Source organism: Oscillospiraceae bacterium (assembly GCA_015068645.1).
Lineage (GTDB): Bacteria > Bacillota > Clostridia > UMGS1840 > UMGS1840 > SIG452.
On record SVKD01000003.1, the window covers coordinates 57,672 to 115,342 of the forward strand.

At 41.7% G+C, this 57,671-nt stretch carries 51 protein-coding genes and 9 tRNA genes (2 of these 60 cut by a window edge); 32 read left to right on the forward strand and 28 right to left on the reverse strand.

Features of this window, described 5'->3' with window-relative positions; translation table 11 throughout:
• From E7413_01895 to E7413_01925, 7 genes are all read right to left on the reverse strand, one after another.
• A protein-coding gene (locus E7413_01895; GenBank protein ID MBE7018622.1) for an isoleucine--tRNA ligase crosses the window boundary here: on the reverse strand, positions 1–3,010 show its 5' portion. The gene continues 104 nt to the left of window position 1, outside the view; only the first 3,010 of its 3,114 coding nucleotides appear in the window; the start codon lies at positions 3,008–3,010; the stop codon falls past the left edge of the window.
• A gap of 692 nt (positions 3,011–3,702) precedes the next feature.
• Positions 3,703–4,671: a hypothetical protein gene (locus tag E7413_01900; GenBank protein MBE7018623.1), complete on the reverse strand. Its 969-nt coding sequence runs from the start codon at positions 4,669–4,671 to the stop codon at positions 3,703–3,705.
• 64 nt (positions 4,672–4,735) lie between these two features.
• Positions 4,736–5,794 carry an N-acetylglucosamine-6-phosphate deacetylase gene (gene nagA / locus E7413_01905; protein MBE7018624.1) on the reverse strand — a complete coding sequence of 353 codons (1,059 nt, stop codon included), beginning with the start codon at positions 5,792–5,794 and terminating at the stop codon, positions 4,736–4,738.
• Positions 5,791–6,513, reverse strand: a complete 723-nt coding sequence (gene nagB / locus E7413_01910; GenBank protein MBE7018625.1) for a glucosamine-6-phosphate deaminase — start codon at positions 6,511–6,513, stop codon at positions 5,791–5,793. The genes nagA and nagB overlap by 4 nt, the downstream gene beginning before the upstream one ends.
• An 18-nt stretch (positions 6,514–6,531) precedes the next feature.
• The gene (locus E7413_01915) at positions 6,532–7,863 is read right to left on the reverse strand and encodes an ROK family protein (GenBank protein MBE7018626.1); all 1,332 of its coding nucleotides are present in this window, start codon (positions 7,861–7,863) and stop codon (positions 6,532–6,534) included.
• Complete coding sequence (locus E7413_01920) at positions 7,856–8,935, reverse strand: aminoglycoside phosphotransferase family protein (GenBank protein ID MBE7018627.1); 1,080 nt, start codon at positions 8,933–8,935, stop codon at positions 7,856–7,858. Before E7413_01920 ends, E7413_01915 begins: the two co-directional genes overlap by 8 nt.
• A 261-nt stretch (positions 8,936–9,196) precedes the next feature.
• The gene (locus E7413_01925; GenBank protein ID MBE7018628.1) at positions 9,197–9,550 is read right to left on the reverse strand and encodes an AbrB/MazE/SpoVT family DNA-binding domain-containing protein; all 354 of its coding nucleotides are present in this window, start codon (positions 9,548–9,550) and stop codon (positions 9,197–9,199) included.
• A gap of 462 nt (positions 9,551–10,012) precedes the next feature.
• Here E7413_01925 and E7413_01930 point away from each other — a divergent pair.
• The 4 genes from E7413_01930 (at position 10,013) to E7413_01945 (ending at position 10,440) form a co-directional block, all read left to right on the forward strand.
• Positions 10,013–10,089: transfer RNA gene (locus E7413_01930), tRNA-Asp, on the forward strand.
• 43 nt (positions 10,090–10,132) lie between these two features.
• A tRNA-Phe gene (locus tag E7413_01935) sits at positions 10,133–10,208 on the forward strand.
• Between the two features lie 25 nt (positions 10,209–10,233).
• Positions 10,234–10,308, forward strand: a tRNA-Gly gene (locus tag E7413_01940).
• 58 nt (positions 10,309–10,366) lie between these two features.
• Positions 10,367–10,440: transfer RNA gene (locus E7413_01945), tRNA-Cys, on the forward strand.
• A gap of 202 nt (positions 10,441–10,642) precedes the next feature.
• Here E7413_01945 and E7413_01950 read toward each other — a convergent pair.
• Complete coding sequence (locus tag E7413_01950; GenBank protein MBE7018629.1) at positions 10,643–10,843, reverse strand: helix-turn-helix transcriptional regulator; 201 nt, start codon at positions 10,841–10,843, stop codon at positions 10,643–10,645.
• A 466-nt stretch (positions 10,844–11,309) separates the two neighbouring features.
• Between E7413_01950 and E7413_01955 the strand changes: the two genes are divergently transcribed.
• The 8 genes from E7413_01955 (at position 11,310) to E7413_01990 (ending at position 18,750) form a co-directional block, all read left to right on the forward strand.
• Positions 11,310–11,690 carry a hypothetical protein gene (locus E7413_01955; protein ID MBE7018630.1) on the forward strand — a complete coding sequence of 127 codons (381 nt, stop codon included), beginning with the start codon at positions 11,310–11,312 and terminating at the stop codon, positions 11,688–11,690.
• 173 nt (positions 11,691–11,863) lie between these two features.
• Positions 11,864–12,775, forward strand: a complete 912-nt coding sequence (locus tag E7413_01960; GenBank protein MBE7018631.1) for a hypothetical protein — start codon at positions 11,864–11,866, stop codon at positions 12,773–12,775.
• Between the two features lie 24 nt (positions 12,776–12,799).
• Positions 12,800–13,600 carry a histidinol-phosphatase HisJ family protein gene (locus E7413_01965; GenBank protein MBE7018632.1) on the forward strand — a complete coding sequence of 267 codons (801 nt, stop codon included), beginning with the start codon at positions 12,800–12,802 and terminating at the stop codon, positions 13,598–13,600.
• A gap of 13 nt (positions 13,601–13,613) precedes the next feature.
• Positions 13,614–14,873 (forward strand): M20 family metallopeptidase, encoded by a 1,260-nt coding sequence (locus tag E7413_01970; GenBank protein ID MBE7018633.1) that lies wholly within the window; start codon positions 13,614–13,616, stop codon positions 14,871–14,873.
• A gap of 13 nt (positions 14,874–14,886) precedes the next feature.
• Positions 14,887–15,681 (forward strand): hypothetical protein, encoded by a 795-nt coding sequence (locus E7413_01975; GenBank protein ID MBE7018634.1) that lies wholly within the window; start codon positions 14,887–14,889, stop codon positions 15,679–15,681.
• A 150-nt stretch (positions 15,682–15,831) separates the two neighbouring features.
• Positions 15,832–16,611, forward strand: coding sequence for an aldolase (locus tag E7413_01980; protein ID MBE7018635.1), 780 nt, complete (start codon positions 15,832–15,834; stop codon positions 16,609–16,611).
• 153 nt (positions 16,612–16,764) lie between these two features.
• A complete protein-coding gene (locus tag E7413_01985) occupies positions 16,765–18,105 on the forward strand; it encodes a uracil-xanthine permease (protein ID MBE7018636.1) in 1,341 nt (446 codons plus the stop codon).
• 15 nt (positions 18,106–18,120) lie between these two features.
• Positions 18,121–18,750 carry a uracil phosphoribosyltransferase gene (locus E7413_01990; protein ID MBE7018637.1) on the forward strand — a complete coding sequence of 210 codons (630 nt, stop codon included), beginning with the start codon at positions 18,121–18,123 and terminating at the stop codon, positions 18,748–18,750.
• Between the two features lie 67 nt (positions 18,751–18,817).
• Here E7413_01990 and E7413_01995 read toward each other — a convergent pair whose 3' ends face one another.
• Complete coding sequence (locus tag E7413_01995; protein MBE7018638.1) at positions 18,818–20,443, reverse strand: hypothetical protein; 1,626 nt, start codon at positions 20,441–20,443, stop codon at positions 18,818–18,820.
• A gap of 107 nt (positions 20,444–20,550) precedes the next feature.
• Between E7413_01995 and E7413_02000 the strand changes: the two genes are divergently transcribed.
• Complete coding sequence (locus E7413_02000; GenBank protein ID MBE7018639.1) at positions 20,551–20,769, forward strand: helix-turn-helix transcriptional regulator; 219 nt, start codon at positions 20,551–20,553, stop codon at positions 20,767–20,769.
• Positions 20,770–20,818: 49 nt separating this feature from the next.
• Here E7413_02000 and E7413_02005 read toward each other — a convergent pair whose 3' ends face one another.
• The 12 genes from E7413_02005 to E7413_02060 form a co-directional block, all read right to left on the reverse strand.
• Complete coding sequence (locus E7413_02005; GenBank protein MBE7018640.1) at positions 20,819–22,147, reverse strand: MATE family efflux transporter; 1,329 nt, start codon at positions 22,145–22,147, stop codon at positions 20,819–20,821.
• Between the two features lie 304 nt (positions 22,148–22,451).
• A tRNA-Lys gene (locus E7413_02010) sits at positions 22,452–22,527 on the reverse strand.
• A gap of 6 nt (positions 22,528–22,533) precedes the next feature.
• Positions 22,534–22,609, reverse strand: a tRNA-Gln gene (locus E7413_02015).
• A gap of 19 nt (positions 22,610–22,628) precedes the next feature.
• A tRNA-His gene (locus E7413_02020) sits at positions 22,629–22,705 on the reverse strand.
• 14 nt (positions 22,706–22,719) lie between these two features.
• Positions 22,720–22,796 (reverse strand) — tRNA-Arg (locus tag E7413_02025).
• A gap of 9 nt (positions 22,797–22,805) precedes the next feature.
• A tRNA-Gly gene (locus E7413_02030) sits at positions 22,806–22,879 on the reverse strand.
• A gap of 223 nt (positions 22,880–23,102) precedes the next feature.
• On the reverse strand, positions 23,103–23,861 hold the full coding sequence (gene hisF / locus E7413_02035; protein MBE7018641.1) for an imidazole glycerol phosphate synthase subunit HisF: 759 nt from the start codon (positions 23,859–23,861) through the stop codon (positions 23,103–23,105).
• Positions 23,862–23,876: 15 nt separating this feature from the next.
• Entirely contained in the window at positions 23,877–24,413 is a 537-nt protein-coding gene (locus E7413_02040) for an NUDIX hydrolase (GenBank protein ID MBE7018642.1), read from the reverse strand.
• The gene (gene prmC / locus E7413_02045) at positions 24,414–25,283 is read right to left on the reverse strand and encodes a peptide chain release factor N(5)-glutamine methyltransferase (protein ID MBE7018643.1); all 870 of its coding nucleotides are present in this window, start codon (positions 25,281–25,283) and stop codon (positions 24,414–24,416) included.
• A complete protein-coding gene (locus E7413_02050; GenBank protein MBE7018644.1) occupies positions 25,252–26,211 on the reverse strand; it encodes a DUF1385 domain-containing protein in 960 nt (319 codons plus the stop codon). Before E7413_02050 ends, prmC begins: the two co-directional genes overlap by 32 nt.
• Positions 26,212–26,369: 158 nt before the next feature.
• The gene (locus tag E7413_02055; GenBank protein MBE7018645.1) at positions 26,370–27,008 is read right to left on the reverse strand and encodes a DUF1648 domain-containing protein; all 639 of its coding nucleotides are present in this window, start codon (positions 27,006–27,008) and stop codon (positions 26,370–26,372) included.
• The gene (locus E7413_02060) at positions 27,005–27,271 is read right to left on the reverse strand and encodes a winged helix-turn-helix transcriptional regulator (GenBank protein MBE7018646.1); all 267 of its coding nucleotides are present in this window, start codon (positions 27,269–27,271) and stop codon (positions 27,005–27,007) included. Before E7413_02060 ends, E7413_02055 begins: the two co-directional genes overlap by 4 nt.
• Positions 27,272–27,753: 482 nt before the next feature.
• On the opposite strand from E7413_02060, the gene E7413_02065 reads away from it, so the two are divergent.
• Positions 27,754–28,434 carry a hypothetical protein gene (locus tag E7413_02065; GenBank protein MBE7018647.1) on the forward strand — a complete coding sequence of 227 codons (681 nt, stop codon included), beginning with the start codon at positions 27,754–27,756 and terminating at the stop codon, positions 28,432–28,434.
• Positions 28,435–28,482: 48 nt separating this feature from the next.
• Here the strand turns inward: E7413_02065 and dnaJ are convergent, their stop codons facing one another.
• From dnaJ to hrcA, 4 genes are all read right to left on the reverse strand, one after another.
• Positions 28,483–29,625 (reverse strand): molecular chaperone DnaJ, encoded by a 1,143-nt coding sequence (gene dnaJ / locus E7413_02070; protein ID MBE7018648.1) that lies wholly within the window; start codon positions 29,623–29,625, stop codon positions 28,483–28,485.
• Positions 29,626–29,718: 93 nt separating this feature from the next.
• Entirely contained in the window at positions 29,719–31,560 is a 1,842-nt protein-coding gene (dnaK, locus tag E7413_02075; protein MBE7018649.1) for a molecular chaperone DnaK, read from the reverse strand.
• Positions 31,561–31,636: 76 nt separating this feature from the next.
• Positions 31,637–32,167: a nucleotide exchange factor GrpE gene (grpE, locus tag E7413_02080; GenBank protein ID MBE7018650.1), complete on the reverse strand. Its 531-nt coding sequence runs from the start codon at positions 32,165–32,167 to the stop codon at positions 31,637–31,639.
• Entirely contained in the window at positions 32,154–33,212 is a 1,059-nt protein-coding gene (gene hrcA / locus E7413_02085; GenBank protein ID MBE7018651.1) for a heat-inducible transcription repressor HrcA, read from the reverse strand. The genes grpE and hrcA overlap by 14 nt, the downstream gene beginning before the upstream one ends.
• Positions 33,213–33,641: 429 nt before the next feature.
• On the opposite strand from hrcA, the gene E7413_02090 reads away from it, so the two are divergent.
• Positions 33,642–34,085, forward strand: coding sequence for a hypothetical protein (locus E7413_02090; protein ID MBE7018652.1), 444 nt, complete (start codon positions 33,642–33,644; stop codon positions 34,083–34,085).
• A 64-nt stretch (positions 34,086–34,149) separates the two neighbouring features.
• Here the strand turns inward: E7413_02090 and E7413_02095 are convergent, their stop codons facing one another.
• The 3 genes from E7413_02095 to E7413_02105 are packed head-to-tail and all read right to left on the reverse strand — an operon-like array spanning position 34,150 to position 36,675.
• Positions 34,150–34,419, reverse strand: coding sequence for an HU family DNA-binding protein (locus E7413_02095; protein MBE7018653.1), 270 nt, complete (start codon positions 34,417–34,419; stop codon positions 34,150–34,152).
• 50 nt (positions 34,420–34,469) lie between these two features.
• Positions 34,470–35,147 (reverse strand): MazG family protein, encoded by a 678-nt coding sequence (locus tag E7413_02100; GenBank protein ID MBE7018654.1) that lies wholly within the window; start codon positions 35,145–35,147, stop codon positions 34,470–34,472.
• Positions 35,148–35,202: 55 nt separating this feature from the next.
• On the reverse strand, positions 35,203–36,675 hold the full coding sequence (locus E7413_02105; protein MBE7018655.1) for a M23 family metallopeptidase: 1,473 nt from the start codon (positions 36,673–36,675) through the stop codon (positions 35,203–35,205).
• Between the two features lie 151 nt (positions 36,676–36,826).
• Between E7413_02105 and E7413_02110 the strand changes: the two genes are divergently transcribed.
• The 17 genes from E7413_02110 to E7413_02190 all read left to right on the forward strand — a co-directional run.
• Positions 36,827–37,537, forward strand: coding sequence for a hypothetical protein (locus E7413_02110; protein ID MBE7018656.1), 711 nt, complete (start codon positions 36,827–36,829; stop codon positions 37,535–37,537).
• 148 nt (positions 37,538–37,685) lie between these two features.
• Positions 37,686–38,162: a transcription elongation factor GreA gene (greA, locus tag E7413_02115; protein ID MBE7018657.1), complete on the forward strand. Its 477-nt coding sequence runs from the start codon at positions 37,686–37,688 to the stop codon at positions 38,160–38,162.
• Between the two features lie 90 nt (positions 38,163–38,252).
• Positions 38,253–39,785 (forward strand): lysine--tRNA ligase, encoded by a 1,533-nt coding sequence (gene lysS, locus E7413_02120; protein ID MBE7018658.1) that lies wholly within the window; start codon positions 38,253–38,255, stop codon positions 39,783–39,785.
• Between the two features lie 223 nt (positions 39,786–40,008).
• Positions 40,009–40,935, forward strand: coding sequence for a hypothetical protein (locus tag E7413_02125; GenBank protein MBE7018659.1), 927 nt, complete (start codon positions 40,009–40,011; stop codon positions 40,933–40,935).
• 49 nt (positions 40,936–40,984) lie between these two features.
• On the forward strand, positions 40,985–42,160 hold the full coding sequence (locus E7413_02130) for a hypothetical protein (GenBank protein MBE7018660.1): 1,176 nt from the start codon (positions 40,985–40,987) through the stop codon (positions 42,158–42,160).
• Between the two features lie 309 nt (positions 42,161–42,469).
• Entirely contained in the window at positions 42,470–43,075 is a 606-nt protein-coding gene (locus E7413_02135; GenBank protein ID MBE7018661.1) for a hypothetical protein, read from the forward strand.
• 252 nt (positions 43,076–43,327) lie between these two features.
• Positions 43,328–44,188 (forward strand): hypothetical protein, encoded by an 861-nt coding sequence (locus E7413_02140; protein MBE7018662.1) that lies wholly within the window; start codon positions 43,328–43,330, stop codon positions 44,186–44,188.
• A gap of 57 nt (positions 44,189–44,245) precedes the next feature.
• Positions 44,246–45,997 carry a hypothetical protein gene (locus E7413_02145; GenBank protein MBE7018663.1) on the forward strand — a complete coding sequence of 584 codons (1,752 nt, stop codon included), beginning with the start codon at positions 44,246–44,248 and terminating at the stop codon, positions 45,995–45,997.
• A 209-nt stretch (positions 45,998–46,206) separates the two neighbouring features.
• Entirely contained in the window at positions 46,207–46,770 is a 564-nt protein-coding gene (locus E7413_02150; GenBank protein MBE7018664.1) for a sugar transferase, read from the forward strand.
• Positions 46,770–47,612, forward strand: coding sequence for a glycosyltransferase (locus E7413_02155; GenBank protein ID MBE7018665.1), 843 nt, complete (start codon positions 46,770–46,772; stop codon positions 47,610–47,612). The genes E7413_02150 and E7413_02155 overlap by 1 nt, the downstream gene beginning before the upstream one ends.
• Complete coding sequence (locus E7413_02160; protein ID MBE7018666.1) at positions 47,605–48,684, forward strand: glycosyltransferase; 1,080 nt, start codon at positions 47,605–47,607, stop codon at positions 48,682–48,684. Before E7413_02155 ends, E7413_02160 begins: the two co-directional genes overlap by 8 nt.
• 27 nt (positions 48,685–48,711) lie before the next feature.
• Positions 48,712–49,845, forward strand: coding sequence for a hypothetical protein (locus E7413_02165; protein MBE7018667.1), 1,134 nt, complete (start codon positions 48,712–48,714; stop codon positions 49,843–49,845).
• Positions 49,846–49,860: 15 nt separating this feature from the next.
• The gene (locus tag E7413_02170; GenBank protein MBE7018668.1) at positions 49,861–50,871 is read left to right on the forward strand and encodes a glycosyltransferase family 2 protein; all 1,011 of its coding nucleotides are present in this window, start codon (positions 49,861–49,863) and stop codon (positions 50,869–50,871) included.
• A gap of 21 nt (positions 50,872–50,892) precedes the next feature.
• On the forward strand, positions 50,893–51,726 hold the full coding sequence (locus E7413_02175; GenBank protein MBE7018669.1) for a LicD family protein: 834 nt from the start codon (positions 50,893–50,895) through the stop codon (positions 51,724–51,726).
• Positions 51,614–53,134, forward strand: a complete 1,521-nt coding sequence (locus tag E7413_02180) for a hypothetical protein (GenBank protein ID MBE7018670.1) — start codon at positions 51,614–51,616, stop codon at positions 53,132–53,134. The genes E7413_02175 and E7413_02180 overlap by 113 nt, the downstream gene beginning before the upstream one ends.
• A gap of 37 nt (positions 53,135–53,171) precedes the next feature.
• Positions 53,172–57,347, forward strand: a complete 4,176-nt coding sequence (locus E7413_02185) for a hypothetical protein (protein MBE7018671.1) — start codon at positions 53,172–53,174, stop codon at positions 57,345–57,347.
• Between the two features lie 79 nt (positions 57,348–57,426).
• Positions 57,427–57,671, forward strand: the 5' portion of a protein-coding gene (locus E7413_02190; GenBank protein MBE7018672.1) for a hypothetical protein. It continues 478 nt past the right edge of the window; the window shows 245 of its 723 coding nt (coding positions 1–245); its start codon is at positions 57,427–57,429; its stop codon lies beyond the right edge, outside the window.

The window sequence follows — 57,671 nt, forward strand, 5'->3', positions numbered from 1 at the left end:
CTTTGATGGCATCTTCATTTTTCTTCATAATGTCTGCCACTTTGTCGTTACCACAAACGCTAACGATAATATGGTCAGTCACTTCAAAGCCGGAATCTTTTCTCATGGTCTGAATTTTGGAAACCACTTCTCTTACAAAACCTTCTTCTAACAGTTCTTCAGTTAAGTTGGTATCCAGAACAACAGTAATGCCGTAATCGGAGTTGGATTCGTAACCGGGTACCTGTGCAGATTCAATGAGTAAGTCTTCTTTTGTCAGAGCCTCTTCGTTTCCGCCTAAAGTGATGGTTAAAGTACCCTTGGTTTCTAATTCATCCATCGCAGCGATACCGTCTAATTCAGCCAGAATATTTCTCAGTTCACCAAGTTGTTTACCAAAACGGGGACCTAAGGTCTTCAGCTGCGGTTTGAAAGAGTAGGAAGTGAAATCTTTCACGCTGTCGGTAAACATCACTTCTTTCACGTTCAGCTCTTCTGCAATGATTTCTTTAAAGAAGTCGGGCAATTCGTTGTCTGCCTTCACAAACATTTTGCCGATGGGCTGACGGTTTTTGATGTTGGCAGAGTTTCTTGCAGCACGGCCTAACACAACAATATCAACCACTTCGTTCATTTTTGCTTCTAAATCTTTATCAATCCAAGCGGTGTTTGCCACAGGGAAATCACAAAGATGAACGCTTTCGGGTGAAGTTTTATCAATGGAGCAAACCAAGTTTCTGTAAATATCTTCTGCCATAAAGGGAATCATGGGAGCAGATAATTTTGCCAAGGTAACCAATGCAGTGTATAAAGTCATATAGGCATTGATTTTATCCTGAGTCATATCTTTACCCCAGTAACGTTCACGGCATCTTCTGACATACCAGTTACTGAGTTCGTCCACAAAATCGTCTAAAACACGGGAGGTTTCGGTGATTTTGTAGTCGGAAAGATAGGTATCCACAGTTTCGGTCAAAGAGTTTAATTTGGATAATAACCATTTATCCATGACGGATAATTTATCATATTCCAAAGAATATTTGGTGGCATCAAAGCCGTCAATGTTTGCATAGAGCACAAAGAATGCATAGGTGTTCCAGAGAGTACCCATAAACTTTCTCTGACCTTCCGTTACCGCACCTTTATGGAATTTGTTGGGTAACCAGGGAGCAGAGTTGGAATAGAAATACCAACGAATTGCATCCGCACCGTGTTCTGCCAATGCATCAAAGGGATCCACGGCGTTGCCCTTGGATTTGGACATTTTCTGGCCGTTTTCATCCTGCACGTGACCTAACACAATAACATTCTTATAAGGCGCTTTATCAAAGATTAAAGTAGAAATCGCCAAGAGCGAATAAAACCAACCACGGGTCTGGTCCACTGCTTCACTGATGAAGTCTGCAGGGAAGTTTTCTTCGAAAATTTCTTTGTTTTCAAAGGGATAATGCCACTGTGCAAAGGGCATTGCACCCGAGTCAAACCAACAGTCAATTACTTCTTTCACACGGTTCATCTGTTTGCCACATTCGGGACATTTGATGGTTACCGCATCAATGAAAGGACGATGCAGTTCAATTTCATCGGGGCAATTATCAGACATACTCTTTAATTCCTGGATGCTTCCGATTGCGTGACGATGACCGCATTCACACTGCCAGATATTCAACGGAGTACCCCAGTAACGGTCACGGCTTACGCCCCAGTCCTGCACGTTGTTGAGCCAGTCGCCAAAACGACCTTTCCCGATAGATTCGGGAATCCAGTTTACAGTGTTGTTGTTTTTGATAAGATTTTCTTTTACCTCGGTCATTTTAATGAACCAGGAGTCTCTTGCATAGTAAATTAAGGGAGTATCACATCTCCAGCAGAACGGATAGGAGTGTTCAAAAGGCAGTGCTTTAAAGAGCAGACCTCTTTTGTCTAAGTCAATAAACACTTCTTTATCTGCATCTTTACAGAACATTCCCGCCCAGGGAGTTTCTGCAGTCATTTCACCCTTCTGGTCAACCAACTGCACAAAGGGTAAATCGTAGTTTCTGCCCACTTTGGCGTCATCTTCCCCGAATGCCGGTGCAATATGAACAATACCGGTACCGTCGGTTAAGGTAACATAGTGGTCACAAACGATATAGTAAGCTTTTTTGTCGGGTTTTGCAAAATCAAAAAGGGGTTCGTATTCTTTGTATTCCAGATCTTTACCGATATAGGTTTCCAAAACAGTATATTCGGTTTCGATTACACTGGGTACCAATGCTTCCGCTAAGATGTATTTCACACCATCAGTTTCGATTTTTACATAGGTTTCGTCGGGGTTTACACAAAGTGCCACGTTGGAGGGTAAGGTCCAGGGAGTGGTGGTCCAAGCTAAAATGAACTCGTTTTCTGCACCTTTCACTTTGAATTTTGCGATAGCGGATTTTTCTTTCACGTCTTTATACCCTTGCGCTACTTCGTGGCTGGATAAGGGGGTTCCGCAACGGGGGCAATAGGGCACAATTTTAAAGCCTTTATATAAAAGACCTTTGTCCCAGATTTGTTTTAATGCCCACCATTCAGATTCGATAAAATCGTTGGTGTAGGTAACGTAGGGGTTGTCCATATCTGCCCAGAAGCCAACGGTTCCGGAAAAGTCTTCCCACATTCCTTTATATTTCCAAACGCTTTCTTTACATTCTTTAATAAAGGGTTCTAAGCCGTATTCTTCAATCTGTTCTTTGCCGTCTAAGCCCAGTTTCTTTTCCACTTCCAGCTCAACGGGTAACCCATGGGTATCCCAACCTGCTTTACGAAGCACGTGGTAGCCTTTCATGGTTTTATAACGGGGAATCATATCTTTGATAACACGGGTTAATACGTGCCCGATATGAGGCTTACCGTTTGCGGTCGGAGGACCGTCATAAAAGGTAAAGGTTTCCCCTTCTTTACGAGATTCGATACTTTTTTCAAAGATGTTATTTTCTTTCCAAAAAGCTTCGGTTTTCTTTTCTCTTTCCACAAAATTTAAATTTGCAGACACTTTTTCGTACATTTCGTACTCCTCCTATATATCACTCTATTTTCAACAAAGAAACAAAAAAGCTTCGTCCGATAACAGGACAAAGCTTTCTAAAAAACTTGTAACCACCTATTATCCGTGCACCATCATACACGCTTCCTGTTACGGGGAATACCGTCATTACTTAATATTTTTTAGTAAAAGCACCAACCGACAAACAGCAATTTGCCTGAAATAGCGATACCAAAAAAATTCGGTAATGCAACTCCAAAGGGATTTTCCTGCCAAACTACTCACTGTCGGCTCACACCGTACCCGACTCGCTCCAAGCTTTTGTATAGGCAGTACTGTCTTTATCATCGTCTTTTTATTTTGTTTTATGTTTTTATAGTTTTACTTATATAGTATAATACATAATTTCCGATTTGTCAAATTTTTTTGGAATTTTTTTAACATACCCTAAAAAAAGATACCTCTCCAACAACAGCGAGGTATCTTTTTACTCAATACTGGACTATTTTATTTGCCCACACAAACTGCAGATATTGGTCCCGGCAAGATTGTTTCGACCACTGCCACTCACTCAGTTCACTGTATCTGGCACCGGCAGCGTTCACTTCGCCCCCCTCAAGAGGAAGGAAAAAAGAACGAAAAAACACTCCGTGAAAATTCACGGAGTGTTTTTGTAAAATAATCCTATCAATTCCCTTGCGTTATATCCGCTGCTATTGCGGAGTTTGGGTTGCTTCCTCTGCAGGAATTTCCGCTTCCGAAGAAACAGCGGGTACTTCTTCCGGATTATCCACAACCTCGGGATTTTCAGTGGTTTCAGCGGTTGCCTGTTCTTCCGGCACTTCCTCGATGGTTACAGTTTCTTCAACAACCGATTCACCTTCTACTGCTTCCTGTGCAGCTGCCGGCTCTACAACTGCTGCAGTCGTTTCAAAGCCGGTGGCATCATCAGACAAGTTCAAAATGTTCCAATAATACTCAGCACCTGCCATAGAATAAATTTTAATCACAGTGCACAGCTGACCTTCTTCATTAAAATATGCGGTGGTTTCATCAATATTCGCAGTATCTTTGGATTTCTGCAGGCAGGTATTAAAGGTGTCGATATAAGTAGCATCGATAGAGCTTGCATCAGTAGCCGCCATATTTTCATAAAACTGCGTTTCCACCGCAAGCTGGATTTTGGTCTCATATTCAGAGAATGTTAAATCTGCTTTGGAAAGAACCTCTGCGTTGGTCATCAAAGTTCCGTCAGTTAAGTCCACATTATACGCATAATAATCAGTCCAAGAGATGTCCATACTGGTAGATTCAATCAACAAGGACAAAACATCATCGTGAACAGTCCATTTGTAAAAGATGCCGTCTCCTTCCACCAACGGGTAATCCGGGGTAATTGTTGCCACAACGCCATCGTACAAAGTTTCCCAGATTTTGGCGTTGATTTCTTTACAGTCATCAGTGTCGCAGTTAATCTGAGGAATGGAATACACCCCTGCTCCGATGGTTTGACTGTGAGCATCGGTAACCAGATTATCATAATCAATTTCCAGCTTCACAGTTTCTTCTTTGGGCAAGGTTTTCGGAATTTCGGCTTCCTTCTCCGAATTACAAGCTGCCAATACGGTCAGCAAGCAGAGTGCTAACAGTGCAGCAAAAAGTTTTTTCATTGTTTTCATCATAGAAATCTCCTTAATACAGCAATATCCTCCCGCCAATCGGGAGGATATTACTTTATTATAAATTTTACTGATACAGATTTCCTGCAATATAGGTGCCGCCGATGGTTCTGTCGTCGTTTAATACAACAAAGTCAGCATCAAAACCTTCTTTCAACTGACCTTTGTTTACACCAATCATAGTAGCAGGAGTTTCGGTTGCCATTTTCACAGCATCCTCGAAGGGAATACCGAATTCAACAGCCTTGTTTACACAAGCCCACAGGTTGGTGGTACTACCTGCGATAGCACCTTCCATAGTTCTTGCAACACCGTTTTTCACTTCGATGGGCTGTCCGCCGAATTCGTATTCGCCGTCAGACATACCGGTAGCACGCATAGAGTCGCTGATCAAAACCAGTCTGTCAGTACCAAAAATTTTATACATTGCTAAAATCACTGCTTTATGGATGTGTAATCCGTCACAGATAATCTGTGCATAGATACCGGTTTCCATCCCTGCACCGAGTAAACCCGGGTTTCTGTGATGTAAGGGAGGCATTGCATTAAAGGAATGAGTCAGACAGTTTGCACCGTTTTTGATTGCTTCCATTGCAATGTCATAAGTGGTGTCGGTATGACCTAAGGATACCACGCACAGGTCTTTTGCTTCTTTGATAAATTCCATACTGCCTTCCACTTCGGGAGCGATGGTTACCATCTTCACATTGGGCAGTTTTTTGAATTCTTCAATATCGGGGCACTTGATGAATTTTTCGTTCTGAGCGCCTTTGTATTTTACGTTGATGTAAGGACCTTCCATATGGAAGCCAAGAATCTGGGCACCTTTGCAATCGGTAGCAGAGTTCATGGTTTTTGCAATATCTTCCATGGCAACAGTCATAGTGGTGGGTAACCAGGAAGTGATACCGTTTTTCGCTAAATAATCGCACATTTCGGCAAATTCAGCATCCATAGTATCACCGCCTACACAGCCGTGAGTATGTACGTCAACCAGACCGGGGATTACGGTTTTACCACCTAAATCGGTGCCTTCCCCGTCCAGTTTACCAAATTTTGTAAATTTCCCGTCAACTACTTCAAAATCGCAGAGCTGACCGTTAATTTTCGCATTTTTAAAAATCATTCGCCATATGCCTCCTTATCGCAGATGAGTACCACATCCGGATGGAGCTTTAATAAGGTTGCAGGCACGTTGGTAGTGATTTTATCGTCTAATAATGCACGAACTACGGTGTTTTTGTTTGCACCGCTTGCGAGTAACACGATTTTTTTCGCTCTCATAATGCTTGCCATACCCATAGTGATTGCTTTGGTGGGCACTTCGTCGATAGAGTTAAAGAAACGGGAATTTGCCTGGATGGTATTCTCAGTTAAGTCGGTTAAGTGAGTACCGGAGATTAAGTTTTCATCGGGTTCGTTGAAACCGATATGACCATTCTGACCGATCCCTAATAACTGAATATCCACGCCGCCTGCTTTTTCAATCATCGCGTCGTAGTTTGCACCTTCTTCTTCAGGGTTTTCGGATAAACCGTTGGGAACGAAGGTTCTTGCCTTATCAATGTTTACGAAATTGAACAGATTTTCGTTCATAAAATAACGGTAGCTCTGGTCGTTTTCGGGAGATAAGGGATAGTATTCGTCTAAGTTAAAGGAGGTGATATCGGAAAAGTCGATTTCGCCTGCTTTGTTCATTTCAATTAAGTTTTTGTACAGACCAATGGGGGTGGAACCGGTTGCCAAGCCTAAAACGGAATTGGGTTTTAAAATCATCTGGCTGGCAAACAGTTTTGCGCCTTCTTTGGATAACTGTTCGTAGTTGTCACAAACAATAACTCTCATAGTGATAGACTCCTTTTCTTATTTGGACAGTTCGGGTAAGCTTGCAGCCGCAATGGACTGACCAACTCTTCTTTCATATTCGTCGGGAATATACAAGTTTACTTTGTTTACCAATTCGGGGAATTCCTGACTTAATACTTCTTTTGCTTTTTCGATGATAATGTCGCCACCTTTACCGGAAGTAACACGACCTAAAATCTGCAGGTAGTTGATATCATAGAATTCGCTGTAGTATGCGATTGCATAACCGAAGTAAGTACCGATAGTTTCAAAAATCTGAACAGCTCCTTCATGACCTTCTGCCAAGTGTTTCTGAACCACTTTTAATTTTTCAGCTAAAGATAAATCTTCTGGCAGTTCAATACCTGCTTTGGGAGCCAATTTAATAACCGCATCCTGAGAGAAGTATTTACATCCGCAACCAAAGTCACCGGACCATTCATCAACCATAGCGTCAGTATTGTAGTCAACGGGAGCGAATGCCAGTTCGTTTAACCAACCGGTGATGTTACCGTTGGGATCAACATAACCAACCGCTTCGGAGGTACCCATTGCAACACCTAAGATAGAATTTTTGTTTAAGTGCATTGCACCTGCTAATGCAGCAACGTCACCGTCGTTTGCAACTGCAACCGGGATATCGCCTGCGATGTTTTTATAAATATCTTTGATTCTTGCGTTGAATTTGTCTCTCGGCACTTTGATAAACAAAGAAGCAACCATTGCACGGTTTGCAATGTAAACACCTGCAGAGGAAACACCGATTGCATCAACTCTGGGCATTTTGGATGCTGCTAAGTCGATTGCTTTCTGAATGTTTTCATAGTGATATTGGGGATCATCGTTTAATTTGGGCAACCAAACGATTTCTTCGGAGAAGATAACTTCACCGTCTACCACTGCAGAAACTTTCATATCACTTCCGCCTGCATCAAAACCGATACGGCATCCGTCTAAATGACGGCCGATGGAAACGGGATTGCCTTTTTCTTCGGGCATATTTTCGGTGTAGATTACTTCGAAAGGATTTTCGTAAACGCCACTCATAAAGTCAACGTCGAATTTACGTAACCCAGTTAAAGTATACGCATCTTTAATATATTCATATACATCTTTATCGCCATTTAAGTAAATTTTGAAGCCACCAACTGCCCACAGTAACATTTTGATTAAACGTTCTACGTAGAAGTTGTTTGCATCTTTGTCTTCCCCAATTTTGGTGTCATAACGGTAAATCAGACCATTTTCTCTTTCCACGGCAATCTGCAAAGGACGAGTTGCAGTTTCTAAGAATTTTCTGTTGTACACAATTGCGGGAATAAATTCCTGGTCTAAAATAGGTTTAATCATATTTCTTCACAATCTCCTTCATTAATTCTTCTTTTTCTTCCATATCTTTCACTAATTTGAACTGAGTACGGCAACGGTCCAGATTGTGTTCGGGACGTTTTACTTTGAAATAAGTATCACCGTTTAAGTAATCGGCTAAGAAACGGATACCACATTCATAAGTCATCAGCTTTGCTGCGAAAGGCATCAATTCTTTTTCACGGGGAGTCATTACGTCTTTTAACTCTTCCATGTAGCCTTTGGTGAACATTTCAAACAGGTTCAGGTCACAATATACTTTGGATAAATCTTTTTCGTCTTCATCCGCAGGATTGGTACCGAATCTTAAAGAATCACCATAATCATACAGTAAGGAACCGGGCATAACGGTATCTAAATCAATTACGCAAATGCCAAGGCCTGTTTCATCATCAATCATAATGTTATTGTATTTGGTATCATTATGAGTCACACGAAGGGGAACGGTTCCGTCTTTGATAGCAGCCACAATCACAGAAGCATCTTTTTCTCTTGCCAGCGCAAATTCCACTTCTTCCTGCACATCTTTTAATCTGCCCGCCTTATCTTTTTTGATAGCATCCTTAAGCTGCTGAAAACGAACAGTGGTATCGTGGAAAGAAGGTATGGTTTCATGCAGTTTTTCAGCAGGAAAATCTGCCAGACGCTGCTGGAACTTTGCAAATGCTTTTGCAGCATTATAAAAATGAATAGGTTCTTCTACGATTTCATAGGTCTGAGCACCTTCGATGAACTCATACATTCTGAAATAATCGCCCTTGGGAGTTACATAATAGGGGTCCCCTGCATGAGTGAGCACCAGATTCAGCGTTTCTCTTTTAGGATCTCCGCCTTCTTCAATAATTTTCTTTTTCAGATGACCTGTAACACGAACGATATTTTCCATAACATCCTGAGGACGTTTGAATACGTTGTGATTGATTCTCTGCAGAATGTATCTGGGTTCGCATGAATTGGATAAATAAGTATCATTGATATGACCTTTTCCGTAGGGGGTTGCACCATCGACAACATTAAATTTTCCGATGATTTCCTTAAGATTGTAGCTTGCCATAACATAAGCCCTGCTTTCAAAATGAAATTTTTGGAATTCTTTTTCCTTTTCTATTATAGAATGGGTAAATTCCATTATTTTTATCTTAGCACATTCTACTCGCAATTTATTTGCACATTTGGACAGTTTATTTGTATTTTAAGTCAAATTTTACCAAAAAAGGAAGGCTTTTTGTACCAAAGCGACTTCCGAACAATACATTTTGACATACAAAAAGCTGTAACCACCTTGGATTACAGCTTTTTCCTTCTCACAGTAAACTTATGCTTTTCTTAAGATTTCTTCCACACATTCCCGACAGATTTTTTTGTCCCGAATCTGCACAAGCCCTTCGCTTTTTCCGCAAATCACACAGCTTCTTTCATATTTTTTCAAAAGGATACTGTTCTCCTCTGTAAAAATCTCCACATAATCGTCACACTCTGCCAGACCAAACTGTTTGCGGATTGCCTTGGGAAGCACAATTCGTCCCACATTATCGGTGTGATAACGGGACTGAATATCACCGTCGGAAATGGCATATTTTTTAATTACTATAAATTCCCCTTTGGTAAAAATCTCCACAGGAGTGTGTTCGGCAATTGCGTATTCACTGCGGATGGCTTTGGGCACCATAATTCTGCCCAGCTTATCTATGCGACGGGTTAATCCTGTTGCAATCATATTCTTGCTCCTTTTTTCCATTCTTACATTCTTTTCACTTTTTCTATATTATAACGTATAAAACAAAAAATGTCAATTATATTTTACAAAATTTTACAAAATTGTAGATTTTTTCTTATTATGAATACAACAAGGTTCCGAGGTACCCGACCGCAATCTTTGATTGCGTTATCGGGTCGGGTTCTTATTTTTGGTAACTTTTGGGGAAAAATGACGATTCAATTTTAAAAAATAACACAATTTGAAAAATATTTTTTGCTCGAAAACCCTTTGTTTTCAAGGGATTAAAACCATTCTGTTCAAAAAAATTAAAAAAATTTAAAAAAATTTGAAAAAAAGTATTGACTTTTGAAAAGAAGTGTTGTATAATTATCCTCGCTTGATAAGCGAAGCGGTTTATCAGAAAGAAATTATGGCCTGGTAGTTCAGCTGGTTAGAACGCTAGCCTGTCACGCTAGAGGTCGAGGGTTCGATCCCCTTCCAGGTCGCCACTTTTCTTTAAATCCCTTGGAGATTGAGCCGTGACTAACATTTGCCTCTGTAGCTCAGTCGGTAGAGCAAGGGACTGAAAATCCCTGTGTCGGCGGTTCGATTCCACCCGGAGGCACCAACAGCTTTTTAAGAAAATATAATATGCGGGAGTGGCTCAGTGGTAGAGCGTCACCTTGCCAAGGTGAACGTCGCGAGTTCGAATCTCGTCTTCCGCTCCATTTGATAAAAGGCACAATGCATATTGTGCCTTTTATCAACTAAAAAACAATTTCATATGGCGCCATAGCCAAGTGGTAAGGCATCGGTCTGCAACACCTTGATCCCCAGTTCGAATCTGGGTGGCGCCTCCAAAAATCGACAAGATTCGTTAGAGTCTTGTCGATTTTACTTATTACCTATTCACTTTTCACTATTACCTAAAAAACCTTGTCGATTTTTGGAAAGTAATAAGTAATAGTGAATAAGGAATAAGTATCGGCTTTGCTTTCGCAAAGCTTGTTTTTATATGTGCAATAAAAAAAGCACTTGCTTATACGAAATAAGCAAGTGCTTTTACTTTTCAAATATTATAATATCTTCAATTTTACAATCTAATGCAACGCAAATTTTATCTAATATGAAACTATCGTATCTGGTAACTTTGTTTTTATAATAATTATCGATAATATGATACCGAATTCCTGTCCGTTTCGCCAATTCATATCTGGAAATATTTCGGCTATCCAACACAGATTCCAACGTAAGCTTCACCATAGTATCACCTCTTAGGTATATTCTAATAAATATATACCCTATCGACAATTCCCATATATAGATATATACTTATATAGAAATATTTAAACATAGAAAAGGAATTGTGCCATGGCTGAGTTTTGTTTGGATTGCTTAAATCGGATGAATCAAACTAATGACAGTGAGAAAATGTACGTCATATCAAAACATTTAGAATTGTGTGAAGGTTGCGGAAAACTAAAACAAGTAGTGATTATGAAACGGCAAAACATTTTCCTACGGATATTGACATATTTTATTTTAATACTCCGGCTAAGCTTTCGAGCGATATGTTTATTATTAAAATTGTTATTATCTCCTATTTTTCTGATTTATAAAAAATAGCATCTAAAGACTAAAAAAGCACTTGACATAATTCCGAATCAGAATTACAATATAAGAAAATTCTATTTTGGAATTTTTACTTTATGAATAAGGAGAATATGCAATGTCTGATTTTTTATTGCTAAATGATGAAAAAATCATCTTACAACATCAGTGCACCATCAAAATTCAAGGAGAATTAATGCTAACCAACAAACGTGTCATATTTCGCAAAGACGGTTTCGGAAAATCATTTTTGAATACCGGGGGAGCAGCATTATTGGCAGCCGGAGGGTTCGTCCTAGGCAAAGATTTTTCTTTGCCCCTGGAAAATATTCAGGCAGTCGGAAAAAAAGGAAACGTGGCATTTCAAATTCTGACAACCGAAAACCAAACAATTGAGGGAACATTCGTGACATCAAATATCTTTAAAATGGGAACTTTAAAAAATGTATGTACTGAGTTTGTTACCTACCTCAACACAGTAATTTCCACAAAACAATAAATCAAACAGTAACCTATCACCTGATAAATAACCACTCACTATGGTATGGTTTTCCTTATAAAAAAACACTTCTTCGGAAGTGTTTTTTGATTCTCATTCATATTGACATTCCCATCTTCCTTTGTTATAATAAAAATAGAATAATTTTTGACACAAAAAAGGAGATTTCTTCCGTGAATCCGCAAAATTTCAATGTCAACAACCAAAATCAACAATTCCAAATCAATCAAAAGAGGCAAAAACAAAAAACGGTACTGGTGGTTTCATTATCAACCTCTTTGTGTATTCTTTGCATTTTGGCAACCATCCTTGTGATGAAATTTCTTGACCGTCCGGATGCAAATCAGCAAAACCAAACACCTGTGCAAACAAGCCAAACTATTCCATCCGAAGAAATCGCCCTAACCACCCCTGTGGATACAACCGAAACCGAGGAACCAATTAAGCAGACTCCCGTCCCCGAAACAACCTCCCAGCATCTTTCCGAGCAAAGCATCATCACCGCTGCAAGAAACAATCTTTTGGTACCAAACAAATCGGAAATTACCTATACATTGGGAGAAACCGTATATAACGAAGCCCGTGAAACTTATTATAGACCGGTCAACTTCTATGAAAACGGCGTGTTTGTGGCAGGTGCGAATGTTGATACGAAAACAGGCGAACTGCTTAGCAATATCACAACTTACACAGTTCCCGAAACAAAAACTGAGAATCCCGCATCAAATGATGTGATACAAACCATACGGGGAGACTATTATTACACACAAGCCAATTTAGACAGCTATAAAAAAAACATCGTCAACGGCAATACCGTCTATTATGATTCCAATGCTCAGCCGGTAAGAATTGATATTCCTGCTAATGCATACAATTCTTATACCAAACAGTATTATCTTGAAAACGGAAAGGTTTATTTTGCCTTTATTTTTGACGGTACTTTTGAAAACAGAATGTACTTCCAGGATGATTGTCTCATCCGCTGGGTTGACGAATCCGGCGCAACCCATGATAATCAGCGTTACAATCCCGATTATATCAATTGGGAAAAAACCGTGTTAAACGACATCGATAATTTATTTTAAAAAAGATAAGGGAGAGAATATTTGATGCTCACCAATTTTCATACCCACACCACACTGTGTGACGGCAAAAGCGCCCCCGAAGAAGTGGTGTTATCCGCTTTGGAAAAAGGGTTTTCATCCATCGGTTTTTCAGGTCATGCACCTACCGATTTTGACAACAGTTATTGTTTAAAAAATGTAGATGAATATATTGCCACCATCAAAGCGTTACAAGAAAAATACAAAAAAGATATCGAAATCTATGTTGGTATTGAAGAAGATGCTTACCAAAAGATTGACCGTACCCCCTTTGACTATTTGCTGGGTTCTTCCCACTATTTAAAAGTAAATGGTGTATACCATCAGTTGGATTGCGGTGCAGACAAACTACAGAAGTGTTTAGATGCTTTCGGCGGTGACCCGCTGGCTTTGGCTGAGGCATATTATCAACAGTTCACAGCCTATATTCAAGAACGAAAGCCCGATATTGTGGGACATTTCGATTTAATCACCAAATATGAAGAAGCCAAAACCAATTGGTTTCTCTCCAATCCCGATTACCATAAAATGGCAGAAAAATATATGAATATTGCTGCAGAAAATGACGTGATTTTTGAATTAAACACAGGAGGAATCGCAAGAGGAATCCGCACCACACCCTACCCTTTTGAAAATCTGTTACACATTTTAAAGAAAAAAGATGCCAAAATCATCTTAAATTCCGACAGCCACCATAAAGACACCATCGACTGCTGGTTTTCGGAGGCAAAAAAATACTTAAAGGATATTGGCTTCCAATATCTTTACACATTATATCACAACCAATTTCAAAAAGTATCTTTGTAGGAGGACCAAAGAAATGGAACTAAAAACCATCTGCGACCTGATTGACAAACATCAGGACGAGTTATACAAAATGCTTTCGGACATGATAAAAATCAATTCTGAAAACTACGGCAACGGCGGTAACGAAGAAGAATGTGCCCGTCTGGTACATAAGCTGTGTCAGGATGCCGGCTTTGAAAGTGACCTGTACTCCCCCATGTCTTTGGAGGGCTTTGAAAATCATCCAGACTATCTGCCGGGTAAGAACTTAGAAAACCGTTACAATGTGACCGCAGTGATGCGTGGCGAAGAAGACGTAAACGAAGTGATGCTGATGGCACACACCGACACGGTGATGTTTGGCGATTTAGCAAACTGGGAACGTCATCCTCTATCCGGTGACATTAAAAACGGCAACATCTACGGCAGAGGTGCCACCGATGACAAATACGGTATTGCCCTTTCCATTTTCTTAATGAAACTGTTAAAGGATGCCGGCTTTAAACCCAAGAAAAACCTGTTGTTCTCCGCCTATGTGGATGAAGAACTGGGTGGTTCTCACGGTGCAATGGCAGCAGTGATGAAATACCCCACCAACCGCATCGTGAATATTGACGGTGGCTACGAAATGTTAGTTCCCAGTGCAACCGGTGGCGGTGTTGTGACCTACCGTTTTCACACCAAAGGCACCGTGGACAGCGCAGAACCCACCGCAATGGGCTTCCCCATTGTGATAGAAGAAATGAAAAAATTCTTCCGGGCTCGCAGAGACGAACTGCAAGAAAACCCCTACTATAAAGATACCTTTGTTCCCGAAACTTCCCTGCGCTACAATGAAATCCGTGCCGGAAACAACGATATGGACAAGGATATCGGCGTGTTGCAATTCACTTTCTATACCGATAAAACCAAGGAAGAAATTTATAAAGAATTTGCCCGGTTAGAACAATCCATTTCCGAAAAACTGGCTCCTTTGGGACTGATTGGCGACGGATTTACTCCCGATTCCCGTTTCTTCCACTATGGTGTTTGTCCTCCCGATTCCGAGGACGTGAAACTGATGGTGGAAGCCGCAAACGATGTGGGAATGGATATGCAGGTTTGTGCAGGTGCCTTGTCTGATATGTCGGTACTGTTAAAATACGGTAGCGAAAAAGCCACCTTTACCATTGGCGCGTCCAGACTGTTCCACGAGGTAGGCGGTGCCCATCAGCCCAACGAATATATTGAATGTGACAAACTGCTGAGATTAACCAAAGCGGTGGCAGCATATATTTTAAAAGTATTAGGATAGGAGTTTTTCAGTTATGAAAGCCAATGAAATTATGGAAACCCTCTTTACGCTGGCGTTAAAAGACAGGGAATTCAATCCCAACGGAGATTGCTGTAAAGAAGGCGACCCCGAAAAAGAAATCAAAAAATTAGCAGTCACCACTTTCCCCTCCACCGACACCATTAAAGCGGCGGCTGAGTGGGGTGCAGATATGCTGTTGGTCCACGAACCCTTATACTACGACCATTTAGATGCCTACAGCACCAAAAAACTGCAGACCGAAAAACGAGAGCTTATCGAAAACAGCGGTATGACCATCTGCCGTTTTCACGACCACGCTCATTTTTGTCCCGAAGATTTAATTGCGGTAGGGATGGTTCGTCAGATGGGATTTGATGCCGATGTGGAATATATCACTCCCGGTAACAATACCAAACTCACCTTAAAAACCCCTATGACTGCCGTGGAAGTGGCAAAACATCTGGAAAAAACATTAAACATCCGCCACATCCGTATCTGCGGTGCCAGAGATATTCCAGCCACTACCATCACAGGAATGTTCGGTGCTCCCGACGGAGTTTTGGATTTGCTTCAGGCAGATGACACCCAGATTATCATTGTGGGTGAAACCTGCGAATGGATGATGGCAGAGTATGCCAGAGATGCAGGCCTTATGGGTCATAATAAAACCCTGCTCATTTTAGGTCACGCAGGCAGCGAAGAAGCAGGCATGGTATATATTTCCGATTTAATTGCCGAAATGATGCCTGAACTTCAGGTAAAATATATCCCGTGCGGTGAAGTTTATACCTACACTGACAGCGAATAATTGGAAAAACCAACGGAAATAAACTCAAAATACCGAAAATTAGTTAGCAATCTGTATTTTTTCCTGATTTTCCCTTGACGAATGAAAAAAACAAGTGTATAATAGGAAAATAGAGTATAAATGTATTGTACATACAGGAGGATTCTCACTATGAATATGAGAAAAAGCAGAGTTTTGGCAAAAATGAGAAACGGTGAAATGGCTGTTTCCTGTAAACTCAATATTTCCGACCCCAGAGGTGCAGAAATTGCTGCAATGAGCGGTTTTGACTGTATCTGGATCGATATGGAACACGTTCCTGCAACCTATCTGGAAGTGGAAAATATTATCCGTGCAGCTAAAATCTACGATGTGGACGTATTGACCCGTGTGGCAAGAGGAAGCTATAATGATTTAATTCGTCCCTTAGAAGCTGATTCTTCCGGAATTATGGTTCCCCACTTAATGAGCTTAGAAGATGCAAAACAGATCGTGTACTACACCAAATTCCATCCTATCGGACGCCGTCCCTTAGACGGTGGTAATGCAGACGGCAAATGGTGTCTGGTAGACGGTAAAGATTACATGGAGCAAGCAAACGACCAGAGATTTGTTGTGGTTCAGATTGAAGACCCCGAACCGCTGGCAGATTTAGAAGAAATCTGTAAACTGCCCGGTATCGATATGATTTTCTTTGGTCCCGCAGACTTCACTCAGGGCTTGGGCTGTCCTCTGGATTTCGCAAATCCCAAAGTGGCAGAAACCCGTGAACTGATTGCAAAAACTGCAAAAAAATACGGAAAATTCGCAGGTACCACCGGCGGTCCCGGCAACATTGCCGAGCTCAGAGATATGGGATATGATTTCGTAAACGTTTGTGCTGACGTTATTATTTTAGGTCAGGGCTACAAACAGGCATTTGATGCGACTGTGGAAGCTTTGAAGAAATAATTATTTCAACATCAAAAAGAGAATCCGTTTTGGATTCTCTTTTTTTATACTCACTTCTATGCTTGACATTTCCCGACAAATTTGATATGATGAAAATAATAAAAAATAAAAAAAACGGATGAGCATCATCCGAAAAAAACGGAGGCGTTTTTCGTGAATTTAATTTACGGCGTAAAAGACAAACCCACATTTGGCAAAACACTGGTATTTGCATTCCAGCAGGTGCTGGCAATTTTAGCGGCAACCATTGCAGTTCCGTCTATCATCGGAAACGGAATGAGTCAGTCTGCAGCACTCTTCGGCGCAGGGATTGGTACTTTGGTGTATCTTTTATTCACCAAATTTAAAAGTCCTGTATTCTTAGGATCCTCTTTTGCATTTATCGGCTCCATGTTTGCAGCCTTTGCAGGCGGCGTTTCTATGGCTCTTGGCTATGCAGGTCTAATTATTGGTACTGCATTTGCCGGTCTTGTGTATGTAGTGATAGCAATTATCGTAAAAATTGCAGGCGTCAAATGGATTAACAAACTAATGCCCCCTGTGGTAATCGGTCCCACCGTTGCCATTATCGGTTTATCTTTGGCAGGCAACGCCGTTGGTGATGTGTTAAAATTCGCCCAGCTTGATGCGGCAAACAGCGTTTATGTGATGGGCACTCAGGCTTGGATTGGCTTCCTTTGTGCACTGGTAACGGTTGCTGTGGTAATCCTCTGCTCTACCTACGGCAAGAAAACCATAAAATTAATTCCCTTTATTATGGGGATTTTAGCAGGTTACCTGGTGGCATCCATCTTTACCGTAATCGGTATGAATACCGGAAATGAAGCATTAAAAATTATCAACTTCCCCACTTGGACAGGCTTATTTGCAACTCCTGATTTCACCTTTCTGACTGCGTTAAAAGGAATTGGCGAAATCACCCCCGGATATATCGCTACTATTGCAGTTGCCTATATTCCCGTTGCTTTTGTTGTATTTGCAGAACATATTGCAGACCACAAAAATTTATCTTCCATCATCGGTTCCGACCTGTTGGAAGAACCCGGTTTACACAGAACCTTATTAGGCGATGGCGTTGGTTCTATTGCCGGTGCATTCTTTGGCGGATGCCCCAACACCACCTACGGAGAATCCGTGGGTTGTGTGGCAATTAGCGGCAACGCTTCTGTAGTAACCATTTTAACCACTGCTATTTTATCAATCGTTGCTTCCTTCTTTACCCCCTTTGTTGCATTTTTAGCCTCCATTCCTGCTTGCGTGATGGGTGGTGTTTGTATCACCTTATACGGTTTTATCGCAGTATCCGGTTTAAAAATGTTGCAAAATGTAGACTTAGGGGAAAATAAGAATCTGTTTGTTGTGGCAACCATTTTAATTACCGGTATCGGAGGTATGGCTCTGCAGATTGGTCAGATTAAAATCACCGCAATCGCTTGCGCATTGATTTTAGGTATTCTGGTTAACTTAATGGTATCCGGAAAAAAAGCCCAGTAAGGAGTAAATAAAAATATGAATAAAGTTACCGTTTTTGATCATCCCTTAATTCAACATAAAACCACCATTCTTCGTCAGAGTTCCACCACCAACAAAGAGTTTCGTGAGCTGGTGGAAGAAATCACCATGTTAATGTGCTACGAAGCACTCCGTGATTTACCCCTAGAAGAAGTGGAAATTGAAACACCCCTAACAAAAACCAGACAAAAAATGTTAAAAGGCAAAAAAATGGCAATTGTGCCGATTCTCCGTGCAGGTCTTGGTATGGTAGAAGGGATGCTTTCCTTGATTCCCTCCGCAAAAGTAGGCCATATCGGCATGTATCGAGACGAAGAAACTATGATTCCCCACGAATACTACTGCAAACTCCCCAAAGACATTGAGGAACGCTTAATCGTGGTGGTAGACCCCATGTTGGCAACCGGTGGCTCTGCCATTGATGCCATCACTCAGATTAAATCCTACGGCGGAAAACAAATTAAGTTCTTATGCTTAATCGCAGCACCCGAAGGGATTGAAGCCCTAACCAAAGCTCATCCCGATGTGGAAGTGTATTGCGCCAACGTGGATGAATGTTTAAACGAACGTTGTTACATCGTTCCCGGTTTAGGGGACGCAGGAGACAGAATCTTCGGCACAAAATAAATTTTTTAGCAATTTCAGTATCAAAAAAGGGATTCCATTTTTGGAATCCCTTTTTATAATGCACTATTTAATGGATGCATTCGTCGCCTGTACTCAGTAAAGAATCGTATACAAGAGAGGGTGATTTTCCCTGATAAATGCAGGAATTGTTTCCATCATATATCATACAATACTCTAAATCTTTTGATACATATACAGCATAGCCATCATCGAAACTAATGAGGTGGTGGCGGTATTTGTCAGCAAAAGCTTCTGATACATAGGTTCCGTTTTTGTCAATAAATCTCCATTTACCATTTTCCCAAACTCGAGCAACACCATTCTTGAAAGGTTCCGCCGTGTCGAATTTGAGTTCCGTCACAAAGTCTCCCTTAGTGTTAATATAACCCCACTTTTCTCCAACCATTACCGCTGCTAACCCTTCGGAAAAACTGTAAGCATTGTCAAACTGAGGCTCTACTATTACATCACCGTTTTTGTCTACAAAACCGGACTTACCATCAACATCTAAAATTGCCAAACCGTCTTCAAAAAACAGAGGAAGATACGCCTGAGGAGTTACCACATAATATCCGCTTTGATCAATACAGCCCCAATCATCTCCAACCACAATATTCGCAATACCGTCTTGAAAATCACCTGCCATATCAAACTGAGGTTCCACTACATAGTAACCATCTGTACCAATATATCCGCACTTGCCATCAACCTCTACTGCCGCTAAACCTTCGGAAAACGGACTTGCAAAATCAAATTGAGGTTTTGCTACATAGGAACCGTCAGTATCAATGTAACCGTATTGATTACTAACTTGCACTACTGCCATGCCTTCCGAAAACGCATTCGCAAAATCAAACCGTGGTGCTATTACATATCGACCGCTTCTGTCAATATATCCCCATTTGTCTCCAACTCTAACATCTGCCAGTCCTTCGGAAAAATCATAAGCATAATCAAACTGAGGTGCTACTGCATAGTAACCATCTGTACCGATATAACCATACTGACCGTTAACTTCTACTACTGCCAGTCCTTCGGAAAAATCATCAGCATAATCAAACTGAGGTGCTACTACATAGTAACCATCTGTACCGATATAACCATACTGACCGTTAACTTCTACTACTGCCAATCCTTCGGAAAAATTTCTGGCCCCATCAAACTGACATGGAATGGCAAGCTCCCCTTGTTGATTCAAATACCCCCATTTTCCTGTTTCGTTGCTCGCAATCAAGGTATATCCACTGTGGAATAAAGGTTTCTCATAAACGCCGTCATCACTGCCAATGGCTACGATTCTTTCCTCTGCAAACCATTCCACAGAAACTCCAAACGATTCGGCAATCGCACGAACCGGTACCAAAGTTCTATCATTCAAGATACAAGCAGGACTGTCTAATGCCACAGCGGCACCGTTGACATACATCGTGGCATCATCCACAGTTAATTCAACGGTAATATCCCCCTTTTGAGAAACAACCGTTCTGGTGGTTTCATTCCAATCCACAGTTGCCCCCAAAGCCTCAAAAATTGCTCGTAAGGGCACCATTGTTCTGTCATTGATAATCTGAGGCGGCACGTCAAAGGCAATTTCATCGCCATAGAGCAACACCTTCAAAGGTTCCTCTGCCATAACAGGCATAGTAGTCACCAACATCAATATTGCCAGCAATAAACCAATCCCACGTTTCATTTGTTTCCAACCTTCTTTTTTATATTTTTCTTTTTATTATAAATCAAACTGGTTTATTTGTCAATATACCATTTTGGTTTGCGGTAAACTATTTCCGAGGTGATTGCATGTACACAAGAATCAGAGAACTTCGGGAAGACCGTGATTTATACCAAAAAGATTTAGCAGAATATCTGCATTGTTCCCAGGTGGCGTATTCTCGTTATGAACTGGGAACCCGTGATATTCCAACAGAAGTGTTAATTAAACTTGCCAAGTATTATCGCACCACCACAGACTACATCTTAGGATTATCCGACAATCCCCACCCCTTTCAAAACCAATAGGTAAAACAAAAAATGACGGCAACCATTATGGAATGCCGTCATTTTTTCCTTATTGTTCATTTTGATCCTGGGGAAGTTTTCTTAAAAAACGAATGGCAACAGGTGCACAGATAAAGAAAGCAAGCACATCCGCAATTGCCTGAGAAGACTGCACACCGAATAATCCGAAAGACTCGGTCAGAATCCACAGGGTAGGAATAAACAAAATACCGCTTCTTAGCATAGACAAAAAGGTTGCCTTTTTGTTTTCCCCGATGCTTTGAAACATCATATTGGCACAGATGGTCATGGGATGGAAAAGCAGTGCAAGAAGCTGTAGTTTTAAGCTGAATGTTCCGATTTCGATTACCACAGGGTCATTGCGGAACATTCCCACCAAATGATTGGAGCATAATAAACCTGCCACTACACATACGCCGAGCAATATTTCTCCTGCCCACATGGTAAAATAAAATGCTTTTTTCACTCTAGAATATATTTTTGCACCATAGTTAAAGGATGCCACAGGCTGAAAGCCTTGTCCAATCCCAAGCCCCACAGCAAAGATAAAGAAAGTGATTTTATTCACAATAGACATTGCTGCCACGGCAGCATCTCCGCCAACACTGCCTGCCAAAATATTTAACGTCATCGTGGCAATACTGGTTAAGCCCTGCCTGCAAAAACTGGGAAATCCCGTTGCCATAATCTGAAAGATTCCCTTGGGATGTTCTTTGGCTAATTTTACACTCAGCTTACTTAAGGTCTTCCCTTTTACAAACATGGAAAGCAAAATGAAAAAGCCAATCATCTGAGAAAGTGCAGTGGCAAGACCAGCTCCCGCAACTCCCATCTTACAACCGAAAATCAGAAGAGGGTCACAGATGATATTTAAGATACCGCCAATGCCAAGACCAATCATGGCAAAAAAAGCTTTTCCTTCATACCGTAAAATATTATTTAAAGCAAAACTTGCCATGGTAAAGGGTGTAGCAATTAAGATATAAATACCATATTGCTTTGCATAAGGCAAAATGGTTTCGGTGCTTCCCAGAATCCGCATCAACGGATCTATCAAAATAAGTCCCAAAACGCCAATCAATGTACCCACTAAAAGACAGGCGACAATGCTTAAAGAGGCAAACACACTTGCACTGTGGGAATCTTTCTGCCCTAATTTTCGTGCGATGATACTACCTGCACCGTGCCCGAACATAAATCCGAACGCCTGAATAATCGCCATCAGCCCAAACACAACACCCACAGCGCCACTGGCACTATTCCCAAGGATCCCCACAAAATAGGTGTCTGCCATATTATAAATATTGGTCACCAGCATACTGATGGTGGTGGGAATTCCTAAGGAAATCACTAACTTACCAATGGGCCAGGTGGTCATTTTTTCATATTGGGTGATTGTTTTTGATTGGGTCAATTTGCTACATCTCTTTTCCTAAAAAATAAAACTATATTATATTATACCATATTTTGTCAGATTTTGCAAGTGGGGAAAGCAGATCTTACTTGGTCGATATTTGGTTTCCCCAAAATAAAAAAGCTTTGCCAAAGGCAAAGCAACCAAACTTCTTCCTTATTCACTATTCCTTATTACTTTCCAAAAATCCGCACAACAATCTTTTAGTGAAGATGGAAAAAGGAATAGGGAAAAAGTAAAAATCCTCATTCTTACGAATGAGGATTTTTGGTGAGCCATCGGCGATTCGAACGCCGGACAACTTGATTAAAAGTCAAGTGCTCTACCGACTGAGCTAATGGCCCATATATTGGCTGGGATAGCTGGACTCGAACCAGCGAATGCAGGAGTCAAAGTCCTGTGCCTTACCGACTTGGCGATATCCCATCATATCAAAGTAATATAATGGGGTGGATAATCGGATTCGAACCGATGACCCCCAGAGCCACAATCTGGTGCTCTAACCAACTGAGCTATACCCACCATAAAAGACAAAGTGGCGCGCCTGAAGAGATTCGAACTCCTGGCCTACTGCTTAGAAGGCAGTTGCTCTATCCGGCTGAGCTACAGGCGCATAAAATAATGGAGCGGGTGATGGGAATCGAACCCACACAATCAGCTTGGAAGGCTGAGATTCTACCATTGAACTACACCCGCATCAGATACAACCTCAAGTTGAATTCAAGCGTCGGGCAACCTACATACACTGTTTAGACCCCTTAAGTGCTTGACCATTATATCAAACAATTTTGGATTTGTCAAGAGTTTTTTTGGATTTTTTATGATTTTTTTTAAATTCTTTCCAAAACCTAAGAGAATGAAGGCTTTTGCGCCTGTTTTTTATTCTGTTTTCTTTTAGGATTTCCAATTTTTTTATTTTTTATAAGCGAACAGGGATGTTTTTTTCTTTCATATGTTCTTTTACCTGACGGATACTTAATTCTTTAAAATGGAACAAAGATGCTGCCAACACCGCATCGGCGTGTCCATCCAGTACAGCTTGGGAAAAATGAGAAAGGTTTCCTGCACCGCCGGATGCAATCACGGGAATTTTTAAGGCGTCTGAAACCAAGCGAGTTAATTCGATATCATAACCCGCTTTGGTGCCGTCTGCATCCATACTGGTGAGTAAGATTTCCCCGGCGCCAAGCTGTTCGCAACGAATTGCCCATTCAATAGCATCAATGCCTGTGTCATTTCGTCCGCCGTGGGTGAAAATGTTGAAGCCGCCGTCTGCACGACGTTTCGCATCAATGGCAACCACCACACACTGAGAACCAAATTTTTCGGCAGCCTCGGTGATTAAAGTGGGGTTATGAATTGCCGCAGTGTTCACCGAAACCTTGTCTGCACCTGCTAAAAGCAGTTCTCTGAAATCTTCTGCTTTACGAATACCGCCTCCCACAGTAAAGGGGATAAACACGTTTTCTGCAACGCTTCTTACCATATCCACGGTAGTTTTACGATTATCGGAAGATGCAGTGATATCCAAAAAAACCAGTTCGTCTGCCCCTTCTTGATCATAAGCACGGGCACATTCTACCGGATCACCCGCATCAATTAAATTTACAAAGTTCACTCCCTTTACCACTCTGCCGTTTGCCACGTCCAGACAAGGGATTACACGTTTTGTCAACATTTTTTGTTACCTCATTTATTTGGATAGATACCGTGCCAGTTTTAAAATGGCAACCACGGTTTTGGCATCCTTGATTTCATTTTTGTCCACCAGATCGAGAAGCTCGTCCAAAGTGAAAAATTCCACATCTAAAAATTCGTCTACATCTAAGTGCTGTTCCCCTTTGGTGAGCCCCTTTGCATAATAGATATGCAAGGTTTCGGTTAAAAAGCCAACAGAAGGATACAAGGCGCCAAAATAAATATATTCTTTTGCAGAAAAACCGGTTTCTTCCAGAAATTCACGCTTACCACACTCAAAATGGTCTTCTCCGTAGTTTAATTTCCCTGCAGGCACTTCTAAAAGAACACGTCCAAACGGTGCTCTGAATTGACGCACCATGGGGATTTTTCCGTCATCCGTCACACCAATCACACAAACACCGCCGGGATGCTCCACAATTTCACGGCTGGCTAAGGTACCATCTTCCAGCTCCACGGTGTCTTCTCTTAAGTTGATAACTCTTCCTTCAAAATATCGTTTGGTATCTAAGGTTTTTTCAGTTAATTTCATTTAAAAAGCTCCTTTTTTCACAAGAATCACCCGCTCCACACCGAAATAATCGGAAATAATTTCAGGTTTTCCCAAAGGTTTCATAATATCAGCTACCAAAAAATGTTGATTGATGCCGATTTCCACGGCAAGGATTCCCCCATCAGAAAGATACTTCTTTGCAAGCTCCGTCAATCGGCGGTAAAACAGCAATCCGTCTCCACCGTCGGTTAACGCCATTTTGGGTTCGTAATCCACCACATCAGTCATTAAATACTGCATATCCGAAAACGGAATATACGGGGGATTAGACACAATCACATCATATTGTTTTTCCAACTCTTCTTTTAAAATATCTTTTTTAAAAATATTTACATCAGCACCTAATGTTTGGGCATTTTCTTTGGAAACAGCAATTGCCTCAGGTGAGAGTTCGTATAAGTCCACGTTTTGCCCCGATTCCAACGAAATGGTGATGCCGATGCATCCCGAGCCGGAACATAAATCTGCAATGGCAACCGGTTCTTTCGGCAAGCGTTCCAGCACAGCTGAAACTAAGTTTTCCGTTTCGGGACGGGGAATCAGAACACCCTCCCGCACATGAAAATTACGGGAAAAAAATTCCTTTTTCCCCGTAATATAGGATAAGGGTTTTCCCTCTTTGCGTTCGCCAATCAAACGGAAATAATCCTCTTTGATATCCTCAGCATTGTCTGACAGATACAAAGGAAGTTTTCCGAAATCAATCTTTAACAGATGCTCTAAAATGGCACGGGCATCTATTTTGGGAGATTCGCACTCCCTGAGCATCAAAATACCCTGCTCATATAATTCTTTTACCGTCATTTTTTTGCCACTTTTACCACTTGGTAGATTCGTTGGATTTTTCATCAGGTAATACGGCAGTTAACGCTGCGATGGCCACTTCAATCATAGAATCGTCAGGCTCTTTGGTGGTCAGATGCTGCAACCATACACCGGGCTTGGAAAGCATTTTTGTAAACCAGTTGGAGCATTTGCCTGCATATTTGATCAGTTCATAGGAAAGCCCTGCAACCACGGGAAGCAAGCAGATTCTCCAAAGAATCTTCATCCACACATTATCGGCAGCAGGCACAAAAAAGAACACAATCACAGACACTATCATCACCAGCACCAAAAAGCTGGTACCGCAACGGGGGTGAAAACGGGTGTGCTTTTTCACGTTTTCCACAGTTAATTCATCACCGTATTCATAAGCGAAAATGGTTTTATGCTCTGCACCATGATACTGAAATACTCGCTGAATGTCTTTCATACGGGAAATCAGCAACATATAGCACACAAACAAAACCATACGAATGCATCCTTCGATTAACACCGAAAGGCTTTCAGGCACTGTGGTACCCATCCAAGTGCTGACCCATTCTACCGCTAATTTCGGCAGAATCATAAACAGCCCTACTCCAAGGAATAAGGAAATCAACACAGAGATATACATAAAGATATCAAACAGCTTATCTCCAAATTTTTCCATCAGCCATTTTTCAAATTTGCTCATCTGCTCGGTGTCGTCCTCCAAGTCACATTCCTTGGCAGAAAACATCAGGCATTGAACCCCTGTAAAAAGGGATTCAAAAAATGCTAAAAAGCCTCTTAAAATCGGCACTTTATTCAATTTCCATTTTTTGATGAAGGAATTGCTTTCCTTTTTATCCACCAAAATACTACCGTCACTTTTGCGGACAGCGGTTGCCATACAAGTAGGCCCCTTCATCATAATTCCCTCAATCACCGCCTGACCGCCGATGGAGGTGGGCGTACATTTCTTTTGTTCCATATAATCAATATCCTTTCCCAACAGTTTGTTCTGCCGAAGACAACATAAACATAAAAAATATCAGAAGAAGTCCTTTGAAAAAACACAAACTTCTCCTGATACTCATTATACAATAGTTTTGTGAAAAAATCAAGAAGTTTTTCGCATCTTTCGGGAGATTATGACCGCTTTTGATGTTTTCTGCTCACATAAATTGTATACACAGCAGAAGCCACCCCAAACGGAATGAGTAAAATCAGCCACACCACGGATGCTTCTGCAGGAAGCAAGATGCTCAAGAGCCCCAAAACGCCCATAATCACCATTCCAAATCCTGTAAAACGGTTGATTTTTTTTGCAACTTCGGGTTCAAAATTGTAATGCTTCACGTAACTGAGTTTTGGCAGATAATTGCCTAATGTCACAAACATAATCCCTACAATACAAACCGCCACTCTGCGAATGTCGATTGCCCATCCCATACTGTAGCCCAAGGTCACAAAATACAGCACCACCGTAACGGCGGGAATCATCCATTTAGACAACAGTTCCATTTTTTTATTCCCCGAATATCTTTGAACCCCAAAATCAGTCATCAAGCAACAAAACATCTGAAACGCCACCATAATCACAGGCAATCCGAACACCGCAAAGGCTTTTGTCGCATAATTATCAGGTTGATTATTGATATTAAAATGAATGGCAATTTGATCGGGCAATTGATTCCACACGCTTAGCCCAAACAAAATGGGTGACAGCGTAATCACGCAGGTAATCATTAATATATTCCACTTAATCTTTTTCATTTCTTTCATCATTTCTTCCCTCCCAAGGCGTAAATCCAGCTTAACAGTTCTTCAAACACAGAGGTATTGATTTCATAATAAATGAAATTTTTATATTTTTGTTCGCAAATTAAGTCTGCACTCTTTAATTTGGATAAATGATAGGAAACAGTTGCACCCGTTAGCAAAAAATGTTCTCCGATTTCCCCTGCCGACTTTCTGCCGTTTTTTAAAAGCTGCAGAATATCTCTTCTCACAGGGTCGGACAAAGCTTTCATCGTTTCATTCATTCCCATAACGGATTGCTCCTTTTTTCAACAAAGATATTTAGAAATTTATCTAAATAGATTGTAACATAAAAAGATTGGTCCGTCAATATCTATTTCGATAAAATTCTAAATTGCAAGAAATTTCCTTTCGATTTGTATGTATATAAAAAAAATAGCGGAACAGTTGACTTAAAAAAACAAAAGTGATATAATAAAAAAACCACATACTATAATTGAATACGAAAGACCGAATATTTTGTTTGAAATATTCTTGTTTTGTTGCACCCTTATACAACCTGTTTGTGTTCTGTTAAAAACGCAGGCTTTATATGTATGGTTGTATAAGTATTCATATATTAGATTATAGTGTGTGGTAACATGAAATCAAGCCAGCGTTTTTAGTGCGTGGTAAGATTTCTTGCCACGCATTTTTTAATTGCGCGAGAATTTAGAAAGGAGCTTTTTAATTTATCACACAAAACAATTTTGAAAGAAAGGAATTTCGAAAAATGAAAAAATTGCTTATCCTGTTACTTATTAGTACTATGACATTAAGTCTTTGTGCCTGCAGTAATCAAAACGCTGCAAATAGCACTACTGTATCATACGACGATGCTCCCGAAGCAGATTTTAAAAAAATATATGAAGAATGTTCAGAAAATATTGTTGCAGCTGAAAATCAATATATTGGAAAACCGTATCAATTTTCCGGTTGGGTATATGCTGTTAACAAAGAGTTTCTCGCAGTCGTTCCGCTGCAATTCCCCAAATATGCATCATACGGCTCATGGTACCTGGTACGAATCAGTATGCCGGAAGATGAAATGTTAAAAGTGAAAGCAGGCGAATTCATAACCGTTGGAGGCACTTTCAGCGAATTAGATACAACCTCTTCAAAAATGAATAACGGTGTTTACCTCGACAATGTCGTTCCTTTTGAAGGTAAAGTATCCTTTGTGCTTGACTCAGAAACCTTTATGCATATTATGGAAATCAAACAGCCTGACTCCGATATTACCTATCGTTATGTAGTAAAAAAAGCAGACACCATAGAGAATATTGAAGAAGCAACCATCAATGGTGTAACCTTCAAAAAAGATGACTTCGTGCAAGGAACTGCAATGATGACCAGAAAAGATTCATACGTAAACACATACGATATTACCGAAATAGTATCCATCGAAAAATAAAACAATCGCAATACGCAAAAAAAAGAGACGGAAAAATCCGTCTCTTTTTTATGAAAACATATTTTTCAGAGTATCTAAAAATGATTTCTTTTTGCTGTGGCTGGAATCTTCACAGCTTTTTTCAAACTCTTTTAAGATGTCTTTTTGCTTTTGAGTAAGCTTTTTGGGAACTTCCAGCTTGGCAATCACATACTGATTCCCTCTGCCGTTTCCACGAAGGTGAGGAATCCCCTTTCCTTTTAACACAAATTTTGCTTCGGGCTGTGTTCCTTCGGGAACAGTCAGTTCAATCTTACCATCAATGGTGGGAACTACCAATTTGGCACCTAACGCCGCTTCGGTAAAGGTGATGGGCAATTCCACATACACGTCAAAACCTTCTCTGTGGAAGATTTTATCTGCCTGCACACGGATATCTAAGTATAAATCTCCGTTGGGGCCACCGCGAAGACCGGGTTCCCCCTCTCCGCGAACGGTTAAGGTCTGCCCGTCATCAATGCCTTTGGGGATATTGATTTCTAAGGTTTTGGTTTTTCTCACGTGACCGCTTCCGCCGCAGTTTTGACATTTTTCTTTAATAATCTGACCGGTTCCACCACACTGAGAACAAGGGGCAGATGTTTGCATATTGCCAAAAGGTGTCCGCTGAATTCTGCGCACCTCACCACTACCGTGACAGGTGGGACAAACTTCCGGTTGAGTCCCTTTTTTTGCACCGCTGCCGTTACATTCCGGACAGGCATCCTGCTTGGTGATGGTAATTTCCTTACGAACGCCAAAGCAGGCTTCCATAAAGGTGATGGTGACGCTTTTCTGAAGGTCTCTGCCCTTCTGGGGACCGTTTCTTCTGGAACGTCCCCCACCGCCGAAGCCGCCAAAGCCACCGTTGAAAATACTGTCAAAAATATCAGAAAAGCCGCCAAAATCGCTATATGCACCGTAACCTGCGCCTGCACCGCCGTTTTCAAACGCCGCATGACCGAACTGGTCATATTGCTGACGTTTCTGGGGGTCAGACAGCACTTCATAGGCTTCGTTTGCTTCTTTGAATTTGGCTTCTGCTTCTTTATTATCGGGGTTTAAGTCGGGATGATACTTTTTTGCAACCTGGCGGTATGCTTTCTTTAAGTCCGCCTCGCTTGCATCTTTTGATACTCCCAGCACTTCATAATAATCTCGTTTTTGTGCCATAGACTGTCTCTCCATTTACGCAAGATATTTCCGACAGATGGCTCTGCCGGAAATATCGTTTTGGTATTTTAAATTGTAAATCAAATCTGATTCTTATTTATCGTCGTCTACAACGGTGTAATCCGCTTCATAAGCACCGTCGTCACCCTGTGCACCGCCGGTTGCACCTGCGCCACCCACATCAGCACCGCCCATATCGGGAGCACCCTGAGGATAGAGCTTGGAAGCTACGGCATACATTTTCTGAGTGAGGGCTTCGGTACCTGCTTTAATCGCATCGGTATCATCACCTTTTAAGAGTTCTTTTAATTTATCAATTTCTGCCTGGATACCGGATTTATCTTCGTCACTTAACTTGTCACCTGCATCAGCCAAGGTTTTTTCGGTCTGATAAACCATGGAATCTGCCTGATTTCTCACGTCAATTGCTTCTTTTTTCTTCTTATCTTCTGCTGCAAACTGTTCTGCTTCTTTCACAGCTTTATCAATGTCCGCTTCAGATAAGTTGGTAGATGCGGTAATGGTGATGTTCTGTTCTTTGCCGGTGCCTAAATCTTTTGCACTAACATGAACAATACCGTTGGCGTCAATATCGAAGGTAACTTCAATCTGGGGAACACCTCTGGGAGCTGCGGGAATACCGGAAAGCTGGAAGTTTCCTAAGGTTTTATTGTCGGCAGCCATTTCTCTTTCACCCTGCAGAATGTGAACGTCAACAGAAGTCTGACCGTCTGCTGCAGTAGAGAACACCTGACTTTTCTTGGTGGGGATGGTGGTATTTCTTTCAATCAACTTGGTGCAAACACCGCCTAATGTTTCAATACCCAAGGACAGCGGAGTTACGTCTAATAACAGTAAGTCTTTTACATCACCTGCTAATACGCCTGCCTGAATCGCTGCACCAATCGCAACACATTCGTCGGGGTTAATGCCTTTGAAGGGTTCTTTGCCGATGAATTTTTTCACAGCTTCCTGAACTGCAGGAATTCTGGAAGAACCACCAACCAACAGAACTTTTGCAATGTCGGAGGGAGATAAACCTGCATCTGCCATTGCTTTTTTAGTGGGTTCCATGGTAGCCTGAACCAGATCTTCGGTCAACTGATCGAATTTTGCACGGGTTAAGGTGATATCCAAGTGTTTGGGACCGGTTGCATCAGCAGTGATAAAGGGCAGATTGATGTTTGCACTGGTCATACCGGATAATTCAATTTTTGCTTTTTCTGCAGCTTCTTTTAATCTCTGCAGAGCCATTTTGTCGGCACGTAAGTCGATTCCGTTTTCTTTCTGGAATTCGTCTGCTAAATAGTTCATCACTCTGTCGTCAAAGTCGTCACCGCCCAGACGGTTGTTACCGTTGGTAGCCAATACTTCGAACACGCCGTCGCCGATTTCTAAGATAGAAACGTCGAAGGTACCGCCGCCCAAGTCGTAAATCATAATTTTGTGGTCGGTATCTTTATCCAGACCATATGCTAAAGATGCTGCGGTGGGTTCGTTGATAATTCTTAAAACTTCCAAGCCTGCAATTTTGCCGGCATCTTTGGTTGCCTGACGCTGAGAGTCAGAGAAATATGCAGGAACAGTGATAACTGCCTGAGTAACGGTTTCGCCTAAATAGCTTTCCGCATCTGCTTTTAATTTCTGCAGAGTCATTGCGGAAATTTCCTGAGGAGTGTAACCTTTGCCGTCAATATTTACCTTTTTATCGGTACCCATATCTCTTTTGATGGAGCTGATGGTTCTGTCGGGGTTGGTGATTGCCTGTCTTTTTGCAACCTGACCAACTAATCTTTCACCGTTTTTGGTGAATGCAACAACGGAGGGAGTGGTTCTTGCGCCTTCTGCATTGGCGATAACCACCGGTTCGCCACCTTCCATAACTGCCACACAAGAGTTTGTTGTACCTAAGTCAATACCAATAATTTTTGCCATAATCAAATCTTCCTTTCTATTCTCCCATAATGGGACCCTTATAGTTATTAAAAAAATATATATAAAGCTATAAAAGCTATGCTTTTACTTTTACCATACTGTGACGAATCACTCTGTCACCCATCATGTACCCTTTTTGGAGCACTTCCACCACGGTATCGGGTTCCCCGTCGCCTTCTTCTGCTCTTAACACGGCGTTATGCAGTTCGGGGTTAAAAGGTTCGTTTAACGCAGGAATTTCAGTTACCCCGGCTTTTTCCAAAATGGTGTGGAATTGTTTTACGGTGAGCTCAATGCCTGCTTTAAAAGCGTTGCCATCGGTAGCGTCCTGCATTAAGGACAATTCCAAGGTATCCAGAATGGGAAGAATTTTTCCAACGGTGTCTGCAGAAGCAAACTGATAGCTCTGTTCTTTTTCCTTTTGGGTACGTTTTTTGTAGTTTTCAAATTCTGCCATCAGACGAAGATTTTTGTCTGTTAATTCTGCAATCTGCGCTTCTAATTTTGCGGTGGGATTTTCTTCGGAAGCTTCGGTAGTTTCTTCCGCTGTTTCCGTGGTTTCTACGGTTTCTTCCACTGCTTCATTTTGTTTTTTATCTTTCTTCATCGGTTTCTCCTTCAGTATTTTCTAAAATATCGCTCATGAGTTTGGACATAGCTTCCAAAGTGGTAATTACCTTTCCGTAATTCATACGTTTGGGACCGATTACCGCAATGGCACCGTTTCGTCCACCATATGCCTTGTAGGTGGAAACCACCATACTTAAATCTTTATTCTTTAAAATAGGACTTTCGTCTCCAATCACCACGGTAATGCCGTTTTTGTTTTCTTGCGCTGCGGTGTTGATTAAAGAGGTGATTTGCTCTTTATCTTCCACCAGATCCAAAAATCCAAGCACCTTATCTCTGCTGGAAAATTCGGGAGCCTTCAGGGTTTCGGATTTACCGCTGAAATAATATTCACCAAAGCCGGTTGCAGCTAAAGTTTCGGTCACAAATTCCAAAATGATTCCCAAAAGCTCAAAATTATCGTTGAATCTTCGTTTTAAACGTTCCACCTTGTCGGCAGTAATCATTTCCAAAGTGCATCCTGATAATTCCTCATTTAAAATCTGTTTCAAATACAAAATGGAATTCTCATCAATATGAGTTAAGATACGAACTTGCCGCTTCTTTATCATACCCGTGTTGGTCACTAAGATAAACATTAAATAATGTTGGGATGCCTGCACAATTTCAAAATGACTGATGGCACCCGGATTCATACGGGGAGATCCCGTCACAGCGGTAAGACCGGTAGAATCGGAAATGGTTTTTGCGGAAAAGTCCAAAAATCGGTTTAATTCCGACAAATGGTCTTCCATTTTCCGCTTAATCAGTTCCATTTCCATACTGGTGGCACGGATGTTCTCAATCAAACTGTCCACATATAACCGATACGCTAAATTGGAAGGAATTCGTCCTGCCGAAGTGTGAGGCTGAGCAAGATATCCCATTTCCTCCAAATCCGACATTTCGTTTCGAATGGTGGCGGAGGAAAGCCCGATATCACACTTTTTTGCAATGGTACGGGAGCCAACCGGCTCTGCGGTTTCGATATAATCTTCAATCAGCGCCTTTAATATGGCAATTTTTCTGCCGTCCAGATCCATCAATTGGCACCTCTCTTCCTCTCATATGTTATATCAATCGCTGTATTTCCAAGTGTTTTTTATTGTTAGCACTCCTTTTGTTTGAGTGCTAACAACTATAAGATAGCAGATTTGATGCCGTTTGTCAAGCATTTTTATAAAAATTTTTTAAAAAGTGTAAAAAATAAGAACCCGACCCGATGACGCAATCAAAGATTGCGGTCGGGTGCCCCGGAACCTTGTTGTGTTCACAATAAAAGAGGGGTGCCTGATAAATAGCATCTCCTCTGAATCATTTATGATATATAATAGAAAGAAATTTCAAAAATTCATTTTTCAACACCTGTTGCTGATTTTTCCACACAACTGCTGTTCGCCTCGCAAAAATGAATTTTAGGAAAAATTTTTTCGTCATAATTCTTGTATTTTCTTGGTTTTTCGGGTAAGCTGATGCCAAATTCAAACAAAAAAAGGAGAATATGTGCCATGCTAAACCAACAAACCATCCAAACTTTTCTGACCACACAAATTTCAAAAGAACCGCCCTGCTTCATCCCTGAAATTTTGGAGCATCACTATGACCGTTTCTTATGCTCCTTGCACTTTTCGCCCGCTTTAAAAGGATACCCTTATTTAAAGCAAGCCTTTTATCACGAGCATCAGAACCGCCATAACCTACCTGCCCTGACCAAAGACATTTATGAAGAAATCGCCAAACTGTATCGCACACAAATTGCCGCCGTAGAACGCTGCATCACCTTTTCTGTCCAGAAAGCATACAAAAAGAATCCCGCCGGCTTCCGTCCCTTCTTTCCCGACTGCCAGAAGGCCCCTTCTAATTTCCGATTTATTAAAACCGTTTCTTTGCACCTGAACAATTCACAGGAACAATAATCGTTTTGATACAACAAAAAAGGTATCGGCAAATGCCGATACCTTTTTTACAATAAGAAAACTCTTATTTAATAGCGTCTTTGAAAGCTTTACCAGCTTTGAAAACAGGAGCTTTGGAAGCAGGAATTTTGATTTCTTCTTTGGTCTGGGGATTTCTGCCGATTCTTGCAGCTCTTTCTTTCACTTCGAAAGTGCCGAAGCCCATGATAGCTACTTTATCTCCTTTTTTTAATGCGCCGGTGATTGCATCGATGGTTGCTGCTAATGCTTTTTCAGCTTCGGTTTTTTTGAAACCAGCTGCTGCGATTGCTGCAACTAATTCAGCTTTGTTCATTTCGATTTCCTCCATAATAAATTTATTATTTTAAAAATTTTTTCCTTAGGTTATGATTCAAATCTTGCAATATACTTTTCATTCTGGGTATACATGGCAGTTTCCAAATCAATTTTCTTTGCAGTAAACATTTCCACCAAAGTGGTCATCATCTCGCAAAGGGTTTCTTCCGAGGCAGAATCTCCCTCATCCCTTACATTATCCAACATTTTCTGCAGTTTGTCAATATTTTTTGAGAAAATAATTTCATTTTTATGCATTTTTTTGGATTTTTCCGCCAAAATTGAGGCGCGAAGCACCGAAGGAAGGTGTTTTGCAGTGCTTTTTAAGGTGTATTCTTCCTTTTTTTCACCTTTTTTGATTTCTTCCCAACGGGTTAAAATCCCGGAAACAGACTGATCCTCTACCTCGCCGAACACATGAGGATGCCGACGAATCATTTTTTTGGAAATGGTGTCGATCACATCTTCCACGGTGAAAGTGCCTTCTTCCTTTCCGATTTGCGCATTCATCACAATCTGGAGTAACACATCCCCTAATTCGTCACACATTTTTGCACGGTTTCCTTCGTGGAGGGCATCAATGTATTCATAACTTTCTTCAATCAAATTTTTCTTTAGGCTATCATAAGTCTGTTCCCGGTCCCAGGAGCATCCCCCGGGACTTCTTAAAATCTCAATAATTTCACAAAAATCCGAAAAACTGTATCGTTCTTTCTTGGTATCCATAGTTCTTCTCCGTTACGCTGTGGCGTTAACCCCAAGCATTTTTTATTTTCAAAGTTTAATTCACATAATTGGAAGGATTCTGGCAAACCCCGTTTTTACGAACCTCAAAATGCAGGTGCGGGCCTGTGGAGTTTCCTGTGTTTCCGATTGCGCCAATATGAGAGCCCTTACCCACCTGCTGACCGTAGGTTACGGAGATACTGCTCAAATGGGCATAACAGGTTTCCAGACCGTTTCCGTGGCTGATTTTTATCATTTTTCCGTAAGAACCGTTCCAACCTGCAAAAGTAACGGTTCCGCCATCTGCCGCAACTACCGAATCACCGGTGCTGCCGGCATAGTCAATTCCTGTGTGCGTAGAAGCCCAACGGGAACCGCTGGAGCCAAATCTTGCAGTTACAGCACCATAATACGGACGCATCATCACGCCTGTGGGCGCATTTTTCGGTTTTTCCTTAGTACCCACAATCACCACCTCGGTAACAGGTTCGCTTAACACGGTTTCCGATAACACTTTTCGGTCTGTGACCGTATGATTTACACGGGTGATTTCATATTCCACATCTTTTTTACCGAGAATTCCGGCAGAAACCACCTGACGGGTTCCTTCATACATAGAAGCATCCGGCTGCTCCTCCACCGCAAAAGGAATCTGCTCCTCAATCCTGATTACTTCAGTGGATTCCACTGCAACCAAGGGCTGAGGCGCCATTACAGTAATGGTGGCTCCCTGCTGAAGATACTCCGGCACAATTCCCGGATTGGCATCCAACAGCTGCTGTGTTCCAACCCCGTAATCCAACGCAATGGAGGAGAAAGTTTCTCCTGCTGCTACCTTATGGGTTAAACGGGCATCCTTGGTGCCGTTTAACACCCCGATGGCATCTTCTTCTCCCATAATCAGGTCTTTTTGTACCCGACAAGGCTCCACAATCACAGAATTGGCAAAATGGGTTTCTCCGGATTCTGTCTGATATTTTTCCTCAATCTGAGCTAGAGCATCATAACCGTCCTGCTCCGATTGCAACGCAACCACAACTTTTCCGTCCACCATAATCCCGTATGCGGGAGTCAAGCCGTCAAAAGCAGCGGTAATTTTATTCTTGACAAGTTCTTCACTTTGCACCATATCACTGCTGACCGGAACCAGGTGGAAGGATGCATTTTCAAATTTATAATCCATACCTTTTACGGCAACAATTTCATCATAAGCCGTAAAAATAGAGGTTCGTGCCATTGCCTGAGATCCGACCACACCAAAACTTTTGCCGTTTACTACAACACGGTAGCCAAAATCCAGTCGCACACTGCAACATAGGGCAATAAAGATGATTGCATACAGAAAAAAGGATTGTCGAAACATCACTCTTTCTCCGCAATTCTCAGCTCTTTCTTGTATGAAATTCCACATTCTTCCAACAGGATTCTTCTCCCTATCTGTACGGGATTTTTTTGATTTCCTGCCGGGGAATCTGAATTTATCCGTCACCGAATCATCCTTTCTGATTTTAAAGGTAACATTACTCATATATCACCGATTTTATTGTACCACATTCTTCTAAAAAAATCAACCCTTTCAAGTGATTTGCGCATATTTTTCCGTTTCCGGCATATGTTAAAACAGAAAAATAACTGTTTTTCAAACTTTGGAACCGTTGGTTTGAAAGGAGAAATTTTCTGTGATCACCCTTGTGAGAGTCCTGCCCAAAAAACACCGCAAATTCTGTTTTTCGTTGCATCCCTACCACATTACAACAGACTTCGTCGGTGAAGAATCCGTTCTGATTTACAATCTCCGACCTTGGTTAAAACCTTTGTTCCCAAAAATCTTAAAGCACCTCAAAAAAAAGCACCCCGACCTGATTGATACAGAGCAGCCAAACACCAAAAACAAACTTTCCCCAACACAATTATACCCAAAATTAGAAGAAATTTTCACTTTGACAAACGCGGGAACTCCCCAAAGCTTTGCCATCCTTTGCCATAACGAAGAAGAAAAGCTCTTACATCTTCTGGAAATTCTCAGCCCCTTTGCCAGGACTGTCAGTTTGGTTACCGACAACCCACCTTCCAGCGAACAGACAGAAACCGTTCTGCAAACCGCACTGGAAAACTACGGCTTAACCGTAACCCAACGAAGCATCCACCAATTAGGAGAAGTTGACCTGCTTCTGCTGGTTTCCGGTCAGTTTGACCTTTCCTCCATCCAATGCGGCAATTTTATCAATTTAAGTGGTCATCCCGTTTCGGTTTCCGTTCCGATGCTGACAGACTTTGCCGCAAAAGAAACCACCGATTTTTTATCAAGACACCCTGAGCTTTTCATCAAACACGCTCACCTACTCCCCCAAAACGCAAAAATCTCCCGTCTGATTTGGCAATATTGTTAAAAATATACAGAAAATCAAAAAAATAAGTTGACAAATCAAAAAAAATGTATATAATAGTATTTGCTATGTTATTTTGCCTTTTTATGGTTTCGGGAAGGCTATTTGCAAAAACTACCGAAACAAAATTCAAAGTAGAGGATGATATCGAATGGAAAAAGCAACGATTTTAACCAGCGAAGGCTTAAAAAAATATGAAACCGAACTGGCTTATCTGAAGGACACCAAGCGTATCGAAGTAGCAGAAAAAATCAAAGAAGCACGTTCTTTTGGTGACTTATCTGAAAATGCAGAATATGATGCCGCGAAAAAAGAACAGGCAGAATTGGAAGAAAGAATCGCCAAAATCGAACATATGTTAAAAAACGTAACCGTGGTGGAAGAAGATGAAATTTCTACCGACACTGTTACCATCGGTTCTAAAGTGAAAGTATTGGACGTGGAAGAAAAAGAAGAACTGGTTCTGCAGATTGTGGGCTCCAACGAAGCAGACCCCTTCAACGATAAAATTTCCAATGAATCCCCCGTGGGTGCAGGATTACTGGGCAAGAAAAAAGGCAAAACCGTAACCATCACCACCCCCTCCGGTTTCACCACCAAATACAAAATTTTAGACATTACCAAATAACACACTCTGAGCCGTGCAAGCAGCTTTCAAAAAAGAAGCCGCTTGCACCTCATTTTTTCTAACGATTCCAAAGAGAAAGGAAGAATCACGATGGAAGAAAAAGAATTATCACAGCTGTTGCAGGTAAGAAGAGACAAGCTTTCCGAGCTTCAGGCAGAAGGCAGAGACCCCTTCCAGATTACCAAGTATGACCGTACTCATACCACCAAACAGATTACCGAAGGTTACACCACCGAAGAAAGAACCATCACCGTAAGAGAAGAAGAACAGCAGATTACTGCCAAAATCTCTCCCTTAGACGGACAGACCGTATCCGTTGCCGGCAGAATCATGTCCAAACGCGGTATGGGTAAAGTTGGTTTTATCCATATTGCAGATATTGACGGTCAGATTCAGTTGTTTGTGAAAAAAGATGTGCTGGGCGAAGACGAATACAATCATTTCAAAAAACTGGATACCGGTGACATTATCGGTGCAGTTGGCGTGGTATTTACCACCCAGACCGGTGAAATCTCCGTAAGAGCAGAAAAAATCACCCTTCTCTCTAAATCTTTACAGCCCTTGCCCGAAAAATTCCACGGTATGACCAACACCGACTTAAGATACCGTCAGCGTTATACCGACCTGATTATGAACCGTGACGTAAAGGACACCTTTATCAAACGTTCCAAAATCATTTCCACCATCCGTAAATACTTAGACGGTCAGGGATTTTTGGAAGTGGAAACTCCTATGCTGGTTTCCAATGCGGGCGGTGCGGCAGCGCGTCCCTTCTTAACTCATTCCAATGCATTGGGCGAAGAATTTAAATTAAGAATTTCTTTGGAATTATACTTAAAACGTCTGATTGTTGGCGGTTTGGAACGAGTGTACGAAATCGGCAGAGTATTCCGTAACGAAGGTGTTGACACCCGTCATAACCCCGAATTCACCTTAATGGAATTATATCAGGCATACACCGATTATCACGGTATGATGGACTTAACCGAAAATCTGTACCGTCACGTGGCACAGGAAGTGTTAGGCACTACCAAAATCGTGTATAACGGCATCGAAATGGATTTAGGTCAGCCTTTCGAAAGAATCACCATGTTAGACGCTGTGAAAAAATATTCTGGTGTTGATTTCAACGAAATCCACACTCAGGAAGAAGCTCAGGCAGTGGCAAAAGAACACCACGTGGAATTTGAAAAACACCATAAGAAAGGTGACATCTTGAATCTGTTCTTTGAAGAATTTGTTGAAGATCACTTAATTCAGCCCACCTTTGTTATGGATCACCCCGTGGAAATTTCTCCCTTAACCAAAAAGAAACCCGAAAATCCCGACTATGTGGAACGTTTCGAGTTCTTTATGAACGGTTGGGAAATGGCAAATGCGTACTCCGAGTTAAACGACCCCATCGACCAGAGAGAACGTTTCAAAGCACAGGAAGAACTGCTCTCCTTGGGTGATGAAGAAGCAAACACCACCGACGAAGACTTTATGAATGCGTTGGAAATCGGTATGGCTCCCACCGGCGGTATCGGATTTGGTATCGACCGTATGTGTATGTTATTAACCGACTCTTTGGCAATCCGCGATGTGCTCTTGTTCCCCACCATGAAAAGTCTGGATAAATAATATTGAAAAAGCAAAAAACACTGTCACAAATTGTGGCAGTGTTTTTTTAGTAACTGCTATGTACTACCCCTTCGAGGTTTTCCAACAAAATTCTGCCCATATATTGAATTTTTTAGCAGTTGGTGTTATAATAAAAAATAATGATAGGACATTTTCTTCATAAAATGATTCCGACTCTCCCAAAAATCTTTTCCCAACATCAATCATATAACGAGGTGACACGATGAATAACCAACAAAACAAAAACAAAAACAAACTAAAGTTGATTCTGCTGGTTCTGCTTTGTATTTTATGTGTACTGCTTGCCTTATTTCTCGGCATTGTGGTAGGCAAAAACCGTCAGAAGACAGTCACTACTGCTCCTGCAGTAAACCAAAATCAAACCGCAACAAACAATGCAGACAATGCTGCGAATGCTATTCCAAACGAAAGTGGCAAAAGAGAAATCTCCCCTAGCAACACCGAACCCCCTTCCAAAGATACCGCAACCTCTGTTTCGGATGAAAATAATCAAGGAGAAACTGCTCCTGCCGACACCGGCAATCAATCGGAAATTGACTTAAGCGGTGAACCGGTTGCCACCTTATATCAGGATGGCGGAAAAACCTATACAGTTCCGTTAGAGGAAGTTTCTGCCTACATAGAAGCGGGATGGCGACCTCTTCACAAATATTTGTTTGAAGCCTCTTTCGACGACGTGCAAAGCCATTTCGGCTCCCTGAGCCTGGTATCACGTCATGAAGGTTCCGCTGACAGCGGTGATATCCCTACCAATGATTATTCCAATAGTAAAAACAGCCTTTTACACATTCCCAAGATTTCCTACTGGCCTCAGTATATGGAATGCGTATACTTGGAATTAAAGCTGAAGGATGCATTTCCCTTCCTGGCATTATATGCAGATTCCAACGGAAACCTGAGCGCCGCAGATGTGAACGAAGCATTCGGAAATTCAGGAATATACGGTCCCGATTACCGTGTAACAGATGAGGCAAACAGTGCGTTTGGAACCTTTGATCACCTGAACCTCCGTCACGGAGATGACCATTACAGTTTTGTATATGATGATATGTTTGCAACCATCTCTATCGACGAATTGGGATATATTAACATCAACACCTCAATATGCAGCTTCTGCACTATCCCGTAAAAGGAACTTTCAACGAATTTCTAAATAACAACTGATTCGAGGTAACTTTATGAATAATCAACAGCCAAATTGGCAATCCACACCCCCATCGGGCAATAACAAAGGCTTAAAGGGAATTATCATTGCATGCATTTGTGTGCTGGCGATTTTACTAATCGTGTTAATCAGTCTGCTGTTTCAAAACCAATACCCCAAAGTATTTTATCAGTTAGCAGGCAAAACACCCGTTACCGAAACAACTGATAAAACTACAACAAAAACGCCAAACAACAATAGCAACAGTGGCGCACCCGATTATGAGCAGAAGCTTTCTCAAACAATTTACCACGATTTTAACGGATCCCCAATTTATTTTGAAAACCGAACCTATTACGATAGCGGTTTATTGTGCAGCACTACCTTATACACCGTTAATCAAATAGGAAGATCTGCCGACGTTTACTATTCTCCACAGTACACCTTTTTATACCTGTATAACGAAAAAGGGCAACAGATAAATCGGGTTTACGGTGCTTTGGGCTCTACTCCGTCTTATGACAATAGCGGATACACCATTGAACTGTTCAGCGAATACGATGAAAACCGAACAGAAACCATCATTAGTCCGCTATCAGACAATATCAATCAGGAACAGTTCGGCGTGGACCCTTCAAAAACACAGGAAATCTACGGAGAATACACAACAATCCCTGCCAACACGTCTGAAAATTGGGCAACCACCTATCTTAATAAAGTGCTGCCCAATATTGACACAACAGATATGACTGTGTGCAGCCTACTTCATATTGATGATAACGGCATCCCGGAAGTATGGTTTGATCACGGCTACAGTTATGCGGGAGAAGAAATTTTCACCGCAAGAAACAGCGAAGTAGCTAACGCTAAGCTAAGCTCACTCCGTTGGGTAAAACAAACGGGAAAATTCTTGGATGCGGGTGGCCGTATGGATGTTTACCTCGATAATGTTTATGAAATAAAAGACGGCTCCTTTATCTGCACAGACAAAGGGAATTACGGCGCAAAAGATAACAGTCGTGTGGAAATTGATGCAAACGGAGAACCCATTTACAGCTACTATTGGAATGATACAGAAGTTTCCAAAGAAGTCTATACCAAAAATTTAAAAGCTGTATTCCCCGATGCAAATCTTCCCAGAAACCTCCCCAATATCTTTACCCTTGACCAATTAACAACATTATTAGAACATGTTGCCAATGCCGACTAAATACACATCAATTTTTTATTTTACTCTCAAAAAAGGACTGAATTCACAATGAAATTCAGTCCTTTTTTTATACCACTTGTTTTATCATCACAAATTCCACTTTTTTATCGGGATGCATTGCTTTTACCTGCTTTTTGGCTTCGGTTTTGGTTTCGGCATCCACCACAATACGGTCAATTTTGCCATCGATTTCCACGATAATTTCATAGGATTTCAATCGGGTTACACCTCCTTGACAGGTTGGTTTAAAACATCAGAATTTTCTCTATTGTACTCCCATAACTTCCATTTGTCAACTTTTTTCTGTAATTGTATCATATCCGATATTTCAAAAAAACAAAAAACATCCGTTTACAAAATCGAACATTCTTCGACCAATGCAAAGAGCTGACAAAAGAAGAATACGAACGGCTTCTTTCTACAGCGCTCCACATGAAAAAACATCGGCTGTTCCTAATCCTTCAAACAATTTGCTCGACGGGAATCCGTGTTTCTGAGTTGAAATATATCACGGTATCAGCCATAGAAAAAGGATATACAACTGTTCACTGCAAGGCAAAAATTCGAATGGTAATTCTTCCGGATAAACTATGTAATATTCTCTCCTCTTATTGTAAAGAAAAGCAAATTAAAAGTGGCTCAGTTTTTATCTCAAATCGCGGAAATCCGCTGGATCGAAGCAACATATGGTCGGAAATGAAGGAACTTTGCGATAAAGCACAAGTGCCTTGCATAAAAGTGTTTCCGCATAACCTCAGGCACCTGTTTGCACGCACTTATTATTCTTGCCAAAATGATGTGGTACGTCTTGCCGATATTTTAGGACACTCCAATATTAACACCACACGGATTTATACCATGGAAAGTGGAGAAATTCATCGTAATCAAAGTCAAAATTTGGGCCTGATTCGTTAACAAAACAACGCCACAACATAATTTTCATTATGTTGTTGAAAATAAGATAAATTGCTTACATACACATGTTCTTTAGAACAAAAACAAGCCGGAATGAGAAAAAGTTTTGACTTTTTTTTTCGTAATTTGAAAATACATTGACTTTTGCAAACAAAAGTGCTATACTATAGTTGTATAGCTTGGATAAGTTTACCTTTTTTACCACATCATGAAAATTATGTGGTAAAAAACCAAAATAAAGGAGTTTTCCGTATGAGAGAAAAAAAGGCGAAAAATAAAAACTCCAAAAAGAAAAAATGGTGGATAATTTTACTCATTCTTCTTGTACTATCCGTGGTTCTTTTGATTGGCGGTATCCATTTTTACCGTCATAACCAACGAACCATTGATGCGATCAGGCTGGCAAATCAGGAAGGGGAAGAAGGGTTAGAGCAAAAACAAAAAGAATTAACCGACGTATTTCACGAAACGGTGCTAAATATCCCCGATTCTCATTCAGAAATCTTAAACGAGCGTGACCACCGCAAATTAAAAGGCGGCGATCTAACTCCGGAACAAACCGCTGAAATTTTTGCAGAGGCAAGAAAACGCGCTGGAATTGAATTGGATGAAAATGGTTCTCCCATCACAAATTCCGAAGAATCCGACGCACAAAACACTGCAGAGGATTCGACAACTGATACAGTCGCCACCCCCCAATCTCAAGAAACCCAATCAACCGAAACAAATCAAGACAGTGAATCCCAAACTGAAACTTCCGCTGTTGAATATACCAATATCGACGCTTTGATTGAAGACTTTTATGTGCTGAAATCAAAATATCTAACAGGGTTGGAAGGAGTGCTTCGCCAAGGGAAAAATGAATGGCGCGCCAAGCCAAAATCAGAGCATACACTAACTGCCAGATTTCAGATGGCACAAAAATGCATGAGCTGGGGCACTGCTTTGGAGGTTCAATGTGATGCCGAAATGAACATGCTGTTGGCAGAGCTGGAAAGTGCACTGATTGCCAACGGAGAAAGCACCGCGCTTGTGGGTCAAATCAGAAGTTTATACGAACAGGAAAAAAGCGTCAAACGAGCAGCGCTGATTGGGGAATATTATCCCAAATAATATTGCCCACCTTATCTATTGCAACAAATCATATCAAATAAAAAGGAGTCTTTCATCATGATGAAAAAGTTTTCTTGTGTATTGCTGGCTGTCATGCTGTTGTTCCAACTGGGAACCTCCGTTTTTGCAGCAAGCTACCATGACAATGTGAATGTTTCCGCTACTCTGCAGGTAGCACCCGCAGGAACCCCTATGTCAGAATCCACCCCCAATGCCGCTTCCGTGTCTAAAACAACTGCAGAACCTTTCCCGGCATTTGATTTCAGATGTATTCTGAATATGGAACCTGTTCGCACCAAATTTAACGACTATTACGCAAACTGGATTTCCATTTTAAACTATGTGGGTCCTTCTGACAGAATCGATGCGTTGAACACTGAACTGCAAGCAATGCATATTACCGGTTCTTTCACCGTAGAATTTACTTATCCCAACACGATGGTAATGCCTGCTGAATTTTTGGTAGATAACCAGATGGTTGGCTTTGATGACAATGCTAAACTGATTTTCGGTAACGATACCCGTACCGTAACCAACGGCATCAACACCAATACCTTAACCATTACCGTTTCTGTGGTTGGCGTTGATGATAATGGCACCCGTCCCGGTTATGTGTTGGCAAGTGACCTCTTTGCCAACAAAGATACCTATCTGGCAGACTTCAATGTAACCCTGCCCAATATCGGAACCACCGGTTACGGCGACCATCCCGTGTCCGGCAAATTAACCGGTATCACCTTAGCAACCGGCGATACCACTGATTTAACCATCAACTATCAGACCAATCCTGAATATGCAACTGCAACTGCAACCGTTACCGAAAAAGGTAACCGTCCGGTTCCCACCAGCGCCCCCATTCCCACCAGCACTCCCATTCCCACCAGCACTCCCGCTCCCGACGAAGTCAAGTATGCAGTAAACTTCTTTGTGAACGGTGAAACAGCTGACTGCAATCCTGTAACGAAACCGGAAGGCGCAATCGTTTCTTTATCCGATTTACCCATCCCCTACCAGGATGGCTATTCCTTCAACGGTTGGTATACCGATAAAGAACTGACCAAGAAAGTAACGGCTGATTTCCCCCTGACGCAAGATGTGAATCTTTACGGTGCATTTGTAAGAAATCAGAGTGCACGGGAATTAAACGATGTTGACCATTTTGCATACATCATCGGTTACCCCGAAGGTGATGTAAAACCGGAAAATCCCATCACTCGTGAAGAAGTGGCAACTATTTTCTTCCGTTTGTTAAAAGACGATGTCAGAAAAGCTTTGCTGGCGAAAGCCGGCTCCTTCTCCGATGTGGATGCCGACCGTTGGTCCAACACTGCGATTTCCACCTTGGCAGCCGGCAATTTTATCCATGGTTATGAAGACGGCGCCTTCCGTCCCAATGCCACCATTACCAGAGCAGAATTTGCAACCATCGCTTCCCGTTTGGATACTATGATGGAAAACCCCACGCATAACTTTACCGACCTGAACGGTCACTGGGCAGAGCAATCCGTTGCCAATGCCGTGGCAAAAGGCTGGATTACCGGTTATGAAGACGGCACCTTCCGTCCCGATCAGCAAATTACCCGTGCAGAAGCAGTTACCGTAATCAACAGAATGCTGAATCGTTATCTGCATCAAGACGGTACTCATAAAGATGCCAATATCTGGCCCGATAATCCTCAGGATGCTTGGTATCACTTAGCAATTATTGAAGCCACCAACGGCCACGATTACGACAGAAATGAAAATTCCGTTTATGAAAACTGGTCGAATTTAAGAGAAAATCCCAACTGGAAAGCGTTAGAAGATTAAAGTATGATTGTTCCGTAGCTGACCAAGCGGTCAGCTACGGAGATAAAAAGCCATCCGATGATTCCTTGAATGGCAAAACGTAAGGATAGGGTTTTATTATGAACTTATTGCATAAAAATGCCACTACCCCCCTTCCCCGGATTGAGGAACATAAAAACACATATCTGATTAAAGAAACCAAACCCGCAGGTGGGTTTGGTTTTTGTGCATTGAAACGCTTGTTTGACATTGTTTTTGCCTTGGTTTTCGGCATCATCATGTTGCCTGCGATGCTGGTGATTGCCTTACTGATTAAATTGGATTCTCCCGGAAAAGTGTTCTATATCCAGGAGCGTGTGGGCAAAAACGGAAAATCGTTTAAAATGCTGAAATTCCGAACAATGATTGCCAATGCGGAAAAAGGAATTCCCGTTTGGGCAGACACAAACGACCCCCGTTGCACCAAACTTGGCAGAAAGCTGCGAAGTTGTCGCTTGGATGAGCTCCCCCAGATGTGGAACATTTTATTGGGGCATATGAGCGTGGTTGGCCCCCGCCCCGAACGACAATGTTTCTATGATGAATTCGAAATTTATATCCACGGTTTCAAACATCGCCTGGCTGTAAAACCCGGGCTCACCGGACTGGCGCAGGTAAACGGAGGATATGATTTACTCCCCGAAGAAAAAATCGTGTATGATATGGAATATATTAAACGCCGTAATTTATGGCTGGATATCAAAATCATTTTTAAAACCATTAAAGTAATCTTAAAAAAAGAGGGCGTGAAATAGTGAACTATTCAGTGCTGATGTCAATATACCATAAAGAACAGCCGGAATTTTTTCAGGCTGCTGTTGAAAGTATGCTGAATCAGACTGTTCCCCCTTCCGACTTTGTAATTGTTTGCGACGGTGCTTTAACCAAAGAATTAGATGCAGTGATTGCAGCATTTTGCCAAACCAATCCCCAACTGTTTCAAATTATCCGTTTACCAGAAAACCAAGGCTTGGGGCTTGCCTTAAAAGAAGGACTTCCCCACTGTAGAGAAGCATTGGTTGCTCGTATGGATTCAGACGATATTGCAACGAAAGACCGTATGCACAAACAACTGCAATTCTTAAAAGAGCATCCCGAAATCAGCGTGGTTGGTGCTCAGATTGCAGAATTTGAAGAAACCCCCGACCGGATTATCCGGTATCGGATGGTTCCCGAATATCAAAAAGATATTCTTCACAAACTGAAATTTTCCAATCCTGTAAACCATGTAACTACCGTGTTTCGAAAAGAACATGTATTAAACGCGGGAAGTTATCCCGATCATCCCGGCTTTGAAGACTATCATCTTTGGACAAAGCTGTTATCAGAAGGATATGTATTCCACAATCTTCCCGATACCTGCTGTTTTGTACGGGCAGATGCCCACATGTTAAAACGACGTGACGGTTGGACCTATTTTAAAAACACAGTAAAAATGGAAAAACTGCTTCGGAAAAAGAAACTGATTTCTCCCTGGCAGTATCTTGTGAATATCACCGTCCGATTCGGGGGCACTGTTTTGCTTCCTCACGGACTCAGAAAAAAATTATTCTCAAAATTGATGAGAAAGCAACCTGCAAAAGAACAAAATGCTTAGGAGAATTCCTATGGTACTTCTACATATCGCACATATCGAAACCGCCATCGTGGGCGGTGTGAATATCGCAGTGCCTAAAATGGTGCATGCTCAAAAAGAGTTTGCCACCGTAGGTATCATAAACTTAACAGGAGAACCAATTGAATCTGTACCCACCTTCTGTTTGGAAGATTTCTTTCACAAAAAAATACCCGAACCCTTTCAAAAACCTGATCTGGTAATTTTTCACGAAGTGTATCGTCCCCCGTTTTTAAAACTTGCCTCTTTTTTCAAAAAAGAGAATATTCCTTATATCGTGATTCCTCACGGTTGTATGACAAAAACGGCACAACAAAAGAAAATTTTAAAAAAAATTGCAGCAAATCTGTTATTATTTGGTCACTTTTTAAAAAATGCCGCTTCCATTCAGTACTTATCCCACAGGGAACAGAATCAATCTGCATTTTCCTATCCCTCGCTGGTGTTGCCAAATGGAATCAAAATCCCCGAAGAATCCAAAACGACTTCCTTATCCAAACCGATCAGATTTCTGTATATCGGACGCTTGGAAATTGGCATCAAAGGATTTGATCTGATGCTAGGCGCAATTAACCTGCAAAAAGAAACCATGCGAGATGCATGCGCAATCCTGACGATTCACGGTCCCGAAGACGATTCTTCCCGTGAAGAACTACAAAAACTCATTGAACGCTACGAAATTTCAGATATTGTTCATCTGCAAGGAGAAGTGTGGGGAGAAAACAAGAAAAAAGCCTTTCTTTCTTCCGATTATTTTATCCAGACCTCTCGTAGCGAAGGAATGCCAATGGGTCTTTTAGAAGCCTTAGCTCACGGATTACCCGTAATTGTAACCGAAGGAACAGGCTTTGCAGAACTTGTGAATGAAAATCACTGCGGTTTTGGTTGCCAAACCACCCCAGAAGACATTGCACTTGCCGTCCAAAAGGCAATTACGCAACAATGCAATTATCCCGCGCAATCCCAACGTGCAAGAGCGCTGATTCAAGATAATTTTGAAGAAAAAGCAGTAGCAAAAAAAACAATTACCGCTTACCAAACTCTTCTTACATAAATTTTAAACCGATGAAAGGATGCCCCTATGTTTCTCATTGAGCGACTGATTGGCGTCAGCATTTACAGCTATATTTTAATTATGATCTGTTTGCTGATTGCCTTTTCCAATATCAAGTGCAAAAACATATTGCGACTGTATCTGTTGCTGTTGGGCGGCATGGGCTTCTTTTACTACCCCTATATCACCGCCGATTTGTACCGCATTTACGAAGCGATGGAATGGTACGCCACCTTTAGCTTCCCTCAGTTTTACGAAACACTGGTGGTCACCTCCTCCGTCCCCACGTCCCGAATTTTGTTCTGGCTTGTCGGGAAAACCGGGATTGTGGAACTCTTGCCGTTAATTTCGGCAATACTCTCTTATTCTTTGATTTTTTACATTTTAGAAAAATCCAGTAAACGATTTCATATCTCCAGACCAAATTTTGCCGTAACACTGTTTTTCTTAATGAGCGGCTCCATTTACGTTTCCGTAATTGGTGGAATCCGTATGATGTTGGCGCTTTCAATCATTTCATTCTGTTTTTATCGGGAAACAGTGGAAAAGAAAAAGTTACCACTACATATCCCATTGTATATCATTGCCGTGTTTATGCACGATATGGCTCTGATTGTAACTGCAATCAGAATCGTAACCTCCATTTTTGACAAAAGAAAATCCCCAACAAAAAAACTGCTTATTGTGCTGGGAATTTTTGCAATGTTTTTAGCAGCAATCGTATTATTCCGATATAAATTTGACAGTGTGTTTGAAAAATCCGCAAGTTATCTTTCCGATACCGGTTATTATGACCTTTGGGAATATCTGATGGGCGGAATTTATGTCTTATTTTTTCTATTTCTGTCTGTCAAATTCAAGCCTCTCAGAAAACAATATCTGGAGCTGAACTGCTATTATATGGCAGCAGGAATCGGCAGTTTATTTGCGATTTTATTCTGCTATGACTTTTCTATTTTTTATCGGTGTATCGGACACTTGGTTCCCATTCTGATGTTGCCCGTATTGATGATTGTGTTAGAACACGCAGGAAAGAATCCCACCGGAAGATTCAAGGTGGTTTCCATCCAATGTGTAGTGCTTTTGGTAAGTTTAGCCCTGCTGTTCATTGGCGGAACCCGTGGTTCCTTAAGCGCTTTGAAATTTTTCGCATTCAGCTAAAGGAGAACAGAAGCTATGACAAACAACCCCTTGTTTTCCATCGTTGTGCCTGCTTATAACAGCGAGCAATTCTTATCGATGTGTATCCGGAGCGTACTCTCTCAGAGCGAATCAGACTTTGAACTGCTGATTGTGGATGACGGTTCTTCCGATAATACTTTATCCATCCTACAAAAATTGTCGCAAACAGATGCTCGCATCAAGGTGTTTCATCAGGAAAACAAAGGACACACCGGTGCCAGAAACACAGGTCTGAAAAACGCCACCGGAGAATATGTTTTATTTTTAGACAGTGATGACGGATTGGAACCCGATGTGTTAAAACAATGTAAAAACGCATTCCAAAAGGATTCCTCCGACATTGTTATCTTCGGAATCTGTCAACACTTCGGCACCAAAACCAAACAGTTTCAGAATCTGGTGCCGGACGGGCATTACAATCTGCAGGACCTCGATAATGCGGTGCTTCCCAACCTGTTGATGGCACCCAATGGAACCTTCACCTTCCCGAAATCCTTAAGCGGAAAAGCATTCCGACGGGAAATAATCAACCCCTGTCAGCTAAAAATTCCTTCTGATATTTTAATGGGAGAAGACGGACTTGCCTTTGTACACGCCGTATTGTTGGCAAAAAGTGTCAGCGTGATTTCCGATGTGAACTATTTATATTACCTAAGAACAGACTCTGTGTCACATCAGAAAGACCCCCTGGCATTTTCCCGATTTACTTCCCTGCTTCAATATTATCAGGAAACGGTTGTTCCCCTTCATCCTTGTATCAGCGAGCAATTTGACCGTTTTGTAATTGCCCAATTAGATACGGCAACACGTTTTTTATTCCGTTCAGGCTGTAGTTTGAAACAATTCAAAAAACAATGGAAGCAAATCACCGCCCCCGATTACATCAAACAAGCTATCCAATCTGCAAAATTCGACCAAAAAGATAAAAAAGGCAGAAAAATGAAACTGAAACATTTTCTGCAACGCCATCAATTATTTTGGCTCAGTAAACTATTGCTGAAATAACCCCTAAAAGGAAGTGAGCTTTTGCAACAAATCACCGAGATTACCAAAATCCAATCCCATCTGGCTGAACTGTTAGCCCATTTTGCCGATTTTTGCAAAAAACATAACCTCACCTTCTTTTTATCCAACGGCACCTTGATCGGAGCTGTCAAATACCAGAACTTTGTTCCCTGGGATGACGACTGCGATGTGATGATGCCAAGAGAAGACTACGATAAGTTCTTAACATTATATAAAGAGCATTATCCTCATGCCAAATATCGTCTGCTTTCCCGGGTAACATCCGAAACCTGGCGAATGCCCTATGCAAAATTATCCGACACCGCAACCCTTTTAAGAGAAGGGGATTATGAATTCGGAGAAGAACTGGGGATTTCTTTAGATATTTTCCCCATAGACCGTTGGCATCCCAACAAAAAAAGAGCAATCTTCCAAACATTTCGGGCAGAGCTTTACAAACGTTTTTTAATCTGTGCCAATGCGCCCTCTTTCCAAACTGAGAAAAAAGGCATCAAACGCTTCATCCTTTGGGGTATTCATATCACAGGAAAGGTATACGGCTGGAAGCGGTTGCAAAAAAAACTTTGCAATATGGCTGAAAAATCCCATAAATACCCCAATACTTACGTGGGCTGTGTGGCATGGTGTTGCCACGGAACAGGTGAAATTCTGCCGTCCTGCGTATTTTCAAACGCCGTGGATGTGACTTTTCAAGGAAAAACCTACCCTGCTCCCGCAGGTTATGACCAATATCTCACCAACTTATACGGAGAATGGAGAAAGGAACTCCCTCCCGAAAAACAAAAATCCAATCACAACATTGAGGTTTTCAAGAAAGATGTCGAAGAAATCTAACGTCCTAAAAAATATGCTGCACGTTGCGTTCTCCCAGGGAATCTCTCTGGCGGCAAGCATTGTGACCAGTATTTTTCTTCCCAAAATTTTAAACGTAAACGATTACGGATTGTTTCGCATTTTCACTTTATACTTAGGGTACACCGCCCTGCTTCATTTCGGCTTTGTAGACGGAATTTTGCTGCGGTTTGCCGGAAACAACTATGAAAGTCTTTCCAAAGAAGAAATGCGCACCTATTCCCGTTTTTATATCACAATGCAGCTGATTGTGGGCGGAATTGTTTGCATAAGCGGAATATTTGTTGCCAACTCGGACTATCGCTTTATCCTCTGGATGTTGGGGATTGACCTTATTGCCATCAATTTGACCTCTTATTATCAGTTTTTATCGCAGGCAACCAAACGATTCCGGGAGTACGCCCTAAAAAATCTGACCCTCTCCGTCTTTAAAACAATTTTCGTATTGGCATTACTCCTTTGCCACACCGGATTTCATTGGCAAATTTCTTACCGCTTTTATCTTTTGTTCTTAGTAATAGCCGACTTGCTGATGCTTCTTTGGTATCTTGTGATTTACCGCAAAATTACCTTTGGAAAAAAACTCCCCCTCTCTGTGCAGAGAAAACCAATTGTTGATTTGTTCCGAACAGGGATTGTGCTGACTGTGGCTTATCAGGTATCACACCTGATTCATATGCTGGACCGCCAGTTTGTCAGTATGCTATACTCCATTGAAACCTATGCGATGTACGCCTTCCCTTATAATCTGGTAACCTTAATTTCCACCATGGTTTCTTCCATTGCCATTGTGATGTTCCCTATGTTAAAAAAATCAAGCAAGGAAGTCCTCGAAAAAAATTATAACACCATTTTATCCGGCGTTTGTTCCATTATCGGTGCTGCTTTGGTGTTATACTATCCGTTGGTGGCATTTATCGGCTGGTTTTTACCCGAGTATATCCCCTCGGTGACCTACTTAAAAATTGTGCTTCCCTGCATTTTATACACAGGCGCCATTTCGGTAGTCATGTTCACCTTTGTGAAAATTTTAAATGAAAATTTCAAGTTTTTTAAAAACAGCCTACTCATTTTAGCCCTTGGATTTGTCACAAACTATATTGCACAGGTAGTATTTCATACCCCCCAGGCAATTTCATTTGCTTCTCTTTTCACAATGGCTGCGTGGTTTGTTTTGGAGGGACATCATTTAAAAAAGATTTTAAACCTTTCCTATTTAAAAGAATTCTTATATGTATTAGCAATTACTGCAGGATTTTTATTGATTGTAAACGTAATTTCCGAACTGTTTTTGGGAATGGGATGCTATCTGATTGTTTTTGCGACAATTACCTTGCTCTTCTATCCCAAACTACCTAAAACAGCGCTGTCTTTTCTTCGAAAAAAATAATAAATTATATAAATTTTAAAAAAAGGAGACGAGAAACGTGAAAAAAGTTTTTCGAAACGCATTAGCACTGGCACTGGTGCTTTGTATGCTCCCCCTGTCTGTTTTTGCAGCCGTGGATTACAATTTGGGTACCACCAACTGTAATTACTACAAGCTGATTTCCAAAACAGACTACAACTTAGCGCCCGGTGCGATTGAATCCGAAATCATCATCAATGATGAAACCGGCAACAACCGAAATGTAATCCACGCCATCGAAGTGGATTTGACCAACCCCAACATTTCTGTGATGCCCACCAGCAAAAACATTTCGGAAACGGTTGATTATACCGATACCGATAACTGGGGTATCCAAACTATGACTGAACAGGCTGCACATGTAGAAAACGACCTGGGCTTAAATGTTGTGGGTGGTATGAACTGTAGCTTAAGCTGGAGCTTTACCCATCCTTACGGTCTGTTAATTTACAACGGCAAAGTGCTGTGTGATAACAGAGCTTCCTGTGACACTTGTGGCGCAGGTCATCCCGGTGGCGGTTATCTTGCCATCACCAAAGACGGAAAAGCGGAACTCCGCGATAAAAACGCACCCTTAACCGGTGACGAATGGATGGCGCAGACCGTTTGCTTTAACTATCTGGTAAGAGATGGTGTTAATCTGCATCCTACCGAAGACCATAAGAGCGACCGTGCTCCCCGTTCTGTAATCGGTATCAAAGCAGACGGTAAATTAGTACTGATGATGAACGATGGTCGTCAGGCTCCCTATTCTGCAGGTTTCACTAACCACGAAATGGCAGAAACCATGATTGCTTTAGGCTGTGTGGATGCCATCAACTGTGACGGTGGCGGTTCCTCCACTTTCTTATCCGAAAGAGAAGGTACCAATGCGTTAACTATGAAATCCAGCCCCTCCGACGGTAGTGAACGTTCCACTCTGTCCGGTATTCTGGTAATTTCCAAAGCAACCAGAGACGGTAAATTCGACCATTTATCTTTAGAAGTATCTGATCCTTATGTAACTCCCGGTTCCACCGTTACCTTCACTGCTACCGGTGCTGACTCTGCCGGCGGTCCTGCAGAAATTCCTGCAGATGTAACCTGGCAGTTAAAAGACGCATCCATGGGTACTGTGGAAAACGGCAAATTTATCTCCAATGGTACTGTTGGAGAAGCTGTGATTCAGGCTGTTTACAATGGTAATGTAGTTGGCGAAGGCACCGTAAACGTAGTCATTCCCGAATCCATTTCCTTTGTTATGGCAAATATTACCGCTCCCTTCGGCAAATCTGTTACTTTAGACGTAACCGCTAAATACGGCTACGCTGACGTAACCTTAAAACCCGAAGATGTAACCTTCACCTTATCCGATAACGCTTTAGGTTCCATCGACGGTATTAAATTCACTGCTCCCAAGGAATCTGAAGTGGTATCCGGTACTGTTACCGCTACTTTGGTTCACAATCCCCAGATTACTGCATCTGCAGGCTTAATGCTGGGCAAAGGCTCCGAAATTGTTTACGACTTTGAAGAAGGTCCCGAAGCAATTGCAAACTGGACTTTGGCCTATAAAGGCGTTTACACTCCCGATAAATATTTCTTCAACGATGAACTGAGCGTTTGTACCAAAGAAGACGGTAAGGTAAGAAACGGTAACTACGCATTCAAATACAAATCCACCTCCAATTCCATCACCTGTATGAACTGGTGTCAGAGTAAATTACAGGGTTGGAGCCTGGATTTAACCGACGCAGTTTCCGTAAGCTTCTGGATGTACATTCCCGAAGGTTCTCACGGTTATGAATGGGACTTCGGCAGTGCAATCCCGGTTGTATTGGGTCACGAATTCAAATACGGCACCGGCTGGCAGTATTTCACCGTTCCCGTAAAAGATATCGGTGCGAATGTAACCAGCTTAAACGAAGTTCGTTTGTATAGAAGTGATACCAACAACACTGCAGACGGTTATTATCACAACGAAAGACCCAACTACTACGCAGACGTTACCTACTATATCGACGATATAACCATTAACTACTCTTCCGCTGTGGAAGATTTTGATGCCCCCATCATTTCTAACGTGCAGGTAGGTCACTCCATGATCGATACCCCTATCGAAATCAACGGACAGACCATTTCTGAAAACGTGGTATCTTTTGTGGCAAATGCAAGAGACGCTATGGATAAAACCAACTACACCGGTTTAGATGCTACCTCCGCAAAAATGTATGTAGATGGCGTTGAAATCCCCTCCACCTGTTCCTCTGCAGGTTACATTGCATCCAACAACGTAACCTTAGCAAACGGCGTACATACCGTTCGTGTGGAAATTTCCGATAACAACGGCAATACCTCTTATCAGGAAAGAACCTTAACCATCGAAAATAGCGCAAACACCTTAGACACCATCCACTATGTAAAAGCAGATGAAACCTTAGAAAACGTTGGTATCGGCTCTTTAGTATGGATGAACTTAGTGTCTGACAACATCGAAAATGTGGACGTTATCACCACCACTTTGGAATTGGATAACAACAATACTTGGGAATTAGACCACATGGTATTGGCAAACGGTTTCTCAGCAGAATACACCATCGACCCCGAAACCAACGATGCAACCATTACCATTACCCGTGAAAACCCCACTGCTCAGACAGGAGAAGCAGTAGTAGCTTCCTTACCCATCAGAGTATGGATTCCTGAATTTATCAACACTACCGGTAGCGAAGATTACAAATCATACCGTCTGGTTTCCGTGATGACCGGCGTTGAAATGGGTCATTTGACCTGCACCGACGGTAACGAAGCAACCTTCGCATCCGAAATTCTGACTACTTCTACCGAATATAACTCTACCCGTCTGACCTCCACCTTCGACAAAGAAGGCTGGCATGTTCACGAAGAAGTGGCATTAGAAGACAAAGCTGCAACCTGTACTGAAGACGGTTACACCGGCAGAACCTTCTGTAATGACTGTAACTCCATTATCACCTGGGGTGAAACCTTAGAAGCAACCGGCCATAACTACACTGTTGTTGGCGGTCAGAACGTATGCGCTAACTGTGGCGAAACCGGTTCCACCGCAAACGGCTGGATCGAAGACGAAAACGGTTGGAAATACTACTTAGAAGGTCAACCTGTATATGGATGGGTAAACTTAGAAGACGGCTGGCATTATTTCCACTCCAATGGCTATGCTGCAAAAGGCACCGTTACCATGAATGGCATTGACTATAAGTTCAAAGGCGAAAAAGGTTTATCCGAAGGTGGCTGGAAATATACCGAAGACGGTAATATGTTCTACTACTGCCACAGATACTACAAACAGACTTGGGCAGAAATTAACGGTGATACCTACTACTTCGACTACCGAGGCATTTGTGCAACCGGCATCACCACCATTGATACGGAAGCTTACGAATTTAGTGAAGACGGTAAACTGATTCGTGCAATTGATGGTGTATTCCTGTATGATGACTATTACTATTATGCAATCGACGGAAAAATCCAGTATGATACCGGTCTGATAAAATGGAACGATGATTACTACTATGTTCGTTTAAACGGCCGTCTGATAACTTGGGCTATCACAATCTCCGAAGACAAAGCTAACGGCTTACTGCCCGAAGGCGATTACGCATTTGGCGCAGACGCTAAAATGATTCTGAAAAACGGTCCTGCTTTAGATGATTACGGCAACCTGTGCTTCTTCATTAATGGTCAGCAGCAGTACGGCATCGGTATGGTAGAATGGAAAGGCGATTTCTATTTCGTTCGTACCAACGGTAAACTGCTTACCTACGAAAGAACCATTGCAGAATCTGAAACCAATGGTTTAATCCCTGCAGGCACCTACCCCTTCGGTGAAGATGGTAAAATGGTACTGCCCAAAGGTACCTGGTTCTACGATGTTGAAACAGAAAAAATGGTAGATTCCTTAGAAAACGTAAACTACCTGCAGGCAAAAGTTACCTTCGAAGGAATCGAAACCGGCACCGCAACCGTATTGGCAGCTCATTACGATAAAACCACCAATGCACTGCTTGAAATGGAATTTATCGATGCCCAAGTGGTTACCACCGAAGGTGCAAACACCACTTACAACACTCCCACAATGACAGTTGGAGAAAGCGAAACCATCAAAATTTATGTTTGGAATTCTACCGGAGAATTAACTCCCGTGATGAGCACTCCTGCAGTGATTTCCAAATAATTCATAACGGTACTTAAAACCAAAAAGCCCCGGGAGCTTCGGCTCCCGGGGAACCATCTTAACGAGGAGGGGATTTTCCATGGAATTCTCCGATATTCACTCACACATTCTATTTAACACCGACGACGGTCCCAAATCCAAGGAAGAAATGTTTTCCTTGATTGATAAAATTTATGAAGAAGGGATCCGGCACCTTTGCCTGACCTCTCATTTTCATCCCGGTTATTACGGAAACAACACCTCTAAAAAGAACCAAGCTTACGAAACTCTTTTAGAATACACAAGTAAAAAATATCCCGACCTTTACTTATATTCGGGCAATGA

Coding starts and splice junctions, on each gene's coding strand:
- E7413_01900 (MBE7018623.1), bottom strand. CDS start 4,671: ATGATGAAAACAATGAAAAAACTTTTTGCTGCACTGTTAGCACTCTGC.
- nagA (MBE7018624.1), bottom strand. CDS start 5,794: ATGATTTTTAAAAATGCGAAAATTAACGGTCAGCTCTGCGATTTTGAA.
- nagB (MBE7018625.1), bottom strand. CDS start 6,513: ATGAGAGTTATTGTTTGTGACAACTACGAACAGTTATCCAAAGAAGGC.
- E7413_01915 (MBE7018626.1), bottom strand. CDS start 7,863: ATGATTAAACCTATTTTAGACCAGGAATTTATTCCCGCAATTGTGTAC.
- E7413_01920 (MBE7018627.1), bottom strand. CDS start 8,935: ATGGCAAGCTACAATCTTAAGGAAATCATCGGAAAATTTAATGTTGTC.
- E7413_01925 (MBE7018628.1), bottom strand. CDS start 9,550: ATGGTGCCCAAAGCCATCCGCAGTGAATACGCAATTGCCGAACACACT.
- E7413_01950 (MBE7018629.1), bottom strand. CDS start 10,843: ATGGTGAAGCTTACGTTGGAATCTGTGTTGGATAGCCGAAATATTTCC.
- E7413_01955 (MBE7018630.1), top strand. CDS start 11,310: ATGTCTGATTTTTTATTGCTAAATGATGAAAAAATCATCTTACAACAT.
- E7413_01965 (MBE7018632.1), top strand. CDS start 12,800: ATGCTCACCAATTTTCATACCCACACCACACTGTGTGACGGCAAAAGC.
- E7413_01970 (MBE7018633.1), top strand. CDS start 13,614: ATGGAACTAAAAACCATCTGCGACCTGATTGACAAACATCAGGACGAG.
- E7413_01975 (MBE7018634.1), top strand. CDS start 14,887: ATGAAAGCCAATGAAATTATGGAAACCCTCTTTACGCTGGCGTTAAAA.
- E7413_01980 (MBE7018635.1), top strand. CDS start 15,832: ATGAATATGAGAAAAAGCAGAGTTTTGGCAAAAATGAGAAACGGTGAA.
- E7413_01990 (MBE7018637.1), top strand. CDS start 18,121: ATGAATAAAGTTACCGTTTTTGATCATCCCTTAATTCAACATAAAACC.
- E7413_01995 (MBE7018638.1), bottom strand. CDS start 20,443: ATGAAACGTGGGATTGGTTTATTGCTGGCAATATTGATGTTGGTGACT.
- E7413_02000 (MBE7018639.1), top strand. CDS start 20,551: ATGTACACAAGAATCAGAGAACTTCGGGAAGACCGTGATTTATACCAA.
- E7413_02005 (MBE7018640.1), bottom strand. CDS start 22,147: ATGACCACCTGGCCCATTGGTAAGTTAGTGATTTCCTTAGGAATTCCC.
- hisF (MBE7018641.1), bottom strand. CDS start 23,861: ATGTTGACAAAACGTGTAATCCCTTGTCTGGACGTGGCAAACGGCAGA.
- E7413_02040 (MBE7018642.1), bottom strand. CDS start 24,413: ATGAAATTAACTGAAAAAACCTTAGATACCAAACGATATTTTGAAGGA.
- prmC (MBE7018643.1), bottom strand. CDS start 25,283: ATGAAAAATCCAACGAATCTACCAAGTGGTAAAAGTGGCAAAAAAATG.
- E7413_02050 (MBE7018644.1), bottom strand. CDS start 26,211: ATGGAACAAAAGAAATGTACGCCCACCTCCATCGGCGGTCAGGCGGTG.
- E7413_02055 (MBE7018645.1), bottom strand. CDS start 27,008: ATGATGAAAGAAATGAAAAAGATTAAGTGGAATATATTAATGATTACC.
- E7413_02060 (MBE7018646.1), bottom strand. CDS start 27,271: ATGGGAATGAATGAAACGATGAAAGCTTTGTCCGACCCTGTGAGAAGA.
- E7413_02065 (MBE7018647.1), top strand. CDS start 27,754: ATGAAAAAATTGCTTATCCTGTTACTTATTAGTACTATGACATTAAGT.
- dnaJ (MBE7018648.1), bottom strand. CDS start 29,625: ATGGCACAAAAACGAGATTATTATGAAGTGCTGGGAGTATCAAAAGAT.
- dnaK (MBE7018649.1), bottom strand. CDS start 31,560: ATGGCAAAAATTATTGGTATTGACTTAGGTACAACAAACTCTTGTGTG.
- grpE (MBE7018650.1), bottom strand. CDS start 32,167: ATGAAGAAAGATAAAAAACAAAATGAAGCAGTGGAAGAAACCGTAGAA.
- hrcA (MBE7018651.1), bottom strand. CDS start 33,212: ATGGATCTGGACGGCAGAAAAATTGCCATATTAAAGGCGCTGATTGAA.
- E7413_02090 (MBE7018652.1), top strand. CDS start 33,642: ATGCCAAATTCAAACAAAAAAAGGAGAATATGTGCCATGCTAAACCAA.
- E7413_02095 (MBE7018653.1), bottom strand. CDS start 34,419: ATGAACAAAGCTGAATTAGTTGCAGCAATCGCAGCAGCTGGTTTCAAA.
- E7413_02100 (MBE7018654.1), bottom strand. CDS start 35,147: ATGGATACCAAGAAAGAACGATACAGTTTTTCGGATTTTTGTGAAATT.
- E7413_02105 (MBE7018655.1), bottom strand. CDS start 36,675: ATGAGTAATGTTACCTTTAAAATCAGAAAGGATGATTCGGTGACGGAT.
- greA (MBE7018657.1), top strand. CDS start 37,686: ATGGAAAAAGCAACGATTTTAACCAGCGAAGGCTTAAAAAAATATGAA.
- lysS (MBE7018658.1), top strand. CDS start 38,253: ATGGAAGAAAAAGAATTATCACAGCTGTTGCAGGTAAGAAGAGACAAG.
- E7413_02125 (MBE7018659.1), top strand. CDS start 40,009: ATGAATAACCAACAAAACAAAAACAAAAACAAACTAAAGTTGATTCTG.
- E7413_02130 (MBE7018660.1), top strand. CDS start 40,985: ATGAATAATCAACAGCCAAATTGGCAATCCACACCCCCATCGGGCAAT.
- E7413_02140 (MBE7018662.1), top strand. CDS start 43,328: ATGAGAGAAAAAAAGGCGAAAAATAAAAACTCCAAAAAGAAAAAATGG.
- E7413_02145 (MBE7018663.1), top strand. CDS start 44,246: ATGATGAAAAAGTTTTCTTGTGTATTGCTGGCTGTCATGCTGTTGTTC.
- E7413_02160 (MBE7018666.1), top strand. CDS start 47,605: ATGCTTAGGAGAATTCCTATGGTACTTCTACATATCGCACATATCGAA.
- E7413_02165 (MBE7018667.1), top strand. CDS start 48,712: ATGTTTCTCATTGAGCGACTGATTGGCGTCAGCATTTACAGCTATATT.
- E7413_02170 (MBE7018668.1), top strand. CDS start 49,861: ATGACAAACAACCCCTTGTTTTCCATCGTTGTGCCTGCTTATAACAGC.
- E7413_02180 (MBE7018670.1), top strand. CDS start 51,614: ATGACCAATATCTCACCAACTTATACGGAGAATGGAGAAAGGAACTCC.